Source organism: Bacillus spongiae (assembly GCF_037120725.1).
In the GTDB taxonomy this organism is placed as follows: domain Bacteria; phylum Bacillota; class Bacilli; order Bacillales; family Bacillaceae_K; genus Bacillus_CI; species Bacillus_CI spongiae.
Map to the genome: position 1 here is coordinate 115,344 of NZ_JBBAXC010000010.1, position 57,671 is coordinate 173,014.

A 57,671-nucleotide genomic window follows, 5' to 3' on the forward strand; every position below is an offset into this window, starting at 1 on the left:
TTATCTGAACTGAGTAAGGATGCTTCACTTATGCCCACATTATTAACTTTCATAAAAGACTGTACAGCATGGTATCCTACCGCATAGCCTGTAAATGGGGCTAAACCAACAGGTTGGTAACCTTGTTCTTGAGCAATGCGGTCACCAAACATGTAACTGCTAACCTCTGCAAAACCTTTAACATCTAATAAATCATTTATTACTTCTATTGAATAGTCTAACTCCTCTTTATCAAAAGAAGTTACCCAAGGGCCTAAAAGATTTTCTCCATAAAGTTCCTTTGCAAAAGACTCCGCTAAGCCTTCTATTATTAAGTAATCACCAAGTGTTACATTCCCATAGTCCCAATCAAAATATGAAAAACGAAGGTTATGATGAAATTCATGTGCAATAACGGCAGGAAGCCTTGGAATATTATAAGAGTTTGGATACATAGATACTTGAATAAAACCTGGAATTCCTCCAAATCCACAATAACCTTTATGTAATTCGAGCTTTTTTGGGTCAGCTATATACACTCCAAATCTCAATTCATCAGCATTTACCTTTAAATTATTCTCATCAATAAACTTAACGCAATCATTCAAAGAGCTATGTGCGGTTTGAAGAGCATGTACTTCTGTTAATTTCTTTAACGCCTGTTTCCCAATTTCGGTATCCGATACGTTAAGGTACCCAAGCATATTTGTAGCCATTAATACATCATACCCATTTGGTTGCTGTGCTTTTAATGGAACATTTATCGTGCTCCACATCTTTTCAAACGGTTTCATCATGGAGTACCGATAATAATCTTCTCTACCTTCCTCAATTGAAAACAATGTTTCATATTGTTCAAGTGTCTCTTCCATTATTATTTTCATTGTAACCACCTAATTTTAATTATCTGTGAAATCTTTATTGCCTCACCCATGTACTTTGCCAAACCTTACTATACTAATTAATATTTTAGGTAAAGCATTCATCTTCAATATAGAGTTAACCTAATCTAAAAAACAATAACAATTCATCAAAAAAAGTTATGCCATTCGATACTTTTCACTTGTGCTACTTGAGATTCGGTAGATTGAAAGAGTGAAAGATTCATATGAGTATAGCCCTGAAGCTAGGAACGGAACCTGAACTTAACGATTGCTATTTATTTTGTACCTCCTTCAATTGCCACTATAAATTATTACGTAACGTAAGAGTCAATAAATAGGGGTTTTTTTACGGAGAGGGCGACGATAAATTTAGACAGATTTTTAAAGGAGACTTTGATTGAGGGTTTTAAGATTTCCACACTTTTATCCAATTTACCGAAGGTAGGTGCATCAATTTCTTTCAGGAATCTTTATAATTATTTGAACCAAAATTAGCCATAGTTCCTAGAACTCGTTATGAACTACTCATTCAAGAAATTACACCCATCTCATAGTAGCGAGACCAAAACCTACAACAGAAAAATACAACAAATAAAAAAGACATCCATTCACGAATGTCTATTTTTTAGGTTGAAAGGTCTTACAACATGTTTCCGCAGATGTATCAGCATAATCCTGATGAAAAAACTCACCTAATTCGACCGCCATCTCATAGGAATGGTCAGCGTGAGCATCTAAATCCACTTGAATACGATCTGCTGTACATTGGTTTCCCTTTCCCCAATACGTGCAATTTGAGATTGAGCATTTTACCTCTACTTTTGCCATATGTTACAACACCTTCCGTCTATTTCCTTTTAGTCTACCTAAAAAGAAATCATTCTATACATCGGAAAGCGTCGTATTTACTGACCCCCTGAGTCATTAGAACCAGGATTACTATGATTACTATAATGACTACTATGCCTATTATGATTGATTGCTATATGAGCTTCTACATATGCTTGGTCCTCATTATCATTTTGCGCTCGTTGTTGACTATATTTTTTTCCCTTCCAATCATGCCATCCTGCGTAAATAAGAACGAGTAAAAATGGAGTAAGCAATATAATCCAAATCATATATCTTCTTCCCCCTAACAATGTCGTGTGATTTTACAGTGCTGACTATTAAGTAAGCACTCTCCCTATACTCTTTATTACGTATATAATGGCAAAAGGTTTCATTTTATAGATGAATATCAATTTCTGTATAGTGATGGTCCCAATCCTTCACCATTTTTACTTCTAAAACACCGTCACGATATACCGCTTTTCCTCCATTTCGTTTTACTGTACAAGGTAAAATTACTTGCTCGCGATTTCCATCTTCAGGGTAGTTAACTATGGTCGCTCGATTTGACGTATAAAACACTTTAATACGTTTAGGATTTACTTCAGTTGAATCAATCGGAATCCGAATATATACATCCTCGTGTGTTTCAAAAACAGTGTAACTTTCTGTCTTACTTTCTGAGTCTTTTTCATCCTCATCTCGATCATAACCACCAAACAACGATTTTGGATCAAACGATAAATTTTTTTCCATTATATCCTTCATTTGTGATTGAAGATTAAAGGGGTTTGCGTCTTTCATCATCTTAAAAGGGTTAAATCCGTTAAAGCCTCCAAACGGTCCCATCGTCACCCTCCTTTACTTAGTCTTTTCTTTAGTTTATGCACTTAAAAAGAAAAGGACTAAACTCCATTTAAAATAAAAATTGATACGTATTTACTACTACGCCTAGGTGGCAAAAACAAGTAGTATGATTTCTAGTCGCAGCATCGGAATACCTTTTGAAAAATGGAGGGTAACATTGAGTATAATAACAAATAAAAAAAAGGCTTCTCAGCCCTATCATTACCGTATTACTTACTACAATTAATTTGGAGGTTCACTATGTTTTGTCTATGATAGCATGGGAGATAAGTGTTCGTTGTAAAAGCTTCTATTTGCTCACCAGTCATTACTGAACGTATAGTCGTCTTCTGCGTTCCTCACGCCTTATTACGAAAATGACCTCATATAAGTATGGCCAACTACTCCCCTATAATTACTCTCTAGTTCCTCCTTTAAGTAAGTGACAATCATATTCAATTGTTTCTTATTGTAGAGAACCTTCCATTTAGTACTTTGTTTTTAAACATTTAATGACAAATCTTATTACAAGGATGATGAGAACCACTTGAACGATTAACGCGAAAATTAGAACAACAATAGTAGGAACCACCACGACACCATACCATATTTCACCAAAACCTAATACGATTAACGTTGCAATAATCAAAAGGGTATTTGAAAATAAAGCCCACCCAAGAGCAGACCCTACTCCTTCGCACGCACAACAACTTTTCTCTTCTTTACTCGTCACCAAGTTCACCCCACTTATTATTTTTCAATTACTATACGAGGACACTTCTACATTATGAGTAGGATTCGATAATTATGCTTAAGCGAAATTGAAAAAAGTGAAGATATTCATTTGGATGATCCTGTTTTCTACGTAATACAGTGTTGTTGTAAATCAATAGTAGGACTTCTCTTGTTTCCGCTTTCAACGACTACATCCACCCTTTATTTCCTTATGATTGTTACTGCTGTAGCATATGGAATTTTTTGATGGTAATGTCATTCGCACCTTTAATTCTAATCAATTCTTTCTTCGTATGGCGAAATAAGCATTATTCATACAACATTTACGAGGTTAACTATTTTACTTAACGTTCTTACATCAAAATTAAGTTGTAATTAGATTCCGTCTGAGGACGGAAATGAATCCGTTCCGTAGTTCGTTTCAATAGCTAAAGGCGGATCGTAAAATGATAGTATCAAGAAATTAAAAGGAGAAGAAGAAAAAATGAAACAAAAAAAAGCAACAAAGAAGAAAAAAAGGACCATTGAACAAGCTGAACTAAATCGTTCTAAAGAAGAGCTCCTTGACCGAAAAGCCTATTTCCGTCACTACTTCAAATAGAAGGGAGAGAGCGTATTTGCTAACATTTTTAAACATGATCAGATCATTGTTTACTAATCACCCTGAATCAAAAACAAAACAAGAAGAAATGTTAACGAACCGAGCCTTTTTTCATTCAACAATGTAGGAATCATTTTCTTGAAAGGATAACGAATGTTTACAGTCCAATTTATCTTAAAAAATATAGCCTTATTAACCAAAAAGTCCGATATTTTTCAGAATAACAATCGGACTTTTTTCTATAGTATTTCCGCTATAATTTGGGAAACATAACAACTGAACTTTGAAAGGAGGAAAAATCATGACTAACAAAAATGATAATCGAGAACGTAAAAACAAATATCCAAACAATAAAAAGCACGATACCGAATCGTCTCATGATACAAATATTCGAAGTAAAATCACGAAAGAAGACTTAAACAAATAAATTCATTTAACACGTGGGGGGAGAACGCTTTACCCTCCAACTCACTATATTATTGTATGTATTAACTTAATAAAATGCGATTATTACAAAAAAAGCACCCCAAGAGGAATACAAAGAATGATTAATTACAACTATCTGCATCGTTACTATTAAGGCATTCATCCTCTTTAAAATTGTCATCACCAAGCTCTTCGATATATGTATCATTATTATGAAATGCTTGATTAAAGAACACATCATTATCTTCTGTATTTTTTCAAAGAAGAAACCATCAAAAGCATTATTATTAGCAGTATTTCCTTTGAACTTATTATTAAATGAGATTTCTGTTACAAAAAACCACTAAATGCAAATTCACCTCCAAAACCGTTTTCAATAGCGGAATTTCCTTTAAAGGTATTGTTATCTGGTTCTACTGAAAAACCGTCCTCAAAATTGTTTTGAATAATAAATTATTAACTAATACTCCCGTTGTCCCATCAAGTATTGTACCTTGATTTCCTCCCTCTATCGCAGGCATCTCTTTCCCTTCTCCGATTAACTTGATCCTATCCGTCCCGATCGTTATATTTCCTAAAAAAGGGCTATCGTCTTCTTTCACCAATATAATATCTCCGGAATCTGCATTATCGACTGCAGCTTGAATGGTTCCAAAATCATTCTGAACTACAATTGTTTTTTCGTTCATAATAATTCCAATTTAATTACAATGAGGATGGTTAAAAAAGAGCTGAACGAAAACACTATTCACCATTAATTTCGTTTTGAAGCACTCAAAAAATTTTTAGAAAAACGGTATTTTAATGACGATTTTTTATCTTTCAAACAATCAAGCACAAATTTAACGGTAAGGACATCACATCCAATATTACAGCAAAAATAACCCCGATAACCAAAACTGTAATAGTAGGAATGACAACCACAGCATCCCATATTTCCCCGAAACCTAATACAAATAAGGCTGCTCCAATAACAATGGCGTTCGAAAATGAAGCCCAACAAAGTGTAGCGCCTACACCCTTACACGCACAACATTCTTTTTCTTCGTGTTGATATCATCTCATTTTTAAATTAGTAAACACGCTTACACTTTATGAGCTAGCCTATCTTATTATGTGTCTTTAAAAATTAAACGAACTATAACGAAATTTGACTCGAACAGATTTAGATAGCCATGTTACCTTTTGTTGTCCAATGATACTTGACATGTCTGGTAAAAGAGGTAATTAAATTGAAAAGTTACTACATATTTTAATAAGCATGTAAATATATTAGAGTGAGATATCCTCTCTCAAACATCTTTGGAGGTGAACTAAACCTTGGGTAGCTCTTTGAATAAAGACTGTTGTTTAGCCGTCGCTTTGGCACTCTTTGGAGGTTTATTATTAGTACCTATTGCATTGGCTGAGGTAACATTAGCAGCGCTTGGTCAAATCGGTAACTTTAACCCCACTACATTAGGAATAGTGTTTGGCATCCTTACACTAATTGTTGTGGTTATCATCGTGGTGGTTCTATTAATCTGTCTAGTTAGACTCTGCAAAACCCTTATTAAATTAGCTGAAAACCAAAAATAATTGTAAAAAGTGTTTCTAAGCATTTTCATGTGGAGGAGGAGAGGTTTTGAGTGATCACAGCGATAACAAAGAGTCAATAAAAGAGAGCGTCAAACAGTTAAGCACTACCATCATCATTGGAGCAGTTATTGGCGGTTCCATCATAGGAAGCTTTATCCTCGTTTTCGTGCAACAAGGACCATAATTGTTTTATGGGTAGAACTTCGACACGCCTACAGCTAAACAAGCTGCTCTTTCCATAATATTGTGAACATAAGTCAGCATCATGAAAGCCACTCAATTACCTCAATTGAGTGGTCTTTTTCATATGTAAATAGCTGTCATGATTGTGGCAAAAATGATCACAACTATTTAGTTTCATTACAAGCCTATCATGTCATCATTAAAATAAACGTTATTGGTAGGCTAACATGTAAAACAAAATTCTGTTCCTTTTAGTACAAAGTATATTGGTTATGACCTTGCTAAGACGCTAAAATTATCTTGAATCCTTAATCGTTCCTTTATCCTGTCTCGTTCTATCGTGGAAATCAGTATGTTTCTTCCACAACTGCTTCCGACAAAAAAAAACGCACCTTATGAGGAGCGTTTCTGTTTTGACAAAGTTCAATGATTCTTAACCTTTTGACCCATACAAACCATTTGTTTTAATATAAACATAGCATTTCTCTGGGAGTAAATATCTAGGCTCCCCACCTCGGCTAAATTCTTCTCTTATGTAGGTCGAGCTAATTTCCATCGCTAACCCTTTATCGACTAAATGGAAAGTGGAACCATCGTCTTGATTTCTTAATATAGGATATTTACTAATGACATGTAACATATCAATACCTTCTCTTGCCATCACAATAAATCGATTTTCTTCAATTAATTTTTGACTGTTATCCCACTTTTCTTCTCCTATATCCTCTAATAAATCTGCCCCCATCATAAAATATAGTTCATCTTCGGGATATTGCTTTTTAAAGTGCTTCATTGTTGAAAACGTATCGATTTTCCATACCTCTTGATTCATCTCATAGTCGTCAACAATAAATTTGGAATTCCCCTCAATTGCCATCTCCAACAGATTTTTTCTATGTTGATCTGACGTTTTCATCTTTTTATCTCTTCTACGATGAGAACAAGGCAAGAAAATAACCAAATCCAACTTACAGCGATGCGCTATTGTGCTGGCAGTCCAAAGGTGCACATTTGTTACAGGGTCAAAGGACGACCCATATAGACCAATCCTTCTCATCTCGACTCACTCCTATTGGTCAAGCTCTTTATCATTTTTTGAAATCCCTAACATTATCTATAGTATTACGCATTTTCGTTCTATTGGTAAGCTTATTTTTGTAAAAATTATGAATATTATTCAAACTCTTGATAAGAACGTATACTCCGTATCATTTTCTAACCTAGAAAACTGTAGATGGACCTAGTTAAATAGTAAAAAACTATTATTCTCGTTCAATAAATAAGAGATGATGTAGCATTTTGCATTAAGTTAATCAGAAATTCTTTATCTTCAGGATAAGCATGATTTATTTTTTGTACATCACATAAAGTTTTCCACTCTGCTGCAATGATTGTATCGTCTGGGTCCATGATTCCGTGAATTCGTGACATTTTTCTCACTTTAAAGTAAAAGGTTTTCACTTGTATCCCTTTTATTTCTGTTTCTTTTATAAAAAGGCGGTTAATAATTTCCACTTCGTAACCCGTTTCCTCTTTCACTTCCCGCTTGCAACACTCTTCAGCTGTTTCTCCTACTTCTATTCCGCCAGAAGGAACCGCCCATGCTTCAGAACCAATGCTTCTCACCATGAGAAGTTCATTTTTTTCATTCATACAAACCGCAGCGGACCCAAACCATTCTTTCATAGCTTCCCCTCCAATAGTTGTTACTGATTTGATTTTTTATGTAAATCAGGCTCCATGAACCATACTGAATTTAAATATAGTTGAACATTTACTTGCTTACATCCTTTATAAAAAACAGCGAAACCCTTCATTACGTAAGATTGAATTTTACAATTAAAGAGCTTCTATTAGATTTAGTAGGGTTAAGAAGTACTTACTTTCTCCTAATTTAACAGTAAAAACTAAAACCAATTTATTTATAACAAATGGGCAACAATCATTAATGGTACAAAAGCAGTCAATCCGTTTTCAATATTTACAATATAAAATATATTGTCGCTGCTACAACGAATAATATCCCTAATACTAGTCTTACCAATATAGATATAACTCTTTAGGCGTATTAGATATTATCACTATGTGTTCTATAATAATTTTCGGCAGTATCTACTGACCAATTCCAAAAGGATGACCCTTGTGACAAAAGGTATCGATCAAGAAAAAGCTCGAAATTTAAGTTGAGAATTGTAGTTTCATTAAAAAAAGGATTAATGATTAATAGGTAATTACTATCATTATTCTTTATTCTTTCTACATCTACAACTAAATGATGGCCTTCCAAAAGTCTTGCTATTGGATAGTGGTTTTGTTCAAAAGCCAATTTTTCTTTTGTACTTTTAACCTCTTCAATAGAAAATAAATAAAGCCCACCACCGATGTTTAATGAGCCATTTAGTAATAATTCAAATATGATTGCTCCATTATGAATAAGTAGAAATTCATGATAATCATCAGGTAATAGTAATCCCGTTGATTCCTCGTATTGTTTTAACTCTTCTGTATTAGAAGGATCATTAAAAGTACATTTTACATCTAAAACAGTTCCTTCTTCTCCAAGGACTTTCATTTGATTATTATTATTGAGAATTTCTTTTAATCCAATTAAAGATTTGCTAATTATTTTTCGAGTTCGATTCATAAATATACCTCATTTCAACCGTATTTTTATGGTGTGGTGGATATGAACATATGCACCAGACAAATCGCCATTTGGGTCTCCATAAGCATTTAACTATTGGGCTGTATATCTCTGTCTGTTGAACTATTCCAAGTAGTTCTACCTCAATAGGAACTACAGACACATTTGTGTAGTAGGAATTGGCATCTAGCACATGCGATGATTATTATATATTGCACGTTAAATTTTACTATTGTAGGCTGGTCACTTCGACCAATACTAGCTTTGGGGGGCAGAACCCAATCATCCTGCAGTTTGTTTTTGGGAAGGTTTTCTCATGAAGTTACGACAGCAATTCAATTTTGGTTAATTCCTCTATAGTTAAGGCTTACCCAATATTTCGTTTACGAAAAATAGATAAGGCGCTTTCACAACATAAAAGCACCTAAATAAATGATTAATAATTTCTTTAAACTGGATTTAATTCGCGGTTAGTTTTCTTTAAAAAGCTTATAAACACATCTTTCACCATCTCTGTTTTTCCAACATCCAATAATTTATTCCCCTTAACAGAAGAATATCCACATACTTCATCGTACAGCATTGGTGTTCCGGTCCCTATTTTATATACTTTTTCTTCCTTTAGACGTTCTCTGTTTACTGTAACATTGGAGAGTACACCATCTTGATAATCCCAATTTATTCCAGAGAAAGCTAAAGAGCCGATTGGAATTCCGTGCGGTCTAAACCCATTACCATATACGAGCTTTGAGGAAACCTCTTCTTTATAGCTATCTTTAATTAACCCTAAAATTTGTTCACCCTTTAGCTCAATCAATACGGGAGAGTGCATGCTTTTGCATATATTCAGTACATCCCCTTTTGTCACATTCCCCGATTGTAAACCTGCTACAGCAGCGCCACCATACATTAGACCAATTTCTGCATTCCAATGGTCACGAACAGCTTCTGCCATTAATTGAATGACATCCTTATGAAGAAGGGGGGTATCCTTTACAGTTAAAACTTCTGAAAGAAACTCATTTGTTTCCATTCTTCCCTTTTCCAAAATCGCTTCCATACTCGGGTCGATATCAGATTCCAGCTTTATTTCACTTAAATTTCCTTCATAGCCTTCTATTTTATTACTACTATTCTCTATATCTAATATCAAACGTAACTCCCCAACATATTGTCCATAGGATCCTGCTTGTACGATAATGACACCCGATTCTTCAACCGGACTCTCAAGTACAGTATGAGTGTGCGCTCCGACAATGACATCTACTAATCCACTAACTTCTTTCGCTATTTTCACATCGGCGTCATATCCTAAATGTGAAAGGAAAACAATGATATCTGCCCCCTTTTGTTTTAAATCAGCCACCGTTTTTTTGATAGACGTAACAGTATCTCGATTTCTAAAGTCATGTTTATTTTCATAAACATTCCCAAATTGATCGGTTGCGCCAAAAAGCCCGACCTTTACATCATTCGTTAGCGTTACGAGCAAGGATTCCTTCATCCCACCAATTATGTTCCCGTCATTTTCTACTAAATTTAATAATAACCAAGGCACCTTTGACTTTAAGCTAAGCTCTCGTATTAGTGCTGGAGTCGATCGTAATAACTCATTATTTCCGACTGACATCGCATGGTATCCGACATCAGCAAGCATATCTAAATGCATATCGCCATTAGTAGCTAGACACTCGTTAATACTCATATCTAAATGATCTCCACCGTCTAACAATAAATAGCTTTCATTTTGTGCTTTCAGTTCACTTATTCGATTCTTTATGTATGCGGATTGTCGTAATAATTGTTCATAATTCCCGTGAAGATCATTCGTATGAATTATGGTTAATGTCTTTTTCATCTCTACTCCCCCAATGATAGATTGTCAGTTTAGCAAAAATTTACTACTTGTTGTCTAACGACCACTCTAAAGAATGACCCCTACTATTTTTGAACCCGAACTATCTAGGTAAATGCTAAAATCGAACATTCATTCTTATTTTACCATTAAATGAAAAAATTTCATCATTCATTTTGTAATTATGTAAACGTGATGAAAAAGTGGATTGACTCGTAGGAAGATAAGATCACATTAATATGGTTATTTTGGTTTTATTTCAATTTAGTTTCTACTTTTTTATCCTATTTTGCTTTCTTCACCTTGAGTCATCGTGAGTTACTAATTGACCTCTACAAATATATTAACTCCATTTAAGTGAAAAAAAAGCCTTGTATTTCTATATGCAACGTCTAATTTTGTGATACCATTGTGGTAATATTTAGAAGTGAGAGAAAGAGTGATATTATGAAAAAGAGATTAAAGAAGACTATAAAAGACATAATGTGGTTGGATACTAAGGATTTAAGTAACCTCACATTAGCTAAGCTTGAACAGAAAATGAAGGAAGAAAACTTTGAAGAAAACCTTTTAACGAACGTAATTGAAGTATTGAAACAAAGACTAGTTGAATTTGGTGAAAAGGATTTTCAAGAATGGTTATATAATCTCAACTTTAAATGTCCTGACGAATTTCAAGATGAACGGTTTGCGAAAGATATTTATGAAAAATCTCAATTTTGGATAGAAGAAGAAATCCTTAAATTAGAGAAAGAAACAAAAATTTCTTGGGAGGTTCAAGCAGAGGATCTTAAAGAATTTCAGGAAAAAGCAAGAAAAATTCAATTAATCATTAGGCATAGATTATCTGAGATTGTATTAGACTTGACATAATAAATTTTACTTTCAAATTAATCAGCCTGCTGTAACATTTCTACATATGTATTTATAACCTACTAATAAAGGTTGTTTCACGGATCCTTTGTAAGCAGCTTTTTTAACTTTATTCACACCTTAAGAAAATAACGTGTGAGTAGTCGTCCTATCGTTATGCGTTCATCCACGATATATACCATTTTCTTGACCAATACACTTCTACAATGAAGACACACTATGGCATTAGTAAAACGATTTTTCTTGACCAAGATAGCAACAACTATTTTAAGCAAAATACATAATATAAATATACGTTTGAAATAAATAATTCCCGACATGAAGGCATACTCCTTCCAATGTCGAAAAGATAAGATCAATACAAGATAATTGATATATTCAAAAATAGTCTTCAGACTAATATAGAAGATTGGTATCCAATAAAAGGGTGTTGCCAACATCAACTCAATAAACTCTTATTTCATTAAATGCCTGTATGGGGGAACTTACGATTGTTCGACAGCCCGTTTCTAACTATGCTTGCTTGAACTACATCAATTATGTAGTTTTGATGATCTTTACAATCTAGCTTCCGTTAAAAAGCTTGAATTGTGATAATCAGTTTTTTCTATTGCTCAACTTTACTTTCCTTCCCCATATTGAAGAGATCTATTTTTTTGGTATAATATGTTATTATTTTGCGTGCTTATTGCGTTTATTAACGCTAACAACGTATTCAAGCCATTAAAAAAAGCGTATTTTAAATATCAAAATACGCTTCTTACGTTTTCTAGGACTTACTACCTCTTTAAAATGACTTATATTTAAGTGTACTGTCCGTCAGACTAATAACAAAGTCTTTTCTTTCACTGCCCTATTTATGGCGATTCTTTACTTTATAACGATTCCGTTCCAAAATACTTCCCAAGTTCGATTTAATCTTCTTTCATACTCCTCGTAAGGGAAATTCATCAGATAAAAAAGTGTCCCATCTAATATACAAAGAAAAGAAGTAACTATCGACTGTTTATCGACAAATCGTTCCTTCGAATCCCCTTCTAGAATAGTATATAATAGCTTTTCAATTTCTCTTTCTGTCTCAGCATACATATTATTAAGAAGCACTTTAAATTTTTCTGGGGGAACGAACCCAAATTTTTTAATAAAAAGACCTAAGTCAGTATTATAAAAGTATTTATTTAACTCTACTAATAATTCATAAAGCATTTCTTTTGATGAAAATAAATGTAAATCAACTGCTTGTTTTCTTATAAATTCTATATAGTCCGTCTTTACATATTCAGTAACCTTTTCAAATAGAACTTCTTTGCTAGAAAAATGAGCGTAAATGGATGGAGCTTTAATTTCTATACTTGACGCTATGTCCTTGAGTGAGGTTGCTTCATATCCTTTAGTCGAAAACAGGACTAATGCATTATCTAAAATTTTCTGCTTTGTCTTTTCACCTTTATTCATACTTCTCTCCTCCACCTAATGAATAAAATGTAATACTAGGACACTAATTTTAGTCCAACAATGCTGAAGATTATTCCACCAACTAATAGTAATTTTTTCATATCTTTTGGTTCTTTAAATAGAAACATCCCTAATAGAACACTTCCTGCTGCCCCAATTCCGGTCCAAATACCGTACCCGATGCTAATAGGAATTTCTTTGAGTGACAGGGATAGAAAGAAGAAACTTAATCCTAAAAACAATATAAAGGCTATTGTTTGTTTAAACTTTTTAAAACCATCCGATAGTTTAAGGAAAATGACTCCTCCTACTTCCATTAATCCAGCAATAACTAGAAAAAACCAACTCATATTATCTCTCCTTTTCTGTTTCAGGTTCATCGGATACTAATTTCAATCCAACAATGCAACTGATTAAGAGTAAAAGCAAGATTACTTTTGTCACACTAACAGGATCTCCAAAAAACAGCATTCCGACAAAAGCAGTCCCGAATGCTCCAATTCCAGTAAACACGGCATAAGCCGTTGAAACAGGGAGATAGGTTAAAGATTTTGAAAAACTCCAGAAACTTAAAATCATCAATATAATAGTCGGAATGGCAACAGGGATATTAGTAAACCCCTCTGAAAATTTCAATCCAAAGGCCCAGCCTATTTCCATAATTCCTCCAATAATAAGAAAAACCCACGCCATTACTATGCACTCCCTCTCTAGTGTTATCACTTGTTGGTACGTTGATCTAGATCTAATATTATCTAGTTTATTTTGCCGGCTTCTGGCTCGGGGTCATTCGTTAAACCACTCCAAAAATCAGGATTTTCTATGTGCTTCGTCAAATGGCTGTTCCCATAGAACGAGCCTCTTCCGTTCCATTCATTTTTTTACTTATTATCTTCACCATTACAGCGAAAAATATGATTCTCTAAAAACTAACTAACGATAATTAGATTATAAACAAAAAAACGAAATCGGTCAATATTTTAACTAATGATAGTTAGATTTTTCAAAGCAGATATTCTATCTAATTATAGGAAGCCTGTTTTCGCAAATATTGTAGATATGATGTAGATTAATAACGTAAATCTATATATTAATATAAAATTTCATAAAGTCCTTTTTAAAGTCATTACCCACAATATTTTAGATGCTATAGAATAGTGCTTTACCTGAGATAGATTTTATAGTACAAAACTATTTCTTAGCTGTTTTTTATGATTCAAATATCAAATCAAAATAGGCCTGTATGACTAGAGTAAGCCTTCGCCCATTTTATGATAAAGTTAATTGACATTAAATCTAGATAAGCCTATTCATCGTTTGTAGACAAACACCCAATCACAATATGAAAACGAGCATAGTTTAATGTAGAATCACTATTAGTCATGCTACATCCTTTCACTAATTATAGATTTCGATTTTTAAGGCTAAGTGACAGCATCACACTTAGCCTATTTTTAAATCACATTTTGAATGACAAAGAATATAATTAGATGTATTTTTGATTGCTTCTGCTATCCTAAAGCTCCGATCATAAGCAGGCTTCTTTGATAAGTGCTTGTTAAGAAGAATTGATTCAAGTGCAAAAGTAGATGATTTTTTAGATATGTAACATATAGCCCTTTGAATAAGGCTTTTTTATTTTTCAGGTTCTCAGCAGAAAACTTTGATTGTATTATAATGGTAAAGAGTAGTAAATATTAAAGAAAGGGATGTTTTGATTGTTACTATGGATATATATAGTTTTATTACTTTTGTCTATAATGTATATCGTAGGAGGCACATACATAGCAAAAAGGAGTAATATTAGTAAGTATAATACGGTAACTGCTTTTATCTTTGTATCTGTAGGTATTTCTCTTTTAATACTTACAATTATTATGGCTATTGATTGAGAAAATGATGAAAAAAATGGGTATATGTTCATTTTAGAGTGTGGGATTTTATCTAAGTAAAGTTCTGCTAATGTCCCACTATCTTTGAATCTCTACTAGCTTCATCTAAATATTTTCTCAACCCCTTGTAACAAAGTTGAAATCCTAATAATTCTCCGTTTTACAATTCAATTTTTGCTCCTTTTACCGATACTCCGGTAATGAAATCTCTTCGATTATGTTTATATTTTCCTTCTCCCCAACATAATCAATCAACTGCTGTCGAATATTCGGGTAAAGAATGATGCTGTTCAATTCGGTAAGTGGTACCCACCTTACCCCCGTTTGGTTAGTATCAGGCGTTTTTGGCATTCTCGCTGTACTTCCTTCTTTCATTGAGCATTCAAATAGCAATTGTAAAGAATGCGTTTCTCCATATTTAAAATTATTTTCATGTGGGGCATATTCATATACAAAGGCAATAGACCCTACTTCCACATCAACTGATGCCTCTTCTAATGCTTCTCTTCGAACAGCTTCTTTGACCGTCTCATTTGGCTCCACGCCACCTGCTGGCAAATTATAATGTAATCCATTTTCATCATGAAATTCCACTAATAGAATGCTGTCATGTTCAATAATTACTGCCCCAGCTCTTACTCTAATATGACCATTCATCACCTATCCACCTTTCAACATTTTTCATTTATTCCATAAACTACTATTATCGAATATTTGATGAATCAGGTCAAATCATATTCGTTTTCCAATGGCAACACGAACGGTTCCGTTGTTAATATTAATATATTCTTATAAACACATGAACACCACATTAACTATTCTTCCATTATGTAAAACCTCTTTATTTTTCAAAAAGAGGTTTTGCTCATTAAGAACCATATATGGAAGGAGGATCACTACTCCCACACTGGTTTCCATCAAAGGTATTGTCATTAAAAGCATTGCCTGGCGCATTAATGACAAATTCGACATTATTTCTCGCTTTGTTGAATCGAATCGTGTTACCAGTTACACCATCGTTAACTAGATGCCTGCGTTTATCATATCAGTACCGTTATTTCTAACAATATTCGAGTCGATGATGCTATCGACAGAAATATCCACTTCTATTCCGTTAGAAAGGTTATTGCAGATTTTATTTTCGATTACATTATATCTGTTGCTACTAAACACTATTCCCTGTGCTAGATTCTCAAAGGATGCAATCAAAAGAATTTGATGTCGATCACCAGACAATTGAAATCCTGCGCCTTCATTTCTCATAGCCAAGTTAATAACAAAACGGGTTCTTGCAGCTTCAATAATATTACGGTAACCTTCTGTCTTATTTTAGAAACTTCTATTTCTGAATAGTGTGGTATTTTCATCTAGGGGTCCAAAAACAAATCCCACCCCGTTTAATAACGCTACACAGTCCAGCACTAAATGGTCGGTTCCACTTATAGAAAATCCAAGAGTCCTGTTATATTTAGATTCTATGTTTTTCAAAAGGTTTTGATTAGCGGATAACTGAAAAAAAATACCAGCTTCAAACCCCTGAACCGTAAAATTTTGTAGAATGGTTCGTTCAGCACCCACAATCACACCACTATCACTACCTAGTGCAGGTGCCCCATCAATAATCGTTCGCCCAATGCCACAACCAAAAATCTTTAAATTGTCGACCGTAACTTCAAACCCGTCAAACTTTCCAGCAAGTATATTAATACTATCGCCTTCGCTCGACACGTCAATGGCATCCTGTACCGTTGAAAACATAGTCAGTACAATTCGTATTACCATATCGTTTCCCCCCTTCGTTAATAGAATTACTATATTATTTGGAAGGAGGGCAAGGTGTGGTTGGACTAATTAAATAATTTTCATTGGTGAAAATCGTATTTTTAATAAATGTACTTATAAACACATGAACATATTAACTATTCCTATATTATGTAAAACCTCTCTATTAAAAAAAGAGGTTTTGCTTATTAAGAACCACATATGGTAGGAGGGTCACTACTCCCACACTGGTTTCCATCAAATGTATTATTCATGTCTGCAGGTGGAACAGCCTCAATGTCAAATTCGGAATTATTTCTCGCTTTGTTAAATCGAATCGTGCTACCAGTTACACCATTGTTAACTAAGATGCCTGCGTCTGTCATATCTGTACCATTGTTTCGAACAATATTGGAGTCGATGATGCTATCGACAGAAATATCCACTTCTATTCCGTTAGAAAGGTTATTGCAGATTTTATTTTCGATTAAATTATATCTGTTGTCACGAAACACAATTCCCTGTGCGGTATTCTCAAGAGATGTATTGATAAGAATTTGATGCCGATCACCAGACAATTGAAATCCTGCGCCTTCATTTCTCTTAGCCAAGTTATTAACAAAACGAGTTCTTCTAGCTTCAATAATATTACGATAACCTTCTGTATTATTTTGGAAACTTTTATTTCTAAATAGTGTGGTATTTTCATCTAGGGGTCCAAAATCAAATCCCACCCCGTTTAATAACGCTACACAGTCCAGGACTAAATGGTCGGTTCCACTTATAGAAAATCCAGAAGTCCTGTTAATTTTAGATTCAATGTTTTTCAAAAGGTTTTGATTAGCGGATAACTGAAAAAAAATACCAGATTCGAACCCCTGAACCGTAAAATTTTGTAGAATGATTCGTTCAGCACCCACACTCACACCACTACTACTCCCTTGTGCAGGTGCCCCCTCAATAATCGTCCGTCCAATGCCACAACCGAAAATCTTTAAATTATCGACCGTGACTTCAAACCCGTCAAACTTTCCAGCAAGTATTTTAATGCTATCGCCTTCGCTCGACACGTCAATGGCATCCTGTACAGTTGGAAACATAGTAGGTACAATTCTTAATACCATATTCGTTATCCTCCTTTCTATAATTAGAGTTATTATAGTATATGTAAGAAGGACAAGTTTTGTTTGTTCTTCGTTTGAAAATAGGTATTAGTAAAGGTAAAGTTCTTTTTTGGGTGAAAATCGTATTTTTGATAAATGAACCCTCTCATTAGTAGACAGATTTTAACTCCTTCTAACAATATAAGTAATGGCTGTTGTTTTAAAGAGCACTGGCTTTCCGCGCCGCATAATTTGGTATTCTAATTTTTTCGGTACGATTAATATATCTTCCCAACCACTGTATGTACTTTTAAGAATATTCATCATTTCTTTCGTAGAAATGTTTACTTCCATATATGCATCTAATGAAACTCCGGTTTCTTTATCTATTTCTTCGACTTCTGAATTAACAATTATACAGTTCACACCATTTAATCTTGTTCCATTCTTCATATCCTTCAACACGTTCTCCAGTTGTTCTCGGGAATCAACATGCTCTAAACTAGAAACGGCAAGAATGTAGTCATACTCAGCTCGTTTAATGACAAAGTTTGCAATATTCTCTTGATGTGGTTCAATCACTTCTTCCACATTAAATTCTCGACTATATTGTTTTAATTTCTCCATTGCAGAATCAAGAAAATCAACACAAACTACTTTAGACGTTTCTTTTTTTACCTTTTGGGCGATTGGAATACTATTTCGACCAACTCCACAACCTAAGTCTAGTACCTTCATCTCATCTACACCTTCAAAGTAAGACATGACATCCAATACTGACTTAACAGGCTTATATAGCCATGAGCCTTGTTCAAACAGTTTATAGTTATCGTAACAATAGTCGTGATAATCTTTTTCTTCTTGTCGAATAATATTTACTCTGTTTGTCATTACGTTTTCACTACCCTTTCTTGAAGGACATTCATTATAGAAGAGTTATCCCTTTTTTAATAAACCTTTTTCTTTTCGATTTCATATTCATTACCAACCATTTGATTCCACTCCACTGAAGTACAATGTGGGAAGTAAAAAAGCGGCGCTTGCAAAACCTATATCCATCTTAAAAATGACATGAACCATTGCTAAGTTAAACGTCATTCTAAAAGGCAATGGTTCATGTCTCTAAGTTTATTTGATTGATTTTGCTACTTCTACTAAATCATTTTTCGTTATGGATTTCTCCATTGTGGCTAATTCATAATTCATTCCTTCATTAATCCATATCAATATTTTCGCATCATTTTCATTCTCAAAATAATAACCTGTTTCTCCGCCAATCGTTACTTCTTCTTTATCAATTTCTCCATAATCCACCTCATTTTTGAAGGCCTTCATATCTAACAACTCCCCGTTAATGCCATCAAATTGAAATGTTTGGATTGATTCTTTCTGTTCTTCTGTTGGAGCTGGGGTAAATGTAGCTAACTCAACTTCAAACGGCAGTTTTGTCGGCAATTTTGCTTGAAACGGCTCTCCCTTTAAATCATCCTTTAAACTAGAATGCTCATATTCTTGTAAATCCGAACCATTACTACACCCTATCAACAAAACCATCATGGTTACCAATAAGAAGAGTAATTTTTTCATTTCCATCCCCCTTAAATAGATTGTTTATCCATTTCCATAATAACAAAATTAGAATGTTTTTCCATATATTTTTCACCTTATTAATTTAACGAATAGTGCAGGATATCATTTGCAGAATGACTCAATACGTTTATCATTATCCAATAATAGCATTCTACTTTTGTTAACGTTCGTAAAAGAAAAACTCCTAACGTTCATTTGAACACTTACGTTGATAACCAATGTCAATTTTTCCTCTCACGCGCTACCTTGAAGATAGTTGCTTATTGACAATCCCTTTAGTCCAATAATGGTAACACATTAATAATCGGCTCTTCATATGGGTGAATACTTAAAATCACTTTCTTCACTTCTTCAATGTCTGTATAGGGACAACGAAACTCCATTTTGCATTCCGTTCCGAATGAGACCTTTCCAACCTCTCCATTAAACGGTTTAGCGTCCTTCTTCGGTCGCCAATATCCATTAACATGTGAATACGAGACAACATGATCATATTCCCCAATCGTTAAGACATCCCTATTGTTTAATTTATTTCGCAATGGTTCTATGTATTCTTCTGGTAATAACACTTCTACTTTCACTTTGCTAAAATTCACTGAACTCTCCCCTTCTTCATTTTATTACACGATGATCTTTTCATTTTCAAATTCAAAAACGTGATGAAAAACGACATTCATTTAGTATACGAAAACGTTGCTCCACTGTGCATACTCTGCCATCTGTCGTGAAACAATACAATAGATGACAAAAGCACAAATTTAGGCAAGTTATACAAGTGGCCGTTGATTAAATATTTTGTTTTCATTATGAGTTGGGCTTTTCAATTTAGATATAATGCCGTCCTCAGCACTACTTACATCATTATAACTAAATGGTCATCTTTCTCTGAGTTCTTTTCAAAGCCCTTCCAAGGTGAACTAAATTAAACTCTGTAGGTAGGTGAAAAGCTTGCGAGAGATTTCTTATTGTACATGTAATAGTACTTTATCGTTTTACATGAACAGTTTCCGATTGTTCATCGTTTCTATTACGATAACTTCAATCGAGGATTCCGATTGTTGGGACTTTGATTGAAAATTCAAAGATGACATTATAATGCCATCCATTTCAATGAAACCTCTTTTTCAACAATTCCTTTCCACCATTTGATTTAAATATTTTTTTGACCACCTTAAAACTTTTTTCGTTAATCGCTCGTCTAAAGAAGTGAATACGAATTTGGTAAAGAAAAATGGAAGTTTGTTGTTACTTCTACAAGTCCCCAAATCAATAAATGTTGAGTAAAGCTTTAAAAAGTAGACTTTGTCGAACACCCAATATTTCTTCGTTAAGTTACATTGTAATAAAGTAGTAATATTACGTTAAATAATACCCATATACCCCCATAATCTCTATTTTCATCCATATTTTGATAAATGGAAACCATTCCCACCACTATGAAAAACCCTTTCATTTTCAGTAATTAACAGATTACTAACTTCCTAGGGAAACTTTGGTAATGAATAAGTATGTTACAACTGATACCATTTTTACTAGAGGCACAAACAACTAGGAGGTCATAACATGAATAACATAAAAAAACTAATTGCAACTACAAGCTTAGCTCTGGGACTATTTGCTCTTCCAACCTTAACGGATGCATCGACTTCTCATACGGTTCAATCAGGTGAATCATTTTGGAAAATTGCGACACAATATGGTGTATCTGTTACAAGTTTACTAGAAGAAAATAATCGTACAAGTAGCGCATTAAATGCTGGCGAAACAATCAAGATTCCTAACAGTATTTCTGAAGCTGATAAGGAACTTTTAGCTAAGCTGGTTCATGCAGAAGCAAAAGGTGAGCCATATGCTGGTAAAGTGGCCGTTGCAACCGTGGTTTTAAACCGTCTTGACCATCCCGACTATCCAAATACAATTAAAGATGTCATTTATGCTAAATCATCAAAAGGATATTATGCTTTCTCGCCTGTAAAGGATGGAGCTATTAACCAAACTCCTAATGATGAAGCAAGAAAAGCCGTTAAAGAAGCGCTAGCTTTCAGAGGCCAAGGAAAAGGATCACTTTATTTCTATAATCCTGAAACAGCAACGAGCGAATGGATTTTCTCACGTGAAGTAACGACTACTATTGGAAACCATCGCTTTGCAAAATAATTCATATATTATGCCATAGTCCTCTAGGGGCTGTGGCTTTTTGAATGGACTTTTTGGACTTTGACTTTCCTTGTTCTATTTCCTAAAAACATCTATAAAAAATGAAAACGAAATGGACCATGCCCTCATAAATATTCCAATAAAAAAAGCTAACGCTATAGGATCGTTATGAAACGACCTTTAGCGCTAGCTCTCCTCTATTCTTCCTTTGACACTTACTAACTTGCAATAGAATTTAATTCTTCTTCCCCTAGCTGTGTACCTTCATATAATTTATTCGCATACTCTTTAAGATCTTCCCAACTATCCCTTGCAATCGATAAATCCTCTTCGATAAAAATAAATACATCAGGATCTATCGTTTCAATATTTTGCAAGAGGCTACTATACTTCGCAGCTACGACATTCCATTGATTTGACATATTCTGAAGGGAGTTAATGGCCACGTTGATCGTATCATTTAAGTAGCTAATCTGGCTTTTGATCGTTGTAAGGTTCGTTATAGCTGCCTGTGATTCCGTTATTTCTGAGTTAAGTTTTGAAATTTCTCCGTTAGCAAAATCAATATTAGACTTTGCTGAGGCGATCATTGGTCCACCAGCAATACAACCGATGATTGTCACACACAGGAATGCCCCGGCGATGATCAAATCTTGGTTCTTTTTAATCGATTCATTATGTTGCTCTATTTGTTGCTGGAGCAATGGAATTCCACTATCACGTGTTGAAATGGCATGCATTACTTCATCAATGTCAAAATTGAAACTACGTGAATCTTCGGCCATTTTTTGTCGAAACGAAACAAACTCACTTAGAAGATCATCCGTATTTTTCTTATTTTCTACTATACTTTTATATAATGCTTCCACTTCGTTTTGCAAAGTGATCGTATCTTGTTGGTTAACAGCAGTTAATAACACACTATAACGCTCTTGAAAAACCGAATGATACTCGACAATATCCTCATTAACCTCAATCATATACGGTTTCAGATTATTTAACCAGTAGTTAGCATTGGTTTTTGCGGTTTGTTGATGAGTTTCAATATTGGACTTTAACCCATCATGGATAAAGTTTACCCCTGTTAAATCGACTGCCGTTTGCTCAAGTAGCGTACGAGAATAGGTATCCATCACTAGCATATTTGATGCCATACTGTCCATCGCATCTTGGAAATTGGCAGCAGGACCTAATGAATATAACGAATTGGTTTCTTGCTCGCTTTCTGACGCTAATACTTGAAAGGGGATAACATTGGTTGTGCTTGTTGAGATTGAAAAGATAACCAATAGTACAAGAAGCTTACGATAAAACGGCTTTTTCATATCAATTCACCTACTTTTTTATTGTTATAAAAACGACCTATTAAAATAGTAGGTTTAAGAAGGATCTGTATCTACCACTTGAATATCCTCCGCGTAGATTTTTTCAGCATATTCTTTAATGTTATTCCAGCTATCCTTCGCGACACTTAAATCCTCTGAGATAAAGAAAAAGTCATCAGGGTCGATGAAATCAACATTTTGAAGTAATGAATTATACTTCGATCCCATTGTATACCATTGATTTGAAATATTTTGGAGTGCAGTAATAGCGATATCAATCGTATCCATCATATATTCCGTTTGATTTTTAACATTCGTTAAGCCCGCTACTTGGATTTCCGCCTGAGAAATTTGCCCTGTTAATTCCTCAATCGCGGCCTTCGCGTCATCCATCTCTTGCTTGGCTAAAATAATGCCTGTCGTTCCACCACCAAGTGACGCTGTTCCTCCTGCAATTAAGGTGACCCCTAGTGGAACTCCTGCACCCGTTGCAATAACAACAGAACCTCCAATAATGGCGATTGGACCTAGAGCAGTTGCTACAGAGGACCCAATTATAATGGCATTGTAATTCTCAACGGCTTCATTGTACGTGGTAATTTGGCTTTGTAATAGGGGAATACCTGCATTTTGGCTTGATAAAATGGAGGTAATTTCATTCGCATCCCCTTTAAAGTTCTGCGTATCCTCTGTCATTTTATCTCGGAATGCTCTCAGTTCTTCGACTAGTTCATCCACCTCTGCTTGATTATCAGTAATACTATTTGTTAGCCTAATCAGCCCCTGCTTCAACGTTTCTGAATCCTGGTTTTCCACTGCTGTCACTAACGTATCATAGTAGTTTTGGAATTTCGTATTATAATTGATAATATTTTGATTTGTTGATATTAGTTGTGGTTTCAGGCTATCTAGCCAATAGTTGGCATTATTTCTCGCAACCGATTGGTGATGAAGAATGTCTGTTTTTAATACATCACTAACCGTTGTGATACCGTTGAAGTTCACATCTCCATGCTTAATAATCGTAAGTGCATAAAGGTCCATTACTAAAGCGTTTGAACCTGTACTTTCCATCGCTTCACGAAGACCTTGAGGCCCCAAAGAATAGCCTTGGTGTTGATCCGCATCAGTGACCGTTGCTGTTGCAATCGTTGCTCTATCCTCCGCCAATGCTTGTACAGGGATCAAGTTATTCGCGGACATTGCAATCAAAGTAGATAATGCCATTACCTTATATGGAATTTTCTTCATCATCTTTCCTCCCATTTCAATAGAATAATCGTTTATTGAATATTTACGTTCGTTACATAATCTTCAAATTGATTTGTTTGAATGTTCATTTCATCACTCATTTTTTGTAAATGAGATAAATTCGCCTGTAATTCACTGATATCCACTTCCCCTTCAGCATTAATTACCGATTTCATCTCAATCATAGATTCGTTTAACGCTTTCCAATCAGAGAGTAAGAACTCATAAATCATTAACTGTCGATCGATCATATCTGTGAAACCGTCTACCTGATCTTCAATTAGTGTAATTTGTGTCGCTTGAATTTCAGTCTCCGATAACTGTTGGATTAAAGGAATCAGCTCATTCTGTTTTTCTTGGATATTTAAAGCTGCCGCGGACACTTGACTATCTGCTAGATTAATCAAGTCATCACTAAGGTTTTCGATGGAGACAAAATCAATCGTTTTTGTTGTTGCTCCTGCTGAAGTAATCGAAAATACTTGCCTTCCAATATTGATAGAGCCGTTAATAATTTCTTGCGGTCTATTTAAGATTGTGAGTAGTTCTGCTTGAATTTCCTCTTGTATTCCTTTAATATCCTCTCGTATTACGGCGAGATCTCCACCTGAACCTTGTAAAGATTGAATCGCATCATCTGCTCTCTCAGTGAAGTTTATGCTATCTTGATCAAGCAACATTTTATAACGACTTAATTCTAATGAAGTAAATTCCATGTTATCCTGAATCATCTGAACTTGAGCTTGAAGTTTATCGAAAGCGTTTCCAAAGTTTGACTTGGCAATAGGGTCCTCATTCATATCATTAGCCAATTCCACTAGCTTGTTATAATAGCTGTTATAACGTGAGCTAAATCTCATAATCTCTTCATTTAAGTCTAGTAACTTAGGGTTATATTGGTCAATCCATTCCCTTGCATTAATCTTAGCGAAGTCCTGATGATTCGTTAAACTAGGCATCGCCTCTATATTTACATCAGGCTGCTGTAAAATGACCAAGCCATATGCCTGAATTAATGGTGTTTGTGCTCCTAATAATCGAATCGAATTTGATAGTGTATTATTTAACGATACATTTTGAATCGTGCTTTGTGAAAACTCCGGTTGAGGTTCTACTGTTGAAGCATTAACGGGGTGTAGGTAACTAGTTGAAAAAGCCGTGATTAATAATCCAGTAATAAGTGAATTTTTCATTTTTATCCTCCTACTTTATGTTTTTTCGAAATTTTCAGACTAAATCACTTATATATTCTCCAACTCCTTTATTCGTCATTACATTACTCAAAATGGATGAATAATGATGGATAAATTATACATGCACAATTTCATACGGCGTAGAAAGTATGCTTAAAAGAATATTTCATTAAATAAAACAGGAGGGAAGTTGCACATATGGACAGGACTATAATACCTTCATTTCACGAGGTAAGGTCTCTTGTCCTAGTCATAATGCAAGGTCGTTTTTTACCCTCTCTTTCCTTACAAGGCATAATCGGTGGAGAAAACCCATAATGATTGGTAACAGGAACGATTTCATTAAGCCCAGTCATATTCACTTATTTTTAGCAAAGATGCTATACACTGAAGGAGAGAAAAAATGAGAAGGAAAGTATTATTATTCGGAGACATTGGAATAGATGATACCGTAGCGTTAGTGTATGCCCATTTAAATCAGAATATTGAATTAGTAGGCATTGTAGCGGATTATGGGAATGTTTCTAAAGCCATGACAATAAATAATGCTCGTTTTATATTAGACCAGTTAAACAGACTTGACATAAAGGTGATCGGCGGCGCAGAAGTACCCATGTCTGCCCTAACACCATCCTACTACACCGATGTTCATGGAACATATGGTCTTGGGCCACTCCAACCCTCTTCCTTCAATCATCAGTCGCTTGAAAACTTTTTCGAAGTGATTGACCTGATTAAGCAATATGATCATAATGAGTTAATCATCGTCAATACGGGAAGGCTTACCTCATTAGCGACTCTTTTATTGCTATATCCTGAGTTTTTACAAATGGTTCATTCCTATTTCATTATGGGTGGGGCCTTTTTAGTGCCTGGTAACGTCACACCCGTAGCGGAGGCTAATTTTTATGGAGATCCCGTTGCCGCCAATCTCATCATGAAATATGCCCATAATGTATCCTTATTTCCACTCAATGTGACGATGAAGGCAATCGTCACTCCAGAAATGGTTAACTACATTCACGAAAAAGAAAAAGCCACCCTCGTAAAGCCGCTATTAGATTTTTATTACGAAGAATATTACCAAAAACTTTACCCTGAAATTGGAGGGAGCCCCGTGCACGATGTACTGGCCTTTATCGGTATTTCAAATAAAGACTTATTTACGTTTTACAAAACACCTATTGCCGTCAGCACAACGAATATAACCCTAGGGCAAAGCATAGGAGACTTTCGAAGCTTAACAGAAAAAGAGGATTTTGATGATCGACCTTCACAAAATATCGCTATGGACATGAACTATGAGGGGTTTTTCTATGATTTTATGACTGTAATGACAGGGGAGGAATTTTCATAGGACGGGGAAAAGTGGATTTTACTTTTGTTTAATATAACTTGAATAGTATTCAAGTATAGGGTTTTGAATGATTATCGTTAACCTATCTAGGTATAATTCAATCTATGATTCTATCGGATCAGCTACATTAATGGAAGGAGAAAGAAAAAAATAAAGAAGAGCTCGCATATTTCGAACTCTTTCCTTATTAGACATAACTTTCCGTGTACTCCTCATCAATACTTCGTTAAAGCCTTTACATTAGATACATAATACTATAGCCTCACCGTTCGTCTCCTTCTACTTCAATTAAAAAAACCTTCTCTTGAAATCCTCCGCGCTCTTCTGCCTTTTGTTTTCGAAGTTCTTCCACCCTATCGATTGTTGCACCATGTGTGTCTGCAAGGGCATGAACGACTTCTAATAAATCGGCGAGCTCTTCTAAGGAGGATTCATTCGTTGAGGCTTCTAAATATTCTTGAAGCTCCTCCATACTCTTTTTCTTTAACTCTTTTACATAGTCTTCTTGTGAGAGAATAACTTTTTTATAGCTCTTTCCAGATTTTTCGATTATTTCAGGAATTTTATCTCGAACTAATTTATTGTAAATCGGCATTTAGACTCCTACTTTCTTACTGATTAAATACGCTGAAAGAGATGACCGTTCATTTGAAAGAATCAACATACTCATTCATAAGGACACCCTACCCTCTTTAGTCTTTTTTTATAGACTCATTATCCTTTTCGTTGAATTTGGTCAAGCGTTTTTCTTAAAACCATATCCAAAATACCTCTTTAACCATCGGTAAAATTTGTCTATTTACAAAGATAAAAGGTTTATAAAGTTATTGTAGCAAATAAATACCATTTAAGGATATGTTTTGTGTATAACTTATTATTGATAGATTGGAGTTAGAAACATTTAACAGAGCATCAAGACTGCGCAACCGGTATTCTTACTTCTTTACGAAACAGAAAAACGCTACATAACGTAGCGTTTTTCTACTTTACAATACGTTGTTCTTCCATTAATTATCTATCCATGAGCCTACTCACTATCTGTTCTAATCACTAGGCTTTGACTAAATTTAGATTGATCACCAAAATTATCAACCGCTCTAATTTGATACTCATACGTTGTATTAACAGCTAAATTTTCATCGACAAAACCATGTAAAGCGAACTCATCACTACCTGCTTCGATAGTCTTATAAAGCTCTCCATTTCGATAAAGCTCATAAGCTACTATTCTATCTTCTGACTTAGTAGGATACCAGGCAATTCTTGCTGTCGTTGAAGTAATCGCTTCTCCAGAAGATTCATAAAACTCAGGAGCCGATACATTTACATACGTTTCAAACCAATAGTGGATAAAACCTGCCATAAACCGTTGAGCTTCCTCTAACCGTTCACCTGTTGGGGCCGTTACAGCCTCACGCCATTTCTCTGCATAATAGTCTGAAGTTGCGGCTGAAACAAACCAATCCAATATCTCATCGTTAACAATCGTTGAATAGGCTGCTTTTGCGTCTACAGCTGTCGTATGTAACCATCCCTCCGGATCTTGATCGTTTACCTTCCAATATCCGTTTGCATCATATACTTTATAGGAATCCTTAATTGTATCTACATAATTCTCATATTTAGAATGATAACCAAATGGGTATGTAATGTTTGTAAAGTTTCCTGCATGCATTGGCTGAGTGATATCACCAAAATAATGTAATGAGAGCCCTAAATTAAAGAAGGCATCCTCCATATCTTGATTTTGGTATGCTTCTCCCGCCAATCGAAAATACTTAGCTCCTGTTTCTTTTGCATTTTTTGCATAGGGAATATAGGTTTCACCTGTATCAGGATCATAGAAATGGGAAGCAAATGTACCCGAATCGAAGTATGGATTCTCCCAATCAGCTGCGTAAATACCTTCCTCTAACTCTAGCTTAAATTGATTCAGTAACTCATTTTCAACTGAATGTGTAATGGATTCATCCGCTTCTAAAATATCAATCGCTTGATTCACAATCCAAAGATGAGTATTCCCTTCGTCATCATGAGTTTCCTCCGCTGACCAAGCGTATGTATGACCTTGATTAGATGAAGTCAAGAGCAACATTAAAGCTAAAACTAAAAACAATTTCTTTTTCATCATGATTCCTCCAAAACTATTTAATAATAGTAAATATAAAATAGAAAACTATTTTACCATATTCAGAAGATTCATAAACTTCGTATATATACTATTTTTCACTATTTTTACCGTAAATACTTTAAAATCCTCTAAATTACTATTCAATATATAATATTTTAATTTTTTTGAACTCAAATCTTTTTACCTAGTCTCTCTATGATTCTTCTTTCTTAAGAACTGTAAAGCCCTAATAAAGACCGCTAAAATTCAGAAAGATTTACACACTACGTAATCCTACATAGCTAAATAGTTTCATAGAAAATGACCATAACATTATTCAAATCATAACATTTTGGCACTTTTGCTTGAAATTTCCATTTTTTTGATTGTGATGTAAGATTATTAGAAAGCATAATGCCTCGTTGCTACATACATTTAATTTACTATGTCTTTCTCAATTAAACTTTGTACATTGAAAAAAGCCTTAACTATTTTTCACTTTTCAGTAATTTAACTAACTTCCATTCGTCTAATAATAAAGGGGGGAAGCAAATGGAGGATTATTCGATAAAGGAATGGTTTGAGCGATATGAAAAAGATGTGACGAGTTTCCTAGTCTATTACACAAGCTCAACAGATGTTGAGGACCTTGTTCAAGATACATTCCTACACGCAATAAAAAGCTTATCCAAATTCAAAGGGAATTCTAGTCCAAAAACATGGCTTATTTCCATTGCACGAAACATTGTCACAGATCGTTATAGGAAGAAGCATTTATGGGAGCGAATAAAAAAGGCACTCATCCCCGAACAGTCGTATGATAAAACGACAGAAATGATGGCGATAAAGAAATGGGAAAACCATTCTATTCACCATGCGATTCAACAACTTGCACCACAATATCGTGAAGTGGTCATTTTAAGAGGTATTTTAGAACTGTCACCAGATGAAACAAGCATTGTGCTAAATTGCAATAAAAACAATGTGAACGTCATGTACCATCGCTCTTTAAAAAAGCTAAAGATGATTTTAGAAAAGGAGGGTTTCTGTTATGAAGGATACCGGAGACATTGAAGAACGCTTAAAAAAACTGCAAAAGTATTCATTAGATAATGAAGCAAAACGGAAGATTATGCAAAAATTATCTAGTCCACCCATGTCCAGTAAGAAAAAACTGCGATTATTACCCATTATTGCTATCATGTCCTTTTTCTCCATCATTTTGATCCTTGCCCTCCCTTTCCTACCCGGTACGGATAAAAACGAACCTCACAATTATGCAGAACCTGGCCCGCTTGAGTTTATCGCACCAGCAGGTAAGTACTTTACAAAAAATTCTCGACAAACTGTATTTGGATTGGAAGGGAAAGTTGCATTATTAATGAATGATTTTGTTGCAAAAGATAATAGAAGAGTGGCGAAGCTTTTTATTTACTTCTGGGGTGACTCTGACTCTCTTGTTGACATGCCCTATGAGGTTAAGGCTATGAATACGTATGGGGAAGAATTGACCTTATCAACAGGAACACTCTCAAAACCTCTCAATAATGAGGATGCTCAAACCTTAACAAAATTTCAAGCATTTCCTAATGAAGGGGAATGGAAGCTTTCATTTTATGTAAATGAGGAGCTATATGGGGAATTTACCGTCGATGTCTTGCCTGCTTTCGCAAGTACAGCGAATTATACGCTACTCGATTCACCTTTAGAAATGAACATTGGGGAAGAAAGCGAAATTACTATTGAAAGTAGTACGAAAGAAAAAGAAGAAATCCTAGTGGAATTACTAAATGAAGACGGAAAGGTACTATCAGAAAATTATTTTATTCATTCACACGGTGGATATAATAGCTCGATCACCTTCCATCATTATAATGGAGAGCTTCTTTTTCCATATGAGGGCACATGGACTTTACGAATTGATGGAGAAAAGACATCATCCTTTACTAATTAGAAGACTAAAAAATGGGTTCCAAAATTGGAACCCATTTTGTTTTAGTCAACTATTAAATAAAAATGTTGATAAATAATAAAGTCGGAAGGAATCAAAAATCAAAGTCATTCGTTCTTTTCAATCTACTTTTTCACCGCTAATCAAGGCTGTGAAGTAACTTTCAAATAAAACATTAAAATCGTTTTCATAATCAAATTCGGTATGCTCAATTGCTAATCTCTCTCCACTGTTAAAGTCAATGACTTCAAAGAAAACCATATTTACTCCGAACATTTCTATATGACCTAAACACTTGTTTGGATTGTAGTGATGAACAATTACACATGAATAATCGTTTTTGCTTTCTTCTTTATATGTAAGTTTTTCTGTATCTATACCATACTTAGATAGAAAACTCTTCTTATCTGTCATCCATTTGAAGAAATCTTCTTTCATATTATTCCTCCTATGCGTGTAGATATTTCTGTCGACCTTTAATGACACAGACTCCTTACTGCTGCATTACATTAGAAGAACCAGCACATTTTCTATACTACCGACTATCTATCTTGCGTTTCTCATTCTTAGAGTAAAGGGAATTTTTCAACGATAACTTATAGGATCTAGTGACTCGAAAAGAACAATCTGACATGAGTAGCCTGTCTATCCACTCTTACCGTATTAGTTAGGCACAAAAAAGTATTTGAATACAGCAGTAACGCTGCTATCTAACCTCTTTACTATTCTCAATTGTAGAGTATTTGTGCTGGATCAGAGTTCCTAGAACGAATGTTTCATTTAAGAATATATTCACAATTAGCTTTAACAGTGAAAAAGGTAAATAGATAGCATTCTTCATTTTGAAAAAGGTCAGCCTTTAACCCCTGATCTTTTTGATTTATTCATTATTTTTTTGTGGTGTTAAATTTGTAGAAAACGGGCAGAAACATAGATTTGAAGCAATGCCCAAGAAAATATTTATTTAGATGTAACCTTCATTCCTTCATCGCCGATTTCTTTCCACTCATGACGTAAAACACTATATAACAGGGAATCACGCCAACCATCTTGTAATAATATAGTTTCCCTCATACGTCCTTCTCTCACCATTTCGACCTTTTCTAATACCTTTCTTGACCCAATATTTCTAGGGTCACAGGTAGCGAAAATCCGATGCAGTTTCCATTCAGTAAAACCTCTATTAATTAACTCTTTAGCAACCTCTGTAGCATACCCATTCCCCCAATAATCGGGATTTATAATGTACGATATTTCACCAACATGATTAGCGAAATCACGAATGGCTAACTGACCTACTCCAATCATATTTTCACTCTCTTTTAACACAACGGCAAATGCAAATCGGGTTCTCGGAACAGCTTTTGAATCGATTAATACTTGCTCTACAAATGCTTTAGATTGCTCCTCCGAATTAGGTCCCCATGTCTGATACTTTGACACTCTTTCTTGTGATGCATATTGATGAACTGCCTTCCAATCCGTTTCTTTCATTTCACGCAATTCAACACGATGCTTTCTCTCTATGTAGTTCATTAAACAAATCCTTTCTTTCCTATACAACAGTTTTTTTCGATAGATAGTGAATCGTTCCATTTACCATCTTAGCTAATTGAGAATGGCCTCCATCAAAATGTAATAAATGGTAACAGATATTTGTTTAACATCCGTTTACTATAAACGACGCCAAAAAATCTTTAAGCTCTGTATTAAATCCTCTTAAACTGATGGTTACATTTCAAAAAAATTGTCTCTTTCTACTTTGCACACTCTTAAAGCAAACGTTTTGTACCACTCTTTTTTCCCTTTGTCTTGCGCAACCTGATGAGCAGAATGGGCTTTCCAATTTTTAATGGAGTCTTCACTTTCCCAATAAGAGACCGTAATACCGAACTCCTGATCACGAGCACTTTCTATCCCTAAAAACCCCGGCTGCTGTGAGGCTAACTCCACCATTTTTTCAGCCATTCTCCCGTACCCTCCATCATCCTCTGTAAGCTGTGATGAAAAGATGACAGCGTAATATGGCGGAACAGGAGTTTTTGCATACACATCCATTCAGCTCCCTCCTAACTACTATAAAGTTTTGAAAACAAAATTGTCATGCATCCATTCAAAATGGATGTATCCCATTCAGTTTACCAACATGCAGTAAAATCGTTCAGTGAAATTCGTACTAAATTTCTAAATTTAGCATTATTTATTTTCGTTATTCTTCTACCCTTCAGTCGTACAAGCTAATAGCCTATTCCCTTCAGGGTCATAAAAGTGAAAGCCTTTCATTGAAGAACCAAAATTCTCAATTTCATCCACCTTTACGCCTTTTGCTTTAAATTGTTGATGCGTTTTTTCCACATCCGTCGTCTCAAAGAAGAATACAGAGTATGGCAATGGCGTAATGGTCGGAACATGCGCTTGTAAAAGAATTAAATTTGGACCATTTAGCACAAACTCCAGTACTCCTTCCCCTTGGTGACCAACCTCAAAATTGAGAACATCTTTATACCACTCTTTCGTTTCTTCAAAATTAACTAGATGAATAAAACATCTATTAATCTCACTTTTCAACATGGTAAATTCTCCTTTTATCTTTGAATTTGCTGACCATAGTCGAATTGCTACTCTAGTTTTTATGACTCTATCGGCATCAACAGTTCTACTTTTATTTCTTCTTCTGAATCATTTATATAGAAAAGCTCCATTTGAAAGGCCTCTCTTGTTTTTAAACGGTAACCCTTTTCTTCCATCCAATTAAATAAATGAGTATATCCTTCTTCAATAGAGCGATTCGTGCATTCTATTGCCGCATATTTCGTAGTGGGGATAATAAATCCTGTCATACCTTCTGGAATTGAATTTAAATCCGTCACTTCAAGACTGGCAAAATATGTAGCAATAATTCCATTCGAAAGATAAGGAGAAACTAACACCTGTTTATTCAAGGCGTTTTTAACTTCTTTTTTTCTTTGCCAAAACTGTTTTTGTAATCGAATTGCTTCCTCAGGAAAAGCTGAAGGAAATGGTGCAGAGCTACTAATCCCTACTAAAGTATATTCCTTGCTTATAATTTTACACTTAGGAGTCATTAATTTTTCACTCATATCATCTCTATCCCCTTTCACATTAATAAAGTTTAAATTCGATATTTTTATGAAACTACCTGCATAGATAAGGAAATGTATTCAAAAATGATAAAAAAAATGACCTTCTTTAAGGTCGACAAACTCCACTACATATAGTTCAGTACTAGCAGTACCGCTTTGCTACTGCTTAAGCAGGACCTGCACAAACGTCTCTGTATGAAAAAACACTTGACTAAATTCAAGCAAGCTATTCATTTTTCAATTGCAGGCTCATTCTAGCATTAGAGGTTCACTTTGCTTGAAGAAATCCGGATAAGATACTATCCTCTATAATTCTTATCCACATACCAGTAAGACGTTATAATAAATCAGATAACTTCTATAATTGGTTGAAATATACTTTCTCAGACGCAACATAATCTAGAAATGCTTTTTCTTCTACAATGACAGATTAATAGTATTTTATTTGAATTGTTTATAGATAAGGCTGTTTTTCTAAAAAGATTGTTGCTAATAAGTATAAAATCGGCGTATCCTATGTTTAATTTTGGAATACGCCGATTTCAATTATATTATTGGTTATTTTGCTGAGGTTCTTTTTCAATCAATGCCACGTTCAATTAAAGAAATCCTGCTTAAGAATGCTCATTCTTAATCGGTCAATAAATTTACCTTCTCTTAATCGATCTTGTCTTAAAATGCCTTCTTCTACATACCCCATACGAATATAAGATTTGATTGCTTTTTCATTATCTACTTCGACTCTTAACCAAATCTTGTTTAGTTCTAATTCGGTAAATCCCCATATAAGCATTTCTTTCATTGCAGCAAGTCCAAAGCCTTTACCCCAATATGTTTTATCACCGATTGCAATTCCTAATTCAGCGTGTCTATTCAGCCTATCTATGTTCTTTAAATCAACCCAACCTATATGTTTTCCTTCTTCTGTCAAAATGGCTTTTTGTTCATATCCATTTGTTTTATTCATGCACATTTCAATCCAACTTTTGGTTTCTTCCCTGCTAAACGGCGGATACTTCTCTGGCATATTCAAGTGCTTGGTTACTTCTTTATCTAAACACCATTGGTAACGGTCTTCCACGTCTTCAAGGATTAATTCCCTTAGTTTAACTTTCTGTAATTCTGTTGTTTTCATCTCTCTACCCCTCCTTATAAATTCCACCACGACGGCTAGCATCTAGGAGCGAGCAACCCTGTCCCTTTAACGTTCACAAAGAAAAGTAGTAATATGAGAATTATATACAGGGACATTCATAACCCCATAACTTCCTAAATAAAACCCAGTAGATCAAAATACACCGTTTTATCCCCTGTATTTGATCGTTAGTCCCTTTAAGAAGTTCCTTGCGTAACGATCGCCACATACCTTGTAATTCTTGTGACCTTCTTTCCGGAAGAGAGCACCTAACTCCCCTTTTGTTATGAATACTCCCGCGTTTTCCAATATCTCAATTATGTCCTCACTTGTTAAAGAAAGAGCCACTTTCACTTTCTTTAGCAGAAGATTATTTACATGTTCATAGGTTAAGGCAGGTCGCTCAGGTTGCCCCGGTTTTCGTTCCTGCTTTCCTCTTTTAAACGTGATAAATCCATTTAAAAAAGACTCGAACATTTCATCATCACATGGTATATGATCTTCAAGTTCTCCTAGTATATCGGTATCCTCAGATTTTGTTAGCACCTTCAACACTTCTTCTTTTGAGAGATTAATGCCGCCAAGCTTGAAAATCTCTACCATATCTGTATTCTTTATATCAAGAGCGTAGCGTAGTCGAATTAAAATATCGTTATTATCTATATTCATCTATAGACCTCCTTAAATTTCGCCTGTGTCTATCCTTAGTATTTGCTCATCTCATGTAAGTATGACACTGAAATAATAGCTTACCATTTTAAGGTCATGTTTTATAGTATGTTTTCATTCTCCTTCAGAAAAAAATTATTTTGAAGTGTCTATTCATACTACCTATTACATTAAATTACCTTCAAATGATTCTACTAAATATGATTAGCTTTCGATCCCTTGACTAATTCGTAACGGTATAACCCTAAACTCTAACTGTTAATCTAATTGTCATTAGGTAAAAAAATAAGGAACCTCCGTTTTTTTGGAGGTTCCTAGTTAGATAAAAGCCATCTTTTGTTGATCAGCATTTATTTTTTGACACTGTCTAATAAAATATACCCTAGTATAATTCCAGTTGTGGTTGTTAGACTCGTATCCCCTATAAGCAGCACTTCTTTTGTAAATAACATATCTATACCGGTAGAAAGAGACATCAAGGGTATCACGGTTATATAAAGTAACGGAATTCCAATTGCAACAACCTTAACCCAATCGAACGTCCATTGCTTATTTTCTTTTATCTCAATAATTAATTTAGGTACCCGTACCAACATTCCAAAAAAAATAGGAAATATCGTTGTAAATGTTAAATAAGGAAATAAATTAAACGTTGCAGAGGATTCTTCTTTTAAAACCACTTGATATTCCATTCCTAAGTAATAAATAAAGCCAATAATAACTGTGGAAAAGAAATAATATACAAACCTTTCCATTAAAAATACTCCCCTTCCCCTTCGCTTTACAAACAAAGGTTTAAAAAAATCTCTTTATTTTGTTTAAATAAGCTATTAAATGCAACCCATTTTTCATTCTTTCATATTATCGTAGATTATACAGGAAAATATCTAACCTTTTCACTCTATGTTGATTTAAAAAAAGTATGCATTAAAAAATCTCAAAACCTCATCAATAGAAATCCTTTTTAAATGCATGGCCTTTAAACCATTCTGAATGTAAAATGGAGCACTTTTTTGAGTATGTAAGACATCTAACATTTTTTTTAAACAATTCTTAGTATACTCCTAAGTGTAAGTTACTTACAAACAATTTCAAGGAGGAACAAATCATGGCATTAGTAAAATTCAATATTGATTCAACATCACAAAAGGTGACAACAGAAGTAAAGGCTGGAGCCCATACGTTTTTTGTAGATGAACCCAAAAACTTAGGTGGAAACGATAAGGGTGCTAATCCTTTAAATACATTACTTGGTTCACTTGCAGGTTGTGAAAATTACATTGCAAACATCGTGGCAAAGGAAATGAAGTTTAACCTAAACGGAATTAACTTCAAAATTGAAGGAGCTCTAGACCCGAGAGGATTAATGGGAGATGCATCAGTAAAACAATACTTCGAAACGATTATTATCGAAGCAGAAGTTGATACAGACGAGTCTGAGGAAAGAATTCAAGAGCTTAAAGAAAAGACAGATTCAAGATGCCCGGTATTTAACATCTTAAAAGATACAAACTTCATTAATATTCAATCAACATGGAGAAAGAAATAACGATTTGGAGAAAGAATAGAAACAAGAACCCCTTATGAAGAGAGGGGTTTTTATTATATACAAGTTATTTACTAACGAAATCATGTTACGGTGTCGGTATATGTAAGCTACCTAACAGTTTTATTAGATTGTGAAGGTTATACTAATTTTGAAAACGGTAATAGGAATGAAAGCCTATTGTAAAGCCGTGATGCCTACTAGTTGTTATGTAGGATACAAAGGAGAAATGTAAAATGAGTATTGAAAAAATATACGATGTGATTATTATTGGGGCAGGTCCAGCTGGCATGACTTCAGCTGTGTACACGTCCAGAGCGAATCTTTCGACGTTAATGATCGAAAAAGGAATACCAGGTGGGCAAATGGCGAATACCGAAGAGGTCGAAAACTATCCTGGATTTGACCGCATTCTTGGTCCGGACCTTTCCAATAAAATGTTTGAACATGCCAAAAAATTCGGAGCAGAATATGCCTACGGAGATATAAAAGAGATCGTTGATGAAGGTGAGTACAAAGCCATCAAAACATCGTCAAGGGTATATAAGGCTCGCGCTGTTATTATCGCAACAGGTGCCGAATATAAAAAGCTAGGTGCTCCCGGTGAAAAGGAACTAGGAGGTCGAGGTGTTTCCTATTGTGCCGTCTGTGATGGAGCTTTCTTTAAGGACAAGAACCTAGTTGTCGTTGGTGGCGGAGACTCTGCAGTTGAAGAAGGCGTTTATCTCACTCGTTTTGCGAACAAAGTAACGATTGTCCATCGCCGAGATGAGCTTCGTGCTCAAAAAATCCTACAGCAACGAGCATTTGACAATGAAAAAGTAGAGTTTATCTTTAATACTACCGTTAAAACCATTAATGAAAAAACAGGTAAGGTTGGGTCGGTCACACTTGTTTCGACAGAGGATAACTCTGAACGAGAATTTGAGACAGATGGTGTATTTATCTATGTGGGAATGCTCCCTCTAACCGCTCCATTTAAGGATCTTGGTATTACTAATTCAATGGGGTATATTGAAACCAATAGTCAAATGGAAACAAAAATCAAAGGTATTTTTGCAGCAGGTGATGTCCGCGAGAAAACGCTGCGTCAAATTGTTACTGCAACAGGAGATGGAAGTATAGCTGCACAAAGTGCTCAGCACTATGTGGAAGAACTTATGGAGAAATTAAGAAACTAAAGATGACATCTTGGGCATTTCTTCTTATTGAAGAAGTGCTTTTTTTACTTGCGAAACCTGACCATTTACTTGCAGAATTTCTCCTTTTACTTGCAAAACTAACCCATTTACTTGTAGAATTTCTCCTTTTACTTGCAAAACTAACCCATTTACTTGCAGAATTTCTCCTTTTACTTGCAAAACTAACCCATTTACTTGTAGAATTTCTCCTTTTACTTGCAAAACTAACCCATTTACTTGCAGAATTTCATTAACTCCTTCACTCGTTTAAGAAGGGAAGTATTCCATCGGTTCCGTACAATGAACATAATCATTTTTCTTATAATAATTTATCGCTTCATCACTCGGCCAAACAATAACAAACTCAAAATTATTCTCTTTAATCCATTTATTGATTAAACTTAATACTTTGCTCCCAACTCCCCCATTTCTATATTCTGGAATAGTATATACATTTGTCATATATGCAAATGGATGAGTAACTTTACCAGGTCTTGGTACCTTTTGTATCAATTCTATGTAAATATGTGAAACAATTTTATTCTCAACCTCTGCAACCCAAATAAACCACTGCTTGCTATTTAATGCACTCTCTAAAAAAGTTTGACATTCAATTTCAAACTCTTCGTAAGATTCGCCTTTTTTACTCTCGTCAAATTCAATGGTATTATCCCACCTCATTTTAATTAACTGTTTAATATCTTTTGCTTCAGCAAGTCTGAATTTCACGTAATCACCTCTTTAATCATTCATGCTCCGCAAAAAATGCCACGAAAATGAACATGTTTTTTTATATATAATACCTTAATAGGATAATTTGTCCATATCTATTTTAACAGCCTCAACCTTGTTCTTTTCTCATATATTGTTGCTATTTCTTCACTTTCCGTCAGAACATTTAAAAGTGGCCCAATAAGCACGGGCTAATCGTTTAACTGTTTTAACTCATAACCTGCACTGTCTAATTCTGCAACTAACGTTTTCTATCCTCCCCCATATTTTTGATGTAAGCTTCCTTACATTTAAGAAAAAATAAAAAGAGTACAATGAAATAAGTGTTGGAAAACTTAATAAAAGAAGGTGGATGGAAGATGATTTTATATATAATGCCAAGCTGCTATAAATGTGAGGAAGTGTTACAATTGTTTTCGAAACTGAATATACAGGTGAAGGTTGTGAATATTTTTGATCGCATTGAAGACAATCAACAGCTTACGTTTGATAAGGGCTTACCTGCACTTGAATTAGATAATGAATTATTAGATTATGATAAGATTATGAAACGATACAAAGATGAGGTGTAGGTATGGATAAATTAGTCCTTCTTTCCCAAATTAATTTACTAGATGAACTACCAGAGGAAGATTTGAAGAAAATTGATGAGTTGACTTTAACCGCTCCTATTAAGAAAGGAACCATTATTTTGAGTCCAACCCAACAAATAAGGTCCCTTTTTTTTCTAAAAAAAGGTCAAGTTCGTCTATACAAAATGTCATCCGCAGGGAAGGAATTCACGCTTGACTTACTAAGTGAGGGAAACGTGTTTGGAGAAACTACTAGTTTTTCTTTAACGGATACGGATATCTATGCTGAAACAATGGTGGATTCTTTTGTTTGTACTCTCTCGAAAGACCGGTTCGAGGAATTTATCCGTCAAAATCCAGATATTGCAATAAAACTTATTACCATTTTAACTTCAAAGCTAAAGGAATTATATCAAATTACTGAAAGCATCGCCTATCGTGATGTGAAGAATAGAATAGTCCTTCTTCTCATGCAATTAAGTACTCGGTTTGGTGTCCGAAGTGGAGAGTGGCAAACCGTAGGAGTAAAAATAACACAGCATGACATTGCCAGTATGATTGGCTCCACCAGAGAAACTGTTAGTTTATTTTTAGGAGAATTAGAAAAGGAACAAGTCATCATAAGAAAACCGTTAAAAATCAATACAACCTTGGCAAAAGAATTATATGAAATAGAGGAAGGATAAACATTCATGAATCAATTTATGAATTAAATTAATTCTCAAATCCTGCATACACCACAAGGTTATAAAAATACATTTCCCTGAATTGTGAGATGAGTAGCAGCAAAATGACTTAATAATAGGATTCTTAAATAGCTTTCATTTGGGTGTTTCTTTATACCTCAATATCTTCTCCAAAAACCCAGCATTGGAGTATTCCCCTATTCACTAGTTTAAACAGGGCCCGAAGTACAATTTATAAAAACAGGGCCCTCGGGTGATACCCTTGAATCTAATCCCCTACTAATTACACAAAATCGTTATACTAATTGGCTGTTGGTTTGGAATAAAATTTGATCAAATTGAATCCTTCTCCTGAGAATTAATTGTTTGTCAAAAGGTTAGGCCTGTTTGAGGGAAACATCTTAGTCAAGCGTAATCGTATGTAAATGGACGCTGCCTCACATCGTTCATATTATGCATAAAACACATCTGATCAAAATGAAATAATTATTAGCCACCGTTTGTTCTATTATATACTAGTAAATCTTCTAAATTGTCTCGAATTCAAGTCTTCAAGATAATGGCCCCTAAATAAAAATGACGCTAATCTGAATTTCAGATTAGCGCCTGATAGCTGAAGACTCAAATTCGAGAGAACATGTATTATGTTCTTCGATCAAAGCCCCCTTAAATTGAACAAGTTAAATCATAAGGCTTGATTTGTTCCGTGTAAATAATTTATGAAATCATCTTTAAAAAAGGCGTGTAAGACACAAGACTGCTTCTCTTTTTCTTCTAAGACTGCGTGTTCCTCTGGAAATTCATTTTCTACATACAACCTTATAAAAGGTAATTTTTCTTGTGCTTTTTGTGAGCGTATATTTATTTTCCTAGCACCAGCAAAGACCTTTTCCAACCCTAAATCTTCAAAAGCAATCTTTAGAATAACTATTTTTGAGGCTTCATTATATCCTTTTCCCCAATAGTCAAACCCAATCCAAGTCCCAACATGACAAGATTTTTTCTCATTATTTATGGACATTAAAGTTGTGATGCCAATCACATTTGAATTTTCATCAAGTATAACCCGAGAAAGAGTTTTACCTTCTTGTTCTTCTTGTATAACGGACTTAATAAATTCTTTGGTGTTATCAATGGAACCATCAGGAAGCCCCAAGGCTTCCTTAACTGGTTTAGCAGAAGATAGTTCATAAATACATTTACAAAAATTCAAATTATGTTTCACTAATTCAACAGATGCCATTATAATATCCCCTATCTTGTAAAATGGTCGTTATTCAATTTAACTGCCCTATTCTTAAATATAAGTAGATCTTGTTTTTATTTTGAAATTGAATGAACATGAACGCTCTGACCACCTAGAATCACTTTTTTCTCTAATTTCATCTCAAGTTTATTGGCAACCTTTTTGGAAGCTTCATTGTCAGGCTGAATTAGTGCAATAAATTTTCTTTTTCCAAGATTACTATATCCATAATCCATTAGTGATTTTGCTGCTTCTGTCGCATAGCCTTTTCCCCAATATTTACGAGAAATCCAATACCCTATTTCAAGTTCTTCAGCTCCATCAACTGTTTGGGGAACTAGCCCCGCATGTCCAATTGGATTATTATTTTCTTTTTCCTCTAAGACCATTAACCCTAAGCCTGTACCAACTTTATATGTACTATAAATCCAATCTAAAAACTTTTTAGTACCTTCTTTATCTCTTGTCTTGCCTTCGCCTATATACCTGACCATTTCTGGGTCTGATAGTAAAGAAAAAAGAAAATTAATATCTTCTTCATTATATTTACGAAACTGTAACCTTTGTGAAATTATCCTCACTAGTACCACCTTTACTTGCTCAATATTTCGGACCTTTAGCTCACCATTATTTCAAATATAGATATATATAACAACCTCCTAGTTCCACAATCTGGATATACAAACAAACGCACTATACAATGAGTGTGCCTGATTGTTGAAGATCATTTATCTATTGAACAGTAGCCTTGTACTGTACAGTAATTCTAACTTTTCAAAACATTAATTATGTTCCTGAATACCATATGGCACGAGACTTCATTTGATATGTCTACGTTTAACCAAGCATATCGAGAAGTCTTAATGAATAGCATTCTTATTACTCTTAGAATAACTACACTTAGGAAACCCTTTACATCCATAAAAAACTCCATACTTACCTTTTTTTTCTATAAGCGGTTTTCCGCATTTCGGGCAGACCTTTGATATGTTTCCCGATAAAGCCCCCACCTCTCGCTTCTTTTCCTGTGTTGTAAATTTCATTTTTTTGACTTCAGCAGTTCGAATTGCAGGTGCCAGAACTGACTCTGTATTTTCAAAACATGTTAGCATTGTCATCAAATTATCCGATGATATCTCATTATTAACTGTATCGCGTGCAACTTTCACAGGCTTACAACTCCATACTTCCTTATCTCCAATAATATATAGACGGTATTTAGCTCTTGTGGCTGCCACATTCACAATATTTTTATTTACCCAGTTTGCCGCCTTTACAGATGATTTATCGCAACCAAGCAAGAATATAACCTCATCTGTTCCTTGTCCTTGGAATGTATGAACAGTGCCGATATTTTTATCTTTTAACCATTTGCTTACACGAGGTTCACGTCTATAGAAATCAGATTTGCGTAGTGCATCAATCATTTCCTTTTTCACCGATTTGAATGGTGTAATAATAAACAATTTCGGTATATCACTACTGTCTTTCTTGAATTTTTCTTCTAGAAGCTTTAGAACAATCTGACCTTGTGAAGGTACATAATGGTTCTTATTGCCGGACTGTTCCTCACCCTTAACATTTATCCAATATGACTTATCCAAGATAAAGGTCTTCACAGCGGTTTCCTTTGGTGGCGCTGTTTGCTGTTTCATCGTGTCATCATAAGAAAGGTAATTTGATATGCTATACATCGGATCTATACAACGTCTATGTACAGTAAGCGGACATCCAACCCACTCTTTTTCTTCATCTTCTCCGAGAAAAGTGCCATAGATATTAATATTATCAGCAAAGCCTTGTACAGATATTTTCTGGTCCTTATATGGTGTAAGTAAATCAGATGTAAGAAGACTCTTAATCATGTCTGTTTCTTCGGTCACAACCGGCTCAATTTGCTTAGGATCTCCAACAATTATAGCTCTTCTGCATCGCATCAAAGCTCCAACCGCCATCTGAGGTTGTGCCTGCCCTGCTTCATCCACAATAAGCGTTCCAAGTGTACCCGGACGCTTTATATCACGTAAGAAGGTCTGTGCAGACGCAAATGTAGTTGATATAACCGGGGTAATGAGAAATATATTCTGAATCAATGCTGGGAAGGCATCTATTCTGTCTTTCTCACCCATACGTTCATCACAATCATCATACATATCCCATGCTATCAAAAGATTGATTACATTTTGCCTAAACGATTTAGAGGAAATTACAAATTCCTTATGAAGTTTACAAGCATACAAGAACAGCTTTTCACGTTCCCTGTTGTAATGCTCTGTAAACCAAGGATTTGTAACCTGAGCCCACATTGATGCTCTCTCATCAAGCGATACATATCCATCCATAAAAGATGAATCAATAGGAGTAAGCTTCTCAGCACCTTCGCTATGTCTGCTTAAAAGATTATTATAGCTAGCAATTTTTGAAAGACCCTCTTTTTGCTTTTTCAAAACTTCGATCTCAGTCTTTTTCTCTGATATTAAAATGTCTCGTGTAGAATCTTTCTTAAATCTTCGGAATAACCCCCTAGGTCTTGATTCCTCAAGTTCCATTACATATGCATAATTTTCTTTTATTTTTCTATCAAGATCATCCTCAGAAATAGTCTCATTGGTCAATGGCAAAAACTTTGCATTGTCACACAGGATTTCCAACTCTTTCTCAAGTTCTTTCACAATCTTAAGCTGTCTAAGAAAGCATTCTCTCTGCTCTACATATTTCTTTCGATGTTTCTCACGCACATTGTTAGGCATATAATCGTTAATAAACTTTTTAAGTACAGATACACAATACTTATTTATATTAGCACGTTTTCCAAACGGAGCTGATACAAGACCCCAGCAATCATTTCTATTTAGGAGTTTATTAGCATAGCGCGTGAAATAAATATCACGAACTTCTTTTATTTCACCAGATATCTTAATTTGCTCTATATCTTCTGATTTTTCGACGTCAAACAAATCACTAACTTCATTCAACCCTGACACCACCGATACATCATCATCTTTTGAAGGTTCAAGACTCTTGAGAATGTCATCACTTTTAGGTAGGTCTGCAGTGATATTTTCAACAGCCGAATTATTACATGATGCCACTAACATTCCATATTGATTGATTTTATCATTCTTCAGCTTAAAATAAGATGGTGCATACTGAAAATATCCCTTACTAACCAACGGTCCTTGTGTAAATGAACACCTCTCATAAGCATCGTCCGGATCTGAATGTGCCGCTTCCGCTAACAGCTCAGCTCTTTTTACTATATTGCTAGATACGATTTCTTTGAGAAGTGTTGTCTTACCAGTGCCAGGAGGACCATTAACAGAAAATACTTCCGTATGTGCTTTTTCATCTATTGCAAGATTTACTGCCACCTGTTGCATAAGAGCAGGCATGAATTTAGCAGGCCACTTTCCTAGTGGAGCATTTTTGATATTAAGGGTATTTTGAAAGAAATTCATCATCTTCTGACGCTCTTCCTTTGGAGAAATAGATATACAATTTGCTGGAATAATTCCTGAAGTTTTATTATGTGCAGACAAAATATAATTTATCACTTTACGCTCATAATCAGAACCCTTTCCAAATTTTCCTGATTTGATTTCATCTATGAGCAAAACGATATCATCCAAAAAAAAGCTCTTACCTAAACTTGCATAATCTTCTGGATTTTCGTCTTTATCCTTTGCCTCATCATTCTTGTATCTGTCATAGATAAAGAGTCCTATATTATCTGCAGGAAGTTCCGGCGCTATTGTCTTCACATATGAATTATGAATATCTGAAAACACAGAAGGCAATACAGCAAATAACTCCTCTGCTTCCTGAAGCCAGCTGTCATACTTTTTGGTCTCATCATCATAATCAATCGAGTTCAAAGAAAATCCATTGACTTTTTTATTCCATACAGAAATAGCCCACAAAAGTGGAGATAGCTCGAATGAATTCTTCTGATAAATGCCTTCCGAATCAGTTTTAAATGAAAACCATGCAATCTCGCTTCTTTTCGGATAGGCTATGTCTGGCTGTTCATCATGATTCTTCACAAATTTAGTAAGATAATCAACCATGTCATTTCTTTTAATTCTACCAAAAAGGAATGAAAAATCTGCCCCCTCGCCAGGAAATCGAGAAAATTTCTCCTTGTCGGTTTTTAATTTATCAGAAAGATCAATCGAAGGCACGTTTAGACTGGTAAATATTGAAATCTTGTCCAAACTACTATCAATCAGTTCACCTCTTGTAATCTTTTTTACTACTTTCTTATTGTCTTCACTCTCCTGTGGGATATCTACTTGATTTAAAAGTTCTATCGTTTTCCAATAATCAAGTATTTCAAGTACTTTCTTCTTCTCTATGTTTTTCATTTCTACTCTCCTAAACTGAAATAATCACTATTATTACTTACTGTTATATCATTTTTCTTCTGATAATATCTTTAAAAAAAGTGTATTTTCACTCTTCTCTGTTATTATCCTAATACTTACAATTATTTTCAATTTTTGTTTCAGAAAGTTATCTAAAAATGAAAAGCTTTACTGCACAGTATACTTCTACTACGAAATAAAAGAGTTACTCAACAATCTGGCCCTTTAATGGAACAACCCCAGTTTAGAACACACCTTAAAAAACCGTGTACAAAGGAGTAAGAAGGTGCTATTTTTTCAAAACAGTTTAACTTTTTTATAAACGATGCAACTTTATTTCAAAGCCAAAACATAACTTAATAATAAGTCTTAAATCAATAATATCTTCAATTAAACTGCTTAATTCTTGAATATGGATTTTATTTTATTTCATAACTAGAAAGCAACTCTACACGTCCATTGTTTTTAAATTCAACTAATGCAAGTTTTGAGATTGTTTGCTTAAATGAAGGCGAATAGTCTTTATAACTCTCTTTAAAGCTGTTGAAATCTGTCTCACTTAAATCACCCATCGCAAGTGTTATATGAGGAATCCAGTATTCAGGTATATATAATTCAAACAAATCCTCGCAATATTTTGCTAAATAATCGTTAATTTTCCTATGTAATTCAATAAGTTCATCCGTTTTCAACACTTTTAAATAAACCACTTTTGAGGGAGCTTCAAAAAAGCCAAAACCCTCTACAATAACTTCAATAAGAGGAAGTTCCATACAGAGATTGGATAATTCATCTTTTACTGAATCAATACTTGAACAATTACCGCCTTGAAATCCTAAGTTTGGATAGTCAAACGATTGAACTCCAATAGAATTGTATTTCGTTTCAAATAAATCCCAGTAACGTAACACTTCATTTCTTTCATTTCCAGTCAATATTGAAGCAATACCAATAGTTACTGTCATTATTACCACCACTCCCAATACCCATTTATTCTATCAATTTTAGCATACCGTATTGCATGAAACTTCCTGTTTATGAAATAAGCTACAATAAATATAATTCTATAAAAAGTATCTTGTCTTATTTAAAACAACAATCTAAACGAAAACATCCTAACACAAAAACAAAAAAACTAGACTATCTTGATTTCAAGTCTTCAAGAATATGGCCATTTTCTGGAATAAGAAAAAAATCCTGCTATCTTTTCAACAGAATTTTTAATCGATCTTTTTTATTAATAAGCAAACTTTGTTTTAAAACTACATTGCCACCAACTCGTTAAGGCTTTATTTTTCTTATTAAAAAATTTCTCCATTCATATTAAAGCAGGTGATGATTCTTCTCTCCTTGTGATATTAAAAAACGATGTGCTCTTCACTTCCGTTTGATGGAATAAGTAAGTATATTCATTAGGTCCTAAAGACGTATAATATTTCCATAAAGCAAAAAAAGCAATCGTTTGAAGTTAACGAATTGCTTCTTACATCTGATGAATCAAAGACCCCATCACGAAACTTGAATGGATTTAAATTCTTGGTAGTTTTATTAAAAATTCCGTGTTCGCTTCACTTGAATGACAGGAAATTTCTCCATGATGCTTTTCAATCAATTTTTTACAAATGTATAGCCCTATTCCTGTCCCGAGATCTTTTGTTGTATAAAACGGCTCAAAAATTACTTCTACTACTTCTTTTGGAATGGCTGGGCCATTATTACACAATTTAACATGGATAAAATGATCAGTGAGCTCACTTGTAATCGTAATGTTTCGATTATTTGTTTTTTCCTGAAGAGCATCGATAGAATTCATGATTAGATTTAAAAATACTTGTCTTATCTCATCTTTATCAGCAACTAAATTAATTTCTTGATCGATGTTTAATTCCATCGATACCTCTCCATCTAGTAAACTTGGATAGATAAACTCTATTAGTTCATCTAATAAAAGACGTAAATTAAGTTGTTTTCGTTCATTTTCAAATAACTCCTTCCGTGAAACGTGAAGAAATTGAGAAATTCGATAGTTTAGTTGATCAAGTTCATGATGCATAATATCTAAATAAGGATGGTTTGGGTAATCATCTTGAAGAAGTTTTGTAAAGCCGATAATAGAGGTTAATGGATTTCTGAATTCATGTACAAAGCTCGAACTCATTTGCCCTAAAATTGTTAGCCGTTCCTTATGAGTTTGGTCGATATATAAATCCTTCTCCTCTATTTCCTTTTCCTTAATTTCCGAATATCTCCTTACAGCAAAATAAGAAAAACGATCAAATACGTCATTTATTTTATTTATTAAAGGCTGTAACTCTTTTAATTCAATACCTGAATTACCAGCCCATTTTACAACTTCGCTTTTGCCAATATTCATATTGTATACAAATTCACTTATGTTAACTTTCGCGCTCACTCTTTCTTGGGCTGTCTTATATGCCAAACGTTTTACTGCGTCATCATTCAATGGCATATTTAAGGCTTTCTTTATCAATTCAAACATCTGAATCCCGTTATTAATCGCCTCATCTTTGTAGAAATCATCTTCAGCCATGACGATCCTACTTCGCCAATTATGTAAAAACTCCTTACTATTTTCTTCTAAAAACACGGTAAGTCTTTCAGAAGCCGTTGACACCCTAGTCCACCTCCTATATTAAAAGGTTTTGTTACTATCATAACAGAAATATGGAAGCACTAACATAACGATTTATAAAGAGGAAGATTCTTAAAAGCCTTTTATCCCAACGTTCTCCTAAATTAGAGACTCTTTAATTTTTAGCTTTTTTAAACCTCTATATTAGTATTTACAGATTGTGCATTCTATCATATTCTCAATTAGAAGGATGAATAACAATCAAACAAGCTGACATTATTCGTATTGTTCACAAAGATGATTATTCATTCTCCAAACAACATTCATTAAGTGGTATAAACCATTATTAAAGGAAATTGCAGAAAGAAAAAAAGAAAGATATTTCTATTGAAAAATGCCAATGCTGTAAGATTAGGAAGGTATACAGTATTTGGTTTCATTTTCTAGAAATGGAGGATTTATAAATTCTGTAAAGAATTTAATACATGTGATTAAAACTTCTAGTTTATTCCTAGTATTTGAAACAAAGAACAGCTATATTCTCAATATAAGAATTTGAGGTGATTTTATGTCGGATTTTATATTTCAAGAAGCCAAAACCTTCATTGATAATGCTAAAAAGTTAGGTGGAAATTATATAGGAAGAACAGCTACAATAGAAGAAATCCAACTATTGAATGATAAATTTGGGGACAAGATCCCAAGTTGGTATATGAAATTAATTACCAAACTTCCATTGATCCATATGGAAATTGGTTGGCAAGCATATGAACCAGAAGAAGATTATGATGGGATAGAATATGTAGACATCTATCAGCCGAGTGATATGATAGATGAATCTTTTGAAGCATATCCTGGTAGACCAATTTTAGAAAGAGGTTTTGTGTGCATAGGCGGAGACCCAGCGGGTTCTGGAAATCCCTATTTTATTAACTTTGATGCTGAACATCCAGCTGTATTTCAAATTTACCATGATTCAGTAGACAATCCAGATGAAATTCTCAAGAACGGTAAAGTAAAAGCAGCTGATTCTTTAGTGAATTTCTTTAAAAATGGCATAATATTGGAATAATAAAATCAAGAGAGTTCCGATATACGGCAACTCTCTTTTACACTTAAAAATCAATATTTAAATTTAACATAGCTTTAGCTTAGGTTAGAGACAGAATCATATGAAAAACCTGATAGATTAAACGAATACTATTTTATATAGTTAACAAAAATAAGTTGGCTTCATTATCCTGTTGTGATATTTTGATTTTTAAACCTGTTTTCAAAATTTCACTGGCATCCATTAACACGATAAAAAAGCACCATACATGACAATCATATGGCACTAATTTTATACAAATTCAATTGCTAACTCAACTACTTCCACCATTCATCTGTTGGAAGATGTGATGAACCAATAACCATTTTTTCACCAATTTTTGGCGTCACAATCGGTACCTTCAACCTCGCTGCTTCTTTTGATGCCCGCTCGACAGGGTTCGACCAGCTATGAAGGGCTAATGTGAAGGCTCCCCAATGGATTGGAACAAATTGATTTGCTTTTACGTCGATGCTTGCCTGAACGGTTTGCTCCGGAAACATATGAACAGATGCCCACCGTTCATCGTATTGTCCACATTCCAAAAATGCTAAATCAAACGGTCCATATCGGTCACCAATTTCTTTAAAATGCGGACCGTATCCCCCGTCACCACTAAAGAAAAACTTTTCCTGCTTCGTTTCCATCATCCAAGAACACCACAAAGTATGATTTCGATCATGTAAATTCCGACCAGAAAAATGACGAGCTGGTGCGGACCTAAATGTAATATCCTTTACTTCAACCTTTTCCCACCAATCAAGTTCAATAATCTTTTCATGGCTAACTCCCCAACGCTCGAGGTGGCTCCCGACACCTAAAGGAACCACAAATTTCTTCACTTTGTTCTTTATTTGTTTAATGGTGCCATAGTCAAGATGATCATAATGATCATGAGATAAAAGCACCACATCAATTTCTGGCAATTTTTCTATCTCAAACGGCAATTCACCACTATAGCGTGATTTAGATAGCTGTGGGAATGGAGTTGGACTCGTTCCAAACATCGGGTCAACTAATACTCGCAACCTGCTCATTTCAATATATAGCGCAGAATGACCAAACCATGTAAAACTTGTTTCATGATCCTTTAGTTCAGTCGAAAAATCAACTTGATCCATTTGAAGCCGTTCTTTTGGTTTTCGATTAGGCGTTCTCGTAATCGTAAAATCACGTAAAATAGTCATCATTGAACTAAAAGACGTCGATTCTTTATTCATAGGGTAAGAAAACACACCATTTTGATAGTTTGGCGATGTTTCAAAAGATTTACGTTTCATTTTCTGTGGACGTTTACCAAAATGTGGGTAGGTCATGATAAACAGAATAATCAAGACCATAACACCGATGAAGCTTATCACTATTTGCATTCTTTACACCCTTTCCCTAGGACCAGACTCAATAAGTAACTAGGAGCTCTTTGTACCTAATACTCCTCTTTATACAACGGTTAATTTAATCATAAGCATTACCGAGATTTACCCTAATCGACAATGGCTAAACCACCATTATATCTTTTAACCAAACACAGACAATTGTATTTGATATGTTTAGGTCAAACGTTAACACCATCTACATGTTATTATACTCATTTCACCATGCTTTGTAATGGACTTTCATCACGGAAAGATACGATTGTGATTTCATTCAGCCTGCACAGTTTATTTTACCGTAATAGCTTACAAACCAGACGGACAAGGATAAGTAAAACATATTCATATTTCACATTATAAGATTTACCTTTCATGAAATAGTATCTTTGTTTTTGGAACTGAAGTATATGCCCTCTCTTCAAGGTTAGTCGTTTTCTAAAGAACTGTCCAATAGTTCATACTGTTGTTGAGACAAGTAATGGGTTCACCTTATGAAACGAGAGAGTTTTCATGCCTCTTTATTTTCAAATGGGGTTCAAAATACTTACTCAAAAGTCATGGGACAAATTTTATTTTTATTTCCTTCTCATATATATCTAAGTGAAGCAAATAGAAGGAGTGGTGATGATGAATTCTCAAGAACTCATGATGCACTCGCAAATTGACCCTTATGTTTACCAATACGTCACTTCTTACATCGGGAAAACAGCGGTTGTTCAAACGACTCAAGGGTCCTTAAGAGGGCGAATACAAACGGTGATGCCTGACCACTTAGTTATCGAAGTAAGTGGGGTTCCATTTATGGTGAGACTGCAACAATTGGTATGGCTTTCCCCGTCTCAATAGGAAAGGAGGCTTTTCATGTTTAAGCGATTAAATCGACTACAAATTGCCCTAACAATTCCAGAGCATGGCGATGCAAATGCTGCTGCTGCAGTTCAAGAGCTGCTTGGCGGACGTTTCGGTGAGATGTCAACGTTAAACAATTATATGTTCCAGTCGTTTGGATTTCGAAATAAGAAAAAACTAAAACCCTTTTATGATCTAGTCGCAAGTATAACGGCGGAGGAATTTGGTCATGTGGAGCTAGTGAATAACACGATTAACTTATTATCAAAGGGGGTTACTTTTACAGGCGACCCTAATATTACACCGCTCCAAAGAGGAGTAACTAGTCGGAACACGTATCAATATATCGCAACAGCTCAAACTGCTTTACCAGGTGATTCAATGGGAAAATCTTGGACTGGTGACTACGTTTTTAATAGTGGAAATTTAGTCCTCGACTTACTTCATAATTTCTTCCTAGAACTAGGGGCAAGAACACATAAAATGCGAGTATATGAAATGACCGATCATCCGACAGCAAGAGAAATGATTGGCTATTTATTAGTGCGCGGGGGGACGCATGCCCTTGCTTATGCAAAGGCAATCGAAATTGCGACAGGAGTCGATGTTAAAAAAATGCTTCCCGTTCCGAATTTAGATAACTCAGCTTTTGATTCTGCCAAAAAATATGAGGAACAAGGTTTAAATAATGTGTTGTACACATGGAGTGAAACGGATTACCAAGACATAAATAAAATATGGAAGGGAACAAATCCAGAAAATGGCCAAATGCTGCACGTAATAAAGGGAGCGCCTGAAGGGGGACCTATCCCAGATTTAGAGGATTTACCAGAGGAATTTGCGCCTGGAATAGACAAAGACGACTATGACAGAATCGCAAAAAAATTGATGGAAAACTTATAATCTATTTAGTATTCACTATTCGCTTCGTTTCCAAAAATTAAATTATTAATTTGAAGCGTTCACGCCAATACTCATCCTTTAGTAAGACAGCAAGAAGGAAGTTGTCTTTCAGCATGAACAAGAAGGCTATTCAAACAAACAAGATGAAGTTTATCTTTCTAATAGATATTATAGAAAAATAAAAGATTTGTTGGTTTGGAATAAAGTTTGATCAAATAAATCTTTCTATTAAAAAGAAGCCTTTTGAACAAGAATGAGCAAAAATGGCTTCTTTTTCTTCAAATTATTATTAAAATGATTGATCATTTTCTACCTTTAATATGTAAGGTCGTACCCTATCGATGAGGGTTTGATTTCAAAAAGTAAAAGGAACGACAGATATAAGCAAAAATTAATTACTTGAACTGTTTAATGTAAACAATGTAGATAATTTATATAGTGCATAAGCTGGTAGTATTATTCGTATCATATTTAGAATTGCCCAAAGTGTTAGTTTTGAAGAATATTGTTCATCTAAAATGCTCCCTTGATCTATCACAGGAATATTAATTCCAACAATGACAAAAATGGTAATCACAAAAACGATAGAAAATAACAATAGTGATGTTTTTACCGCTTTTTTCTGAACAATAGTAAGAAATGATGATTTAAATAGTAATCGTATATGCGAAATTATGACAATGATTGCTATTGGAAAATAGTACATTCCTGGATCAGTCGTATGTTTAAACTCACGAAAATGCATCATATTGGTAGGTACATCTCCAATTAACCAATTAGGAACAAACACAATTTGTTCAAATAACTCTCCAAAAAGAAGTGCACACATTGATAAGAATGCTACAAATAACCAGACTCTATCTTTCCCTCTATTTTTTAAATGAGTTTTCAATTTACTATTCCTCCAAAAATTAAATTTCCGTTAACTAATAACTATAGATGGGTAAGGTATTAAAATTAGTTTATATTTTCAACCCCTTTTTTAATAAAATTCAGTTTTATTGTTAAATCTTTCATCGCTTCTTCAACAGTTTTTGTCTTCGTTATGACAGGAAGAATCGTTGATCTCATTGTCTGAGAAATAAGATCCATCAAGGCATTCATCTCAGATTTTGAAAAAACTGTTCCATAAGATTTTTCAACCAACTTTTTAAAAACAGAATTATTTTTCACTTCCTTCTCCATTTCCCTATCAAAGATCATTATCGCTATTGGACTTTTAGCGATATTGTGGAGCACCTTTGCTTTGTCGGATAAATCATCCTGATGAGCATTAATCTTCATCAATTCTTCTTTAGCAAGCGAAATAAAAAATTCAAAGAAATCCATTTGTGAGGATTTCACAATTTGCATATCACCTCTTATGGTGTGTGTGATATAAATAAATAAGTCCTCTTTATCAGCGAAATATTGATAAAAACTACCTCTTGCAATTGAAGCTGTAGTCACTATGTTTTTTATTGATACTTCTTCATAGGGAACTCTACAAAACTCTTTTATGGCGGCATCGTAAATTTTTTGCTGTTTCATTTCTTTGAGCTTAAAAAAAGTATCGCTTGGCATATGAGCATCCACTCCTACTTTCAATTTCTTTAAAATGACACGTGTCATCATTATAGTGACACGTGTCATTTTTGTCAACTTAAAAACTTCCAACTCTCTTCAATAAATTCACCTTCACCTGTGAGAATTTATGTAATGGTATTTTTCAGTTGCTTATAAAACATCTAATTTATTTCAAGAATGGAAAATGAACAATCTTTCTTATTAAAATTAGCAATGGACAATAAAAAAGGAACCTCTAATACGCTAAGGCTCCCTTCTATTGTAGAATTTTATTAGCTTTTCAATAATGGACAATAGCAAATAAATGACAATTGCCGTTGCAATAATAATGAAAAAAGAATTTGTTAAAAGGTTAACATCAAGCTCATTAATAACTTTTTCTACTTCACCGTTACTATCCAAAAAGATGTGCGTCCATCCGTTATATTCAAGCGTAAAAAATGAAATAATGAAACCTACAATAAATCCACCGACAATAGAAATCCAACCCTTTTTCATCGTTTCACCTCTTAACTTAAGCATCATGAAACAAAAGACTAGCTATTTTGTCATTTCTTACAATCTTAGTTTATTAGAGGTTGCGCCTGTTGAGAACAGGGATCTTCCAACAATCATTTTCTAAATGCGCTCTCTTCATTACGATGTTTAATTAGTCGAAAGGAGATGAAGGGTGACTTTCATTCGGTAAATATTATTTACTGTCTTTTTGGCATTAATAATTAACAAGCTTTCTATAAGTCAATTACTATTAAATAACCGTTCAAACTCAACTTGCTATAGGTAAAGGCCTCCCAAAATAAAGGAAGGCCTCTCATTTCATATGTGAAATGTATCAGAACATACGTCTACTTAGAAACAGCTACATAAAAATTGTCTAGTATGATTTCATTCAATTGTTCAAAATGCCTTAATTCATGTAGACCAACAAATTCAACACATTGTTTTATAGATAATGATTCAAACTTAGGGAATGAAATACTAATTTCTGATATCCCCTCTTGATTACTTATTTCGTTTACTAGTTTCAGGAAATTAGCTCTTGATTCAGCTAACATAGATATTAATTGAGCTTTTGTAATAAAGTCCGTAGAAGGAGCTCGATCTTTAGGCACTTTTGCTTTAATTGAACGATCTAGAAGCATTAATAATGGTTTTCTTTTTGCAGGTTTTCTTTCATTTTTTTCAATTGCGGCTTTTACCATATGAGTAATTCCCACTTCACTATCATATAAATGGCGTAAAAGCTGAGCTATACTCCATTTGTCATCTGCACTTCGCATGTTTATTTGTTCATCAGAAAAATCTTCAATACATGCTAAAACCTTGCTTCTAATCATATCAATACTCATTAATTCATACTCAAACATTTATCCCACTCCTTGAAATAGATTTACTACCACCATTATACTATTCTCTCTATTGTTAATCTATTCCATTTACTCCAAAAATATAAAACTTATTCATGTCACACAAAATTATAGATAAGTATGAACAGTACTAGGGCAAATCTATGTTAAATTTATTTATGTAATTCACCACTATCAAAAAATTAGATCGCTTTTGAAAAAAGTTCTATTAACTAAAAAAACAGTATTTATCTTAAGGTTCCCTCTTTTCCCTGTAATGCTTGGTTTCTATTATGGTATAGAGTCAATCGATATTGCTTCCTCGTCATCAAATCGACAATAATTTTTTATTACCTGTATTATAATTGAACTAGATTTCAAATTATTAAGAAAGGTATGATCTATTCTATGTTTTATCGCTCAAAAACAGATATATTTTCTATAGTAACTATTTTTTTAATGGTTTGGATTGGGGCTGCTGTATCACTACTTCCCATTATCGCAACATTATCAATGGTCATAATAGTGTCTGCCATCTTTATTATTTCATCCGTCTTTATATGGTGGTACGCAACGTCGATTAAGTTTGATTTCGATAAAAATTATCTATTAGTTAAAGGTGGGCCATTTAAAAGTAAAATTCCGTATAAAAGTATATTAACGGTTACACCAACAACAGAAAGGCTGACTGGATATCGAATATCATCATCTGATAAGGGACTTGAAATAGTTTATAATCAAGAAGCTCATCGTAGTATTAAAATACTGCCAATAGAGAAAATGATGTTTATTACAGAGTTAAAAAAACGATGTCCTAATGTACAAATTCCAGAGAATCAACAATTCGAGTAATCAGTTTCATTTGCTTTCCCCTACACTAGGTAAAGAAGCTGTCCCAATAGTTAGCTAGAGCCGTTACAAGTACAAGTCATTCACAGAAGTCGATAAAAATTATACAGTATTACCTAATATCATAACGGATTTGAATATACTTCAATTTCAAAATAATTGTTGTGAGGTTATGAGAATTAGTTGTTTAGAGAAGGTAAATGAATTCCCCTCGTCCTTTAACTATTACAAATTTTCATAGTATTTATTCTATAATTAATGCATACCACTTAATGTTCTGTAATCTCATATAGTGGTATGTATTTTAAATTATGCGAATTTCAAAATAAAACTTTGTTAATATTCAATTCAGAGGGGAAGTGATATATTGAATAGGAAAATTTGTCTAATGTTAATAATCTTATCCATGACACTACTTGTAGGTTGTTACGGCACTGTAGACTGGTATGAAAGTAATAAGTTTACAGGTACAGTAGATGAAATACTGATGGAAGAGAAAGTACTGAAAATTAGAGAGTATGCTATTACTGATAAAGAGCCGACGGATATTGTCTATGAAATTCCAGTTGATAATCTTAATGAGTATGAGGTTGGGAATAACCTTCATGTAGTTATTGAGACAAACACACTTGAAGACGTCTGGGACTTAGATCACTTAAGGTTTACCATTACACCTATAGAGTAACCGTAGTATTATCTCTTAAAATTATTCCTCATTAGAAAAACCACTCACCACAGCTCGTGGAGACGGGAAAGTTATATCTATTCAAATTTATTCCCAAATATGTTCAAATGGCATTAATCATACTTTGAACCCATTATCATTTCTGTCTTCCTTATAAATCAAAAGTCGGTAAGAGCTCTTAAAAAGCTACCCACGCTTAAAATTAGATATTTTTAACAATACGTCTGTAAAAATGATACATTTTATCTAAGGTAATTGATTAGAGGGGGACAATAAATGAAGAAAGCAATTTGGATTGTGTTAATACTGCTACTAATATCAGGTTGTCGTTATAGCCCTTCTGATGAGGATATTGTAGATAATCAAGCGGTAATAACTAACCTTGAGAAGTTTATGAAATTTGTTGAGAATGTAAATCAAGGTAAAGAAGACAAAATAAGAGTTGTACGATATACCGATGAAGGAGATGCACTATTGCACGACCTTGAATACGATGGGGAAATCATCACTTCAACCACTGATACCACTAGAGACGAATTCGGTGATGGAATTGTGAGTACCGCGTCCTGCAAATCAATTGATATTAAAGAGACAGACGAAAG

At 34.3% G+C, this 57,671-nt stretch carries 62 protein-coding genes and 1 pseudogene (2 of these 63 cut by a window edge); 19 read left to right on the plus strand and 44 right to left on the minus strand.

Annotated features, from left to right (window positions below; translation table 11 throughout):
- From WAK64_RS13240 to WAK64_RS13260, 5 genes are all read right to left on the minus strand, one after another.
- Positions 1–863, minus strand: the 5' portion of a protein-coding gene (locus tag WAK64_RS13240) for a DUF2268 domain-containing putative Zn-dependent protease (protein WP_336587460.1). Its footprint begins 34 nt before the window's first position; 863 of the gene's 897 nt are visible here — the first part of the coding sequence; its start codon is at positions 861–863; the stop codon falls past the left edge of the window.
- A 618-nt stretch (positions 864–1,481) separates the two neighbouring features.
- Positions 1,482–1,691: a DUF1540 domain-containing protein gene (locus WAK64_RS13245; RefSeq protein ID WP_336587461.1), complete on the minus strand. Its 210-nt coding sequence runs from the start codon at positions 1,689–1,691 to the stop codon at positions 1,482–1,484.
- A gap of 77 nt (positions 1,692–1,768) precedes the next feature.
- Positions 1,769–1,984 (minus strand): hypothetical protein, encoded by a 216-nt coding sequence (locus WAK64_RS13250; protein ID WP_336587462.1) that lies wholly within the window; start codon positions 1,982–1,984, stop codon positions 1,769–1,771.
- Positions 1,985–2,090: 106 nt separating this feature from the next.
- Positions 2,091–2,543: an Hsp20/alpha crystallin family protein gene (locus tag WAK64_RS13255; protein ID WP_336587463.1), complete on the minus strand. Its 453-nt coding sequence runs from the start codon at positions 2,541–2,543 to the stop codon at positions 2,091–2,093.
- 484 nt (positions 2,544–3,027) lie between these two features.
- Positions 3,028–3,273, minus strand: coding sequence for a hypothetical protein (locus WAK64_RS13260; protein ID WP_336587464.1), 246 nt, complete (start codon positions 3,271–3,273; stop codon positions 3,028–3,030).
- A 904-nt stretch (positions 3,274–4,177) separates the two neighbouring features.
- Here WAK64_RS13260 and WAK64_RS13265 point away from each other — a divergent pair.
- Positions 4,178–4,303, plus strand: a complete 126-nt coding sequence (locus WAK64_RS13265) for a hypothetical protein (RefSeq protein ID WP_336587465.1) — start codon at positions 4,178–4,180, stop codon at positions 4,301–4,303.
- A gap of 412 nt (positions 4,304–4,715) precedes the next feature.
- Here the strand turns inward: WAK64_RS13265 and WAK64_RS13270 are convergent, their stop codons facing one another.
- Positions 4,716–4,991 (minus strand): hypothetical protein, encoded by a 276-nt coding sequence (locus tag WAK64_RS13270; RefSeq protein WP_336587466.1) that lies wholly within the window; start codon positions 4,989–4,991, stop codon positions 4,716–4,718.
- Positions 4,992–5,622: 631 nt separating this feature from the next.
- Between WAK64_RS13270 and WAK64_RS13275 the strand changes: the two genes are divergently transcribed.
- Complete coding sequence (locus WAK64_RS13275; protein WP_336587467.1) at positions 5,623–5,880, plus strand: hypothetical protein; 258 nt, start codon at positions 5,623–5,625, stop codon at positions 5,878–5,880.
- Between the two features lie 46 nt (positions 5,881–5,926).
- On the plus strand, positions 5,927–6,064 hold the full coding sequence (locus WAK64_RS13280) for a hypothetical protein (RefSeq protein WP_336587468.1): 138 nt from the start codon (positions 5,927–5,929) through the stop codon (positions 6,062–6,064).
- 432 nt (positions 6,065–6,496) lie between these two features.
- Here WAK64_RS13280 and nadD read toward each other — a convergent pair whose 3' ends face one another.
- The 4 genes from nadD to WAK64_RS13300 form a co-directional block, all read right to left on the minus strand.
- A complete protein-coding gene (gene nadD / locus WAK64_RS13285; protein ID WP_336587469.1) occupies positions 6,497–7,120 on the minus strand; it encodes a nicotinate (nicotinamide) nucleotide adenylyltransferase in 624 nt (207 codons plus the stop codon).
- A 215-nt stretch (positions 7,121–7,335) separates the two neighbouring features.
- Entirely contained in the window at positions 7,336–7,749 is a 414-nt protein-coding gene (locus WAK64_RS13290) for an NUDIX hydrolase (RefSeq protein ID WP_336587470.1), read from the minus strand.
- Positions 7,750–8,131: 382 nt separating this feature from the next.
- On the minus strand, positions 8,132–8,707 hold the full coding sequence (locus tag WAK64_RS13295; RefSeq protein WP_336587471.1) for an SMI1/KNR4 family protein: 576 nt from the start codon (positions 8,705–8,707) through the stop codon (positions 8,132–8,134).
- Between the two features lie 448 nt (positions 8,708–9,155).
- On the minus strand, positions 9,156–10,565 hold the full coding sequence (locus WAK64_RS13300) for a bifunctional metallophosphatase/5'-nucleotidase (protein ID WP_336587472.1): 1,410 nt from the start codon (positions 10,563–10,565) through the stop codon (positions 9,156–9,158).
- Positions 10,566–11,009: 444 nt separating this feature from the next.
- On the opposite strand from WAK64_RS13300, the gene WAK64_RS13305 reads away from it, so the two are divergent.
- On the plus strand, positions 11,010–11,435 hold the full coding sequence (locus tag WAK64_RS13305) for a hypothetical protein (RefSeq protein WP_336587473.1): 426 nt from the start codon (positions 11,010–11,012) through the stop codon (positions 11,433–11,435).
- Positions 11,436–12,305: 870 nt separating this feature from the next.
- Here the strand turns inward: WAK64_RS13305 and WAK64_RS13310 are convergent.
- The 10 genes from WAK64_RS13310 to WAK64_RS13355 form a co-directional block, all read right to left on the minus strand.
- Positions 12,306–12,890 carry a TetR/AcrR family transcriptional regulator gene (locus WAK64_RS13310; protein WP_336587474.1) on the minus strand — a complete coding sequence of 195 codons (585 nt, stop codon included), beginning with the start codon at positions 12,888–12,890 and terminating at the stop codon, positions 12,306–12,308.
- A gap of 35 nt (positions 12,891–12,925) precedes the next feature.
- Positions 12,926–13,240, minus strand: a complete 315-nt coding sequence (locus WAK64_RS13315; RefSeq protein WP_336587475.1) for a DMT family transporter — start codon at positions 13,238–13,240, stop codon at positions 12,926–12,928.
- 1 nt (position 13,241) lies between these two features.
- Positions 13,242–13,583 (minus strand): DMT family transporter, encoded by a 342-nt coding sequence (locus tag WAK64_RS13320; protein ID WP_336587476.1) that lies wholly within the window; start codon positions 13,581–13,583, stop codon positions 13,242–13,244.
- A gap of 1,382 nt (positions 13,584–14,965) precedes the next feature.
- Positions 14,966–15,439 (minus strand): NUDIX domain-containing protein, encoded by a 474-nt coding sequence (locus WAK64_RS13325; RefSeq protein ID WP_336587477.1) that lies wholly within the window; start codon positions 15,437–15,439, stop codon positions 14,966–14,968.
- A 366-nt stretch (positions 15,440–15,805) separates the two neighbouring features.
- Entirely contained in the window at positions 15,806–16,018 is a 213-nt protein-coding gene (locus WAK64_RS13330) for a hypothetical protein (RefSeq protein ID WP_419465950.1), read from the minus strand.
- 93 nt (positions 16,019–16,111) lie between these two features.
- Positions 16,112–16,564, minus strand: a complete 453-nt coding sequence (locus WAK64_RS13335) for a right-handed parallel beta-helix repeat-containing protein (protein ID WP_336587478.1) — start codon at positions 16,562–16,564, stop codon at positions 16,112–16,114.
- A gap of 188 nt (positions 16,565–16,752) precedes the next feature.
- A complete protein-coding gene (locus WAK64_RS13340) occupies positions 16,753–17,667 on the minus strand; it encodes a right-handed parallel beta-helix repeat-containing protein (RefSeq protein WP_336587479.1) in 915 nt (304 codons plus the stop codon).
- Between the two features lie 162 nt (positions 17,668–17,829).
- Positions 17,830–18,537: a class I SAM-dependent methyltransferase gene (locus tag WAK64_RS13345; RefSeq protein ID WP_336587480.1), complete on the minus strand. Its 708-nt coding sequence runs from the start codon at positions 18,535–18,537 to the stop codon at positions 17,830–17,832.
- A 237-nt stretch (positions 18,538–18,774) separates the two neighbouring features.
- Positions 18,775–19,233 (minus strand): DUF4367 domain-containing protein, encoded by a 459-nt coding sequence (locus WAK64_RS13350; protein ID WP_336587481.1) that lies wholly within the window; start codon positions 19,231–19,233, stop codon positions 18,775–18,777.
- A 278-nt stretch (positions 19,234–19,511) separates the two neighbouring features.
- Positions 19,512–19,832: a YqfO family protein gene (locus WAK64_RS13355; protein WP_336587482.1), complete on the minus strand. Its 321-nt coding sequence runs from the start codon at positions 19,830–19,832 to the stop codon at positions 19,512–19,514.
- A gap of 967 nt (positions 19,833–20,799) precedes the next feature.
- On the opposite strand from WAK64_RS13355, the gene WAK64_RS13360 reads away from it, so the two are divergent.
- Positions 20,800–21,393, plus strand: coding sequence for a cell wall hydrolase (locus tag WAK64_RS13360; RefSeq protein ID WP_336587483.1), 594 nt, complete (start codon positions 20,800–20,802; stop codon positions 21,391–21,393).
- 218 nt (positions 21,394–21,611) lie between these two features.
- Here the strand turns inward: WAK64_RS13360 and nheC are convergent, their stop codons facing one another.
- Genes nheC through nheA form a run of 3 tightly spaced genes read right to left on the minus strand, consistent with a single transcriptional unit; the run spans position 21,612 to position 25,162 of the window.
- A complete protein-coding gene (nheC, locus tag WAK64_RS13365; protein ID WP_336587484.1) occupies positions 21,612–22,718 on the minus strand; it encodes a non-hemolytic enterotoxin subunit C in 1,107 nt (368 codons plus the stop codon).
- 54 nt (positions 22,719–22,772) lie between these two features.
- Positions 22,773–23,969 carry a non-hemolytic enterotoxin subunit B gene (gene nheB / locus WAK64_RS13370; protein WP_336587530.1) on the minus strand — a complete coding sequence of 399 codons (1,197 nt, stop codon included), beginning with the start codon at positions 23,967–23,969 and terminating at the stop codon, positions 22,773–22,775.
- A 32-nt stretch (positions 23,970–24,001) separates the two neighbouring features.
- A complete protein-coding gene (gene nheA, locus WAK64_RS13375) occupies positions 24,002–25,162 on the minus strand; it encodes a non-hemolytic enterotoxin subunit A (RefSeq protein WP_336587485.1) in 1,161 nt (386 codons plus the stop codon).
- Positions 25,163–25,565: 403 nt separating this feature from the next.
- Here nheA and WAK64_RS13380 point away from each other — a divergent pair, with 403 nt between their 5' ends.
- Positions 25,566–26,519: a nucleoside hydrolase gene (locus WAK64_RS13380; RefSeq protein ID WP_336587486.1), complete on the plus strand. Its 954-nt coding sequence runs from the start codon at positions 25,566–25,568 to the stop codon at positions 26,517–26,519.
- 262 nt (positions 26,520–26,781) lie between these two features.
- On the opposite strand, the gene WAK64_RS13385 is transcribed toward WAK64_RS13380, so the two are convergent.
- Together WAK64_RS13385 and WAK64_RS13390 are read right to left on the minus strand one after the other, a co-directional pair.
- Positions 26,782–27,114 carry a nucleoside triphosphate pyrophosphohydrolase gene (locus WAK64_RS13385; protein WP_336587487.1) on the minus strand — a complete coding sequence of 111 codons (333 nt, stop codon included), beginning with the start codon at positions 27,112–27,114 and terminating at the stop codon, positions 26,782–26,784.
- 726 nt (positions 27,115–27,840) lie between these two features.
- A pseudogene (locus WAK64_RS13390) lies at positions 27,841–28,647 on the minus strand (phospholipase C); the annotation flags it as partial.
- Between the two features lie 534 nt (positions 28,648–29,181).
- On the opposite strand from WAK64_RS13390, the gene WAK64_RS13395 reads away from it, so the two are divergent.
- Entirely contained in the window at positions 29,182–29,703 is a 522-nt protein-coding gene (locus WAK64_RS13395) for an RNA polymerase sigma factor (RefSeq protein WP_336587488.1), read from the plus strand.
- A complete protein-coding gene (locus tag WAK64_RS13400) occupies positions 29,681–30,583 on the plus strand; it encodes a hypothetical protein (RefSeq protein WP_336587489.1) in 903 nt (300 codons plus the stop codon). The genes WAK64_RS13395 and WAK64_RS13400 overlap by 23 nt, the downstream gene beginning before the upstream one ends.
- 117 nt (positions 30,584–30,700) lie before the next feature.
- Here the strand turns inward: WAK64_RS13400 and WAK64_RS13405 are convergent, their stop codons facing one another.
- From WAK64_RS13405 to WAK64_RS13440, 8 genes are all read right to left on the minus strand, one after another.
- Positions 30,701–31,018, minus strand: a complete 318-nt coding sequence (locus tag WAK64_RS13405) for a hypothetical protein (protein ID WP_336587490.1) — start codon at positions 31,016–31,018, stop codon at positions 30,701–30,703.
- Positions 31,019–31,540: 522 nt separating this feature from the next.
- Positions 31,541–32,116, minus strand: coding sequence for a GNAT family N-acetyltransferase (locus WAK64_RS13410; protein ID WP_336587491.1), 576 nt, complete (start codon positions 32,114–32,116; stop codon positions 31,541–31,543).
- A 195-nt stretch (positions 32,117–32,311) separates the two neighbouring features.
- Entirely contained in the window at positions 32,312–32,638 is a 327-nt protein-coding gene (locus WAK64_RS13415) for an antibiotic biosynthesis monooxygenase family protein (RefSeq protein WP_336587492.1), read from the minus strand.
- Between the two features lie 159 nt (positions 32,639–32,797).
- Positions 32,798–33,151 carry a VOC family protein gene (locus WAK64_RS13420; protein ID WP_336587493.1) on the minus strand — a complete coding sequence of 118 codons (354 nt, stop codon included), beginning with the start codon at positions 33,149–33,151 and terminating at the stop codon, positions 32,798–32,800.
- A 59-nt stretch (positions 33,152–33,210) separates the two neighbouring features.
- Complete coding sequence (locus tag WAK64_RS13425) at positions 33,211–33,681, minus strand: GyrI-like domain-containing protein (RefSeq protein WP_336587494.1); 471 nt, start codon at positions 33,679–33,681, stop codon at positions 33,211–33,213.
- A 598-nt stretch (positions 33,682–34,279) separates the two neighbouring features.
- Positions 34,280–34,819, minus strand: a complete 540-nt coding sequence (locus WAK64_RS13430) for a GNAT family N-acetyltransferase (RefSeq protein WP_336587495.1) — start codon at positions 34,817–34,819, stop codon at positions 34,280–34,282.
- Between the two features lie 168 nt (positions 34,820–34,987).
- Complete coding sequence (locus tag WAK64_RS13435) at positions 34,988–35,488, minus strand: YehS family protein (RefSeq protein WP_336587496.1); 501 nt, start codon at positions 35,486–35,488, stop codon at positions 34,988–34,990.
- A 350-nt stretch (positions 35,489–35,838) separates the two neighbouring features.
- Complete coding sequence (locus tag WAK64_RS13440; RefSeq protein WP_336587497.1) at positions 35,839–36,243, minus strand: hypothetical protein; 405 nt, start codon at positions 36,241–36,243, stop codon at positions 35,839–35,841.
- Positions 36,244–36,596: 353 nt separating this feature from the next.
- Here WAK64_RS13440 and WAK64_RS13445 point away from each other — a divergent pair, with 353 nt between their 5' ends.
- The 3 genes from WAK64_RS13445 (at position 36,597) to WAK64_RS13455 (ending at position 38,469) form a co-directional block, all read left to right on the plus strand.
- Positions 36,597–37,037, plus strand: a complete 441-nt coding sequence (locus WAK64_RS13445) for an OsmC family protein (protein ID WP_336587498.1) — start codon at positions 36,597–36,599, stop codon at positions 37,035–37,037.
- 233 nt (positions 37,038–37,270) lie between these two features.
- Entirely contained in the window at positions 37,271–38,215 is a 945-nt protein-coding gene (trxB, locus tag WAK64_RS13450; protein ID WP_336587499.1) for a thioredoxin-disulfide reductase, read from the plus strand.
- Between the two features lie 2 nt (positions 38,216–38,217).
- Positions 38,218–38,469: a hypothetical protein gene (locus tag WAK64_RS13455; RefSeq protein WP_336587500.1), complete on the plus strand. Its 252-nt coding sequence runs from the start codon at positions 38,218–38,220 to the stop codon at positions 38,467–38,469.
- A gap of 13 nt (positions 38,470–38,482) precedes the next feature.
- Here the strand turns inward: WAK64_RS13455 and WAK64_RS13460 are convergent, their stop codons facing one another.
- Positions 38,483–38,944, minus strand: coding sequence for a GNAT family N-acetyltransferase (locus WAK64_RS13460; RefSeq protein WP_336587501.1), 462 nt, complete (start codon positions 38,942–38,944; stop codon positions 38,483–38,485).
- Between the two features lie 362 nt (positions 38,945–39,306).
- Between WAK64_RS13460 and WAK64_RS13465 the strand changes: the two genes are divergently transcribed.
- Positions 39,307–39,519: a hypothetical protein gene (locus WAK64_RS13465; RefSeq protein WP_336587502.1), complete on the plus strand. Its 213-nt coding sequence runs from the start codon at positions 39,307–39,309 to the stop codon at positions 39,517–39,519.
- A 2-nt stretch (positions 39,520–39,521) separates the two neighbouring features.
- Positions 39,522–40,205 (plus strand): Crp/Fnr family transcriptional regulator, encoded by a 684-nt coding sequence (locus tag WAK64_RS13470; protein ID WP_336587503.1) that lies wholly within the window; start codon positions 39,522–39,524, stop codon positions 40,203–40,205.
- A 685-nt stretch (positions 40,206–40,890) separates the two neighbouring features.
- Here WAK64_RS13470 and WAK64_RS13475 read toward each other — a convergent pair.
- From WAK64_RS13475 to WAK64_RS13495, 5 genes are all read right to left on the minus strand, one after another.
- Positions 40,891–41,448 (minus strand): GNAT family N-acetyltransferase, encoded by a 558-nt coding sequence (locus WAK64_RS13475; RefSeq protein ID WP_336587504.1) that lies wholly within the window; start codon positions 41,446–41,448, stop codon positions 40,891–40,893.
- A gap of 77 nt (positions 41,449–41,525) precedes the next feature.
- Positions 41,526–42,032, minus strand: coding sequence for a GNAT family N-acetyltransferase (locus tag WAK64_RS13480; RefSeq protein ID WP_336587505.1), 507 nt, complete (start codon positions 42,030–42,032; stop codon positions 41,526–41,528).
- A gap of 279 nt (positions 42,033–42,311) precedes the next feature.
- Positions 42,312–45,815 (minus strand): AAA domain-containing protein, encoded by a 3,504-nt coding sequence (locus WAK64_RS13485; protein WP_336587506.1) that lies wholly within the window; start codon positions 45,813–45,815, stop codon positions 42,312–42,314.
- A 419-nt stretch (positions 45,816–46,234) separates the two neighbouring features.
- Positions 46,235–46,780, minus strand: a complete 546-nt coding sequence (locus WAK64_RS13490; protein ID WP_336587507.1) for a 2'-5' RNA ligase family protein — start codon at positions 46,778–46,780, stop codon at positions 46,235–46,237.
- Between the two features lie 563 nt (positions 46,781–47,343).
- Positions 47,344–48,450, minus strand: coding sequence for a histidine kinase N-terminal domain-containing protein (locus WAK64_RS13495; RefSeq protein ID WP_336587508.1), 1,107 nt, complete (start codon positions 48,448–48,450; stop codon positions 47,344–47,346).
- Between the two features lie 526 nt (positions 48,451–48,976).
- Between WAK64_RS13495 and WAK64_RS13500 the strand changes: the two genes are divergently transcribed.
- On the plus strand, positions 48,977–49,480 hold the full coding sequence (locus WAK64_RS13500) for a hypothetical protein (RefSeq protein ID WP_336587509.1): 504 nt from the start codon (positions 48,977–48,979) through the stop codon (positions 49,478–49,480).
- A 296-nt stretch (positions 49,481–49,776) separates the two neighbouring features.
- On the opposite strand, the gene WAK64_RS13505 is transcribed toward WAK64_RS13500, so the two are convergent.
- The gene (locus WAK64_RS13505) at positions 49,777–50,868 is read right to left on the minus strand and encodes an MBL fold metallo-hydrolase (RefSeq protein WP_336587510.1); all 1,092 of its coding nucleotides are present in this window, start codon (positions 50,866–50,868) and stop codon (positions 49,777–49,779) included.
- Between the two features lie 627 nt (positions 50,869–51,495).
- Here WAK64_RS13505 and WAK64_RS13510 point away from each other — a divergent pair.
- Positions 51,496–51,717, plus strand: a complete 222-nt coding sequence (locus WAK64_RS13510; RefSeq protein WP_336587511.1) for a DUF2642 domain-containing protein — start codon at positions 51,496–51,498, stop codon at positions 51,715–51,717.
- Positions 51,718–51,732: 15 nt separating this feature from the next.
- Positions 51,733–52,623, plus strand: coding sequence for a manganese catalase family protein (locus tag WAK64_RS13515; RefSeq protein ID WP_336587512.1), 891 nt, complete (start codon positions 51,733–51,735; stop codon positions 52,621–52,623).
- 391 nt (positions 52,624–53,014) lie between these two features.
- On the opposite strand, the gene WAK64_RS13520 is transcribed toward WAK64_RS13515, so the two are convergent.
- From WAK64_RS13520 to WAK64_RS13535, 4 genes are all read right to left on the minus strand, one after another.
- Positions 53,015–53,515 carry a hypothetical protein gene (locus WAK64_RS13520; protein ID WP_336587513.1) on the minus strand — a complete coding sequence of 167 codons (501 nt, stop codon included), beginning with the start codon at positions 53,513–53,515 and terminating at the stop codon, positions 53,015–53,017.
- A 65-nt stretch (positions 53,516–53,580) separates the two neighbouring features.
- Positions 53,581–54,255: a TetR/AcrR family transcriptional regulator gene (locus tag WAK64_RS13525; protein WP_336587531.1), complete on the minus strand. Its 675-nt coding sequence runs from the start codon at positions 54,253–54,255 to the stop codon at positions 53,581–53,583.
- 177 nt (positions 54,256–54,432) lie between these two features.
- Positions 54,433–54,687 carry a hypothetical protein gene (locus WAK64_RS13530; protein WP_336587514.1) on the minus strand — a complete coding sequence of 85 codons (255 nt, stop codon included), beginning with the start codon at positions 54,685–54,687 and terminating at the stop codon, positions 54,433–54,435.
- A 347-nt stretch (positions 54,688–55,034) separates the two neighbouring features.
- Positions 55,035–55,556: a DinB family protein gene (locus WAK64_RS13535; protein WP_336587515.1), complete on the minus strand. Its 522-nt coding sequence runs from the start codon at positions 55,554–55,556 to the stop codon at positions 55,035–55,037.
- 387 nt (positions 55,557–55,943) lie between these two features.
- Between WAK64_RS13535 and WAK64_RS13540 the strand changes: the two genes are divergently transcribed.
- From WAK64_RS13540 to WAK64_RS13550, 3 genes are all read left to right on the plus strand, one after another.
- The gene (locus tag WAK64_RS13540; RefSeq protein WP_336587516.1) at positions 55,944–56,387 is read left to right on the plus strand and encodes a PH domain-containing protein; all 444 of its coding nucleotides are present in this window, start codon (positions 55,944–55,946) and stop codon (positions 56,385–56,387) included.
- Positions 56,388–56,751: 364 nt separating this feature from the next.
- Positions 56,752–57,069, plus strand: coding sequence for a hypothetical protein (locus WAK64_RS13545; RefSeq protein WP_336587517.1), 318 nt, complete (start codon positions 56,752–56,754; stop codon positions 57,067–57,069).
- Between the two features lie 276 nt (positions 57,070–57,345).
- Positions 57,346–57,671, plus strand: the 5' portion of a protein-coding gene (locus WAK64_RS13550) for a DUF4362 domain-containing protein (protein WP_336587518.1). It continues 70 nt past the right edge of the window; the window shows 326 of its 396 coding nt (coding positions 1–326); its start codon is at positions 57,346–57,348; its stop codon lies off the right edge, out of view.

Bases quoted from the DNA above. Each gene is read 5' to 3' on its own strand.
- WAK64_RS13245 (WP_336587461.1), bottom strand. From the start codon at position 1,691: ATGGCAAAAGTAGAGGTAAAATGCTCAATCTCAAATTGCACGTATTGG.
- WAK64_RS13250 (WP_336587462.1), bottom strand. From the start codon at position 1,984: ATGATTTGGATTATATTGCTTACTCCATTTTTACTCGTTCTTATTTAC.
- WAK64_RS13255 (WP_336587463.1), bottom strand. From the start codon at position 2,543: ATGGGACCGTTTGGAGGCTTTAACGGATTTAACCCTTTTAAGATGATG.
- WAK64_RS13265 (WP_336587465.1), top strand. From the start codon at position 4,178: ATGACTAACAAAAATGATAATCGAGAACGTAAAAACAAATATCCAAAC.
- WAK64_RS13270 (WP_336587466.1), bottom strand. From the start codon at position 4,991: ATGAACGAAAAAACAATTGTAGTTCAGAATGATTTTGGAACCATTCAA.
- nadD (WP_336587469.1), bottom strand. From the start codon at position 7,120: ATGAGAAGGATTGGTCTATATGGGTCGTCCTTTGACCCTGTAACAAAT.
- WAK64_RS13290 (WP_336587470.1), bottom strand. From the start codon at position 7,749: ATGAAAGAATGGTTTGGGTCCGCTGCGGTTTGTATGAATGAAAAAAAT.
- WAK64_RS13295 (WP_336587471.1), bottom strand. From the start codon at position 8,707: ATGAATCGAACTCGAAAAATAATTAGCAAATCTTTAATTGGATTAAAA.
- WAK64_RS13300 (WP_336587472.1), bottom strand. From the start codon at position 10,565: ATGAAAAAGACATTAACCATAATTCATACGAATGATCTTCACGGGAAT.
- WAK64_RS13305 (WP_336587473.1), top strand. From the start codon at position 11,010: ATGAAAAAGAGATTAAAGAAGACTATAAAAGACATAATGTGGTTGGAT.
- WAK64_RS13310 (WP_336587474.1), bottom strand. From the start codon at position 12,890: ATGAATAAAGGTGAAAAGACAAAGCAGAAAATTTTAGATAATGCATTA.
- WAK64_RS13315 (WP_336587475.1), bottom strand. From the start codon at position 13,240: ATGAGTTGGTTTTTTCTAGTTATTGCTGGATTAATGGAAGTAGGAGGA.
- WAK64_RS13320 (WP_336587476.1), bottom strand. From the start codon at position 13,583: ATGGCGTGGGTTTTTCTTATTATTGGAGGAATTATGGAAATAGGCTGG.
- WAK64_RS13325 (WP_336587477.1), bottom strand. From the start codon at position 15,439: ATGAATGGTCATATTAGAGTAAGAGCTGGGGCAGTAATTATTGAACAT.
- WAK64_RS13335 (WP_336587478.1), bottom strand. From the start codon at position 16,564: ATGGTAATACGAATTGTACTGACTATGTTTTCAACGGTACAGGATGCC.
- WAK64_RS13340 (WP_336587479.1), bottom strand. From the start codon at position 17,667: ATGGTATTAAGAATTGTACCTACTATGTTTCCAACTGTACAGGATGCC.
- WAK64_RS13345 (WP_336587480.1), bottom strand. From the start codon at position 18,537: ATGACAAACAGAGTAAATATTATTCGACAAGAAGAAAAAGATTATCAC.
- WAK64_RS13350 (WP_336587481.1), bottom strand. From the start codon at position 19,233: ATGAAAAAATTACTCTTCTTATTGGTAACCATGATGGTTTTGTTGATA.
- WAK64_RS13360 (WP_336587483.1), top strand. From the start codon at position 20,800: ATGAATAACATAAAAAAACTAATTGCAACTACAAGCTTAGCTCTGGGA.
- nheC (WP_336587484.1), bottom strand. From the start codon at position 22,718: ATGAAAAAGCCGTTTTATCGTAAGCTTCTTGTACTATTGGTTATCTTT.
- nheB (WP_336587530.1), bottom strand. From the start codon at position 23,969: ATGAAGAAAATTCCATATAAGGTAATGGCATTATCTACTTTGATTGCA.
- nheA (WP_336587485.1), bottom strand. From the start codon at position 25,162: ATGAAAAATTCACTTATTACTGGATTATTAATCACGGCTTTTTCAACT.
- WAK64_RS13380 (WP_336587486.1), top strand. From the start codon at position 25,566: ATGAGAAGGAAAGTATTATTATTCGGAGACATTGGAATAGATGATACC.
- WAK64_RS13385 (WP_336587487.1), bottom strand. From the start codon at position 27,114: ATGCCGATTTACAATAAATTAGTTCGAGATAAAATTCCTGAAATAATC.
- WAK64_RS13395 (WP_336587488.1), top strand. From the start codon at position 29,182: ATGGAGGATTATTCGATAAAGGAATGGTTTGAGCGATATGAAAAAGAT.
- WAK64_RS13400 (WP_336587489.1), top strand. From the start codon at position 29,681: ATGAAGGATACCGGAGACATTGAAGAACGCTTAAAAAAACTGCAAAAG.
- WAK64_RS13405 (WP_336587490.1), bottom strand. From the start codon at position 31,018: ATGAAAGAAGATTTCTTCAAATGGATGACAGATAAGAAGAGTTTTCTA.
- WAK64_RS13410 (WP_336587491.1), bottom strand. From the start codon at position 32,116: ATGAACTACATAGAGAGAAAGCATCGTGTTGAATTGCGTGAAATGAAA.
- WAK64_RS13415 (WP_336587492.1), bottom strand. From the start codon at position 32,638: ATGGATGTGTATGCAAAAACTCCTGTTCCGCCATATTACGCTGTCATC.
- WAK64_RS13420 (WP_336587493.1), bottom strand. From the start codon at position 33,151: ATGTTGAAAAGTGAGATTAATAGATGTTTTATTCATCTAGTTAATTTT.
- WAK64_RS13425 (WP_336587494.1), bottom strand. From the start codon at position 33,681: ATGAGTGAAAAATTAATGACTCCTAAGTGTAAAATTATAAGCAAGGAA.
- WAK64_RS13430 (WP_336587495.1), bottom strand. From the start codon at position 34,819: ATGAAAACAACAGAATTACAGAAAGTTAAACTAAGGGAATTAATCCTT.
- WAK64_RS13435 (WP_336587496.1), bottom strand. From the start codon at position 35,488: ATGAATATAGATAATAACGATATTTTAATTCGACTACGCTACGCTCTT.
- WAK64_RS13440 (WP_336587497.1), bottom strand. From the start codon at position 36,243: ATGGAAAGGTTTGTATATTATTTCTTTTCCACAGTTATTATTGGCTTT.
- WAK64_RS13445 (WP_336587498.1), top strand. From the start codon at position 36,597: ATGGCATTAGTAAAATTCAATATTGATTCAACATCACAAAAGGTGACA.
- trxB (WP_336587499.1), top strand. From the start codon at position 37,271: ATGAGTATTGAAAAAATATACGATGTGATTATTATTGGGGCAGGTCCA.
- WAK64_RS13455 (WP_336587500.1), top strand. From the start codon at position 38,218: ATGACATCTTGGGCATTTCTTCTTATTGAAGAAGTGCTTTTTTTACTT.
- WAK64_RS13465 (WP_336587502.1), top strand. From the start codon at position 39,307: ATGATTTTATATATAATGCCAAGCTGCTATAAATGTGAGGAAGTGTTA.
- WAK64_RS13470 (WP_336587503.1), top strand. From the start codon at position 39,522: ATGGATAAATTAGTCCTTCTTTCCCAAATTAATTTACTAGATGAACTA.
- WAK64_RS13475 (WP_336587504.1), bottom strand. From the start codon at position 41,448: ATGGCATCTGTTGAATTAGTGAAACATAATTTGAATTTTTGTAAATGT.
- WAK64_RS13485 (WP_336587506.1), bottom strand. From the start codon at position 45,815: ATGAAAAACATAGAGAAGAAGAAAGTACTTGAAATACTTGATTATTGG.
- WAK64_RS13490 (WP_336587507.1), bottom strand. From the start codon at position 46,780: ATGACAGTAACTATTGGTATTGCTTCAATATTGACTGGAAATGAAAGA.
- WAK64_RS13500 (WP_336587509.1), top strand. From the start codon at position 48,977: ATGTCGGATTTTATATTTCAAGAAGCCAAAACCTTCATTGATAATGCT.
- WAK64_RS13505 (WP_336587510.1), bottom strand. From the start codon at position 50,868: ATGCAAATAGTGATAAGCTTCATCGGTGTTATGGTCTTGATTATTCTG.
- WAK64_RS13510 (WP_336587511.1), top strand. From the start codon at position 51,496: ATGATGAATTCTCAAGAACTCATGATGCACTCGCAAATTGACCCTTAT.
- WAK64_RS13515 (WP_336587512.1), top strand. From the start codon at position 51,733: ATGTTTAAGCGATTAAATCGACTACAAATTGCCCTAACAATTCCAGAG.
- WAK64_RS13525 (WP_336587531.1), bottom strand. From the start codon at position 54,255: ATGACACGTGTCACTATAATGATGACACGTGTCATTTTAAAGAAATTG.
- WAK64_RS13530 (WP_336587514.1), bottom strand. From the start codon at position 54,687: ATGAAAAAGGGTTGGATTTCTATTGTCGGTGGATTTATTGTAGGTTTC.
- WAK64_RS13535 (WP_336587515.1), bottom strand. From the start codon at position 55,556: ATGTTTGAGTATGAATTAATGAGTATTGATATGATTAGAAGCAAGGTT.
- WAK64_RS13540 (WP_336587516.1), top strand. From the start codon at position 55,944: ATGTTTTATCGCTCAAAAACAGATATATTTTCTATAGTAACTATTTTT.